Annotated in this window: 47 protein-coding genes (1 of these 47 cut by a window edge); 23 read left to right on the forward strand and 24 right to left on the reverse strand. The window is 72.8% G+C overall.

The annotated features are described in order from the left end of the window. Positions 1-118: 118 nt before the first annotated feature. Together ACFCXS_RS27225 and ACFCXS_RS27230 are read left to right on the forward strand one after the other, a co-directional pair. Positions 119-742 (forward strand): hypothetical protein, encoded by a 624-nt coding sequence (locus ACFCXS_RS27225; protein ID WP_376645960.1) that lies wholly within the window; start codon positions 119-121, stop codon positions 740-742. A gap of 426 nt (positions 743-1,168) precedes the next feature. Continuing rightward, positions 1,169-1,651: an ATP-binding protein gene (locus tag ACFCXS_RS27230; protein WP_376645961.1), complete on the forward strand. Its 483-nt coding sequence runs from the start codon at positions 1,169-1,171 to the stop codon at positions 1,649-1,651. Between the two features lie 57 nt (positions 1,652-1,708). Here the strand turns inward: ACFCXS_RS27230 and ACFCXS_RS27235 are convergent, their stop codons facing one another. Together ACFCXS_RS27235 and ACFCXS_RS27240 are read right to left on the reverse strand one after the other, a co-directional pair. After that, positions 1,709-2,749, reverse strand: a complete 1,041-nt coding sequence (locus ACFCXS_RS27235) for a DUF2637 domain-containing protein (protein ID WP_376645962.1) — start codon at positions 2,747-2,749, stop codon at positions 1,709-1,711. A gap of 309 nt (positions 2,750-3,058) precedes the next feature. Further along, complete coding sequence (locus ACFCXS_RS27240) at positions 3,059-3,910, reverse strand: (2Fe-2S)-binding protein (protein ID WP_376645963.1); 852 nt, start codon at positions 3,908-3,910, stop codon at positions 3,059-3,061. 175 nt (positions 3,911-4,085) lie between these two features. Here ACFCXS_RS27240 and ACFCXS_RS27245 point away from each other — a divergent pair, with 175 nt between their 5' ends. Beyond that, positions 4,086-4,901, forward strand: coding sequence for a GntR family transcriptional regulator (locus ACFCXS_RS27245; protein ID WP_376645964.1), 816 nt, complete (start codon positions 4,086-4,088; stop codon positions 4,899-4,901). A 397-nt stretch (positions 4,902-5,298) separates the two neighbouring features. Here the strand turns inward: ACFCXS_RS27245 and ACFCXS_RS27250 are convergent, their stop codons facing one another. Together ACFCXS_RS27250 and ACFCXS_RS27255 are read right to left on the reverse strand one after the other, a co-directional pair. Beyond that, complete coding sequence (locus ACFCXS_RS27250; RefSeq protein WP_376645965.1) at positions 5,299-6,066, reverse strand: hypothetical protein; 768 nt, start codon at positions 6,064-6,066, stop codon at positions 5,299-5,301. 165 nt (positions 6,067-6,231) lie between these two features. Further along, positions 6,232-7,905, reverse strand: coding sequence for a PucR family transcriptional regulator (locus ACFCXS_RS27255; RefSeq protein ID WP_376645966.1), 1,674 nt, complete (start codon positions 7,903-7,905; stop codon positions 6,232-6,234). Positions 7,906-8,282: 377 nt separating this feature from the next. Between ACFCXS_RS27255 and ACFCXS_RS27260 the strand changes: the two genes are divergently transcribed. The 5 genes from ACFCXS_RS27260 to ACFCXS_RS27280 all read left to right on the forward strand — a co-directional run bounded on the left by ACFCXS_RS27260 (position 8,283) and on the right by ACFCXS_RS27280 (position 14,917). Next, complete coding sequence (locus ACFCXS_RS27260; protein ID WP_376645967.1) at positions 8,283-9,173, forward strand: FAD binding domain-containing protein; 891 nt, start codon at positions 8,283-8,285, stop codon at positions 9,171-9,173. After that, positions 9,173-9,754: a (2Fe-2S)-binding protein gene (locus tag ACFCXS_RS27265; RefSeq protein WP_376645968.1), complete on the forward strand. Its 582-nt coding sequence runs from the start codon at positions 9,173-9,175 to the stop codon at positions 9,752-9,754. The genes ACFCXS_RS27260 and ACFCXS_RS27265 overlap by 1 nt, the downstream gene beginning before the upstream one ends. 2 nt (positions 9,755-9,756) lie before the next feature. Beyond that, a complete protein-coding gene (locus ACFCXS_RS27270; protein WP_376645969.1) occupies positions 9,757-12,156 on the forward strand; it encodes a xanthine dehydrogenase family protein molybdopterin-binding subunit in 2,400 nt (799 codons plus the stop codon). A gap of 110 nt (positions 12,157-12,266) precedes the next feature. Continuing rightward, positions 12,267-13,724: an NCS2 family permease gene (locus tag ACFCXS_RS27275; protein ID WP_376645970.1), complete on the forward strand. Its 1,458-nt coding sequence runs from the start codon at positions 12,267-12,269 to the stop codon at positions 13,722-13,724. 41 nt (positions 13,725-13,765) lie between these two features. Continuing rightward, positions 13,766-14,917: an XdhC family protein gene (locus ACFCXS_RS27280; protein ID WP_376645971.1), complete on the forward strand. Its 1,152-nt coding sequence runs from the start codon at positions 13,766-13,768 to the stop codon at positions 14,915-14,917. An 88-nt stretch (positions 14,918-15,005) separates the two neighbouring features. On the opposite strand, the gene ACFCXS_RS27285 is transcribed toward ACFCXS_RS27280, so the two are convergent. Further along, positions 15,006-15,446: an SRPBCC family protein gene (locus ACFCXS_RS27285; RefSeq protein ID WP_376645972.1), complete on the reverse strand. Its 441-nt coding sequence runs from the start codon at positions 15,444-15,446 to the stop codon at positions 15,006-15,008. 236 nt (positions 15,447-15,682) lie between these two features. On the opposite strand from ACFCXS_RS27285, the gene ACFCXS_RS27290 reads away from it, so the two are divergent. The 3 genes from ACFCXS_RS27290 to ACFCXS_RS27300 all read left to right on the forward strand — a co-directional run bounded on the left by ACFCXS_RS27290 (position 15,683) and on the right by ACFCXS_RS27300 (position 18,988). Further along, positions 15,683-16,684, forward strand: coding sequence for a glycosyltransferase (locus ACFCXS_RS27290; RefSeq protein ID WP_376645973.1), 1,002 nt, complete (start codon positions 15,683-15,685; stop codon positions 16,682-16,684). Then, on the forward strand, positions 16,681-17,262 hold the full coding sequence (locus ACFCXS_RS27295; protein WP_376645974.1) for a D-glycero-alpha-D-manno-heptose-1,7-bisphosphate 7-phosphatase: 582 nt from the start codon (positions 16,681-16,683) through the stop codon (positions 17,260-17,262). The genes ACFCXS_RS27290 and ACFCXS_RS27295 overlap by 4 nt, the downstream gene beginning before the upstream one ends. A gap of 748 nt (positions 17,263-18,010) precedes the next feature. Continuing rightward, positions 18,011-18,988, forward strand: coding sequence for a glycosyltransferase family 9 protein (locus tag ACFCXS_RS27300; RefSeq protein ID WP_376645975.1), 978 nt, complete (start codon positions 18,011-18,013; stop codon positions 18,986-18,988). 15 nt (positions 18,989-19,003) lie between these two features. Here the strand turns inward: ACFCXS_RS27300 and ACFCXS_RS27305 are convergent, their stop codons facing one another. The 3 genes from ACFCXS_RS27305 to ACFCXS_RS27315 all read right to left on the reverse strand — a co-directional run bounded on the left by ACFCXS_RS27305 (position 19,004) and on the right by ACFCXS_RS27315 (position 22,013). After that, a complete protein-coding gene (locus ACFCXS_RS27305; RefSeq protein ID WP_376645976.1) occupies positions 19,004-19,324 on the reverse strand; it encodes a DUF3040 domain-containing protein in 321 nt (106 codons plus the stop codon). Between the two features lie 103 nt (positions 19,325-19,427). After that, a complete protein-coding gene (locus ACFCXS_RS27310; protein ID WP_376645977.1) occupies positions 19,428-20,354 on the reverse strand; it encodes a polysaccharide pyruvyl transferase family protein in 927 nt (308 codons plus the stop codon). Positions 20,355-20,483: 129 nt separating this feature from the next. Beyond that, complete coding sequence (locus tag ACFCXS_RS27315; protein WP_376646087.1) at positions 20,484-22,013, reverse strand: MFS transporter; 1,530 nt, start codon at positions 22,011-22,013, stop codon at positions 20,484-20,486. A gap of 299 nt (positions 22,014-22,312) precedes the next feature. Here ACFCXS_RS27315 and ACFCXS_RS27320 point away from each other — a divergent pair, with 299 nt between their 5' ends. Further along, the gene (locus tag ACFCXS_RS27320) at positions 22,313-23,869 is read left to right on the forward strand and encodes a Re/Si-specific NAD(P)(+) transhydrogenase subunit alpha (protein ID WP_376645978.1); all 1,557 of its coding nucleotides are present in this window, start codon (positions 22,313-22,315) and stop codon (positions 23,867-23,869) included. Positions 23,870-23,875: 6 nt separating this feature from the next. Then, complete coding sequence (gene pntB / locus ACFCXS_RS27325) at positions 23,876-25,309, forward strand: Re/Si-specific NAD(P)(+) transhydrogenase subunit beta (RefSeq protein WP_376645979.1); 1,434 nt, start codon at positions 23,876-23,878, stop codon at positions 25,307-25,309. Positions 25,310-25,559: 250 nt separating this feature from the next. On the opposite strand, the gene argG is transcribed toward pntB, so the two are convergent. The 4 genes from argG to ACFCXS_RS27345 all read right to left on the reverse strand — a co-directional run bounded on the left by argG (position 25,560) and on the right by ACFCXS_RS27345 (position 32,107). Next, positions 25,560-27,014: an argininosuccinate synthase gene (gene argG / locus ACFCXS_RS27330; protein ID WP_376645980.1), complete on the reverse strand. Its 1,455-nt coding sequence runs from the start codon at positions 27,012-27,014 to the stop codon at positions 25,560-25,562. A gap of 112 nt (positions 27,015-27,126) precedes the next feature. Further along, entirely contained in the window at positions 27,127-28,125 is a 999-nt protein-coding gene (meaB, locus tag ACFCXS_RS27335; protein WP_376645981.1) for a methylmalonyl Co-A mutase-associated GTPase MeaB, read from the reverse strand. Then, positions 28,122-30,296, reverse strand: a complete 2,175-nt coding sequence (gene scpA / locus ACFCXS_RS27340; protein WP_376645982.1) for a methylmalonyl-CoA mutase — start codon at positions 30,294-30,296, stop codon at positions 28,122-28,124. The genes meaB and scpA overlap by 4 nt, the downstream gene beginning before the upstream one ends. Beyond that, a complete protein-coding gene (locus ACFCXS_RS27345; protein WP_376645983.1) occupies positions 30,296-32,107 on the reverse strand; it encodes a methylmalonyl-CoA mutase family protein in 1,812 nt (603 codons plus the stop codon). Before ACFCXS_RS27345 ends, scpA begins: the two co-directional genes overlap by 1 nt. Before the next feature lie 360 nt (positions 32,108-32,467). Between ACFCXS_RS27345 and ACFCXS_RS27350 the strand changes: the two genes are divergently transcribed. Beyond that, entirely contained in the window at positions 32,468-32,962 is a 495-nt protein-coding gene (locus tag ACFCXS_RS27350) for an ATP-binding protein (RefSeq protein WP_376645984.1), read from the forward strand. A 31-nt stretch (positions 32,963-32,993) separates the two neighbouring features. Here the strand turns inward: ACFCXS_RS27350 and ACFCXS_RS27355 are convergent, their stop codons facing one another. Beyond that, positions 32,994-34,349, reverse strand: coding sequence for a hypothetical protein (locus ACFCXS_RS27355; RefSeq protein WP_376645985.1), 1,356 nt, complete (start codon positions 34,347-34,349; stop codon positions 32,994-32,996). 113 nt (positions 34,350-34,462) lie between these two features. On the opposite strand from ACFCXS_RS27355, the gene ACFCXS_RS27360 reads away from it, so the two are divergent. Next, a complete protein-coding gene (locus tag ACFCXS_RS27360; protein ID WP_376645986.1) occupies positions 34,463-35,704 on the forward strand; it encodes a molybdopterin-dependent oxidoreductase in 1,242 nt (413 codons plus the stop codon). Positions 35,705-36,032: 328 nt separating this feature from the next. Here ACFCXS_RS27360 and ACFCXS_RS27365 read toward each other — a convergent pair whose 3' ends face one another. Genes ACFCXS_RS27365 through ACFCXS_RS27375 form a run of 3 tightly spaced genes read right to left on the reverse strand, consistent with a single transcriptional unit; the run spans position 36,033 to position 38,292 of the window. Continuing rightward, positions 36,033-36,791: a class I SAM-dependent methyltransferase gene (locus tag ACFCXS_RS27365; protein ID WP_376645987.1), complete on the reverse strand. Its 759-nt coding sequence runs from the start codon at positions 36,789-36,791 to the stop codon at positions 36,033-36,035. Further along, positions 36,788-37,510, reverse strand: coding sequence for a DUF2064 domain-containing protein (locus tag ACFCXS_RS27370; protein WP_376645988.1), 723 nt, complete (start codon positions 37,508-37,510; stop codon positions 36,788-36,790). The genes ACFCXS_RS27365 and ACFCXS_RS27370 overlap by 4 nt, the downstream gene beginning before the upstream one ends. Continuing rightward, positions 37,507-38,292: a glycosyltransferase family 2 protein gene (locus ACFCXS_RS27375; RefSeq protein WP_376645989.1), complete on the reverse strand. Its 786-nt coding sequence runs from the start codon at positions 38,290-38,292 to the stop codon at positions 37,507-37,509. The genes ACFCXS_RS27370 and ACFCXS_RS27375 overlap by 4 nt, the downstream gene beginning before the upstream one ends. Positions 38,293-38,414: 122 nt before the next feature. On the opposite strand from ACFCXS_RS27375, the gene ACFCXS_RS27380 reads away from it, so the two are divergent. Beyond that, positions 38,415-39,221 (forward strand): response regulator transcription factor, encoded by an 807-nt coding sequence (locus ACFCXS_RS27380; protein WP_376645990.1) that lies wholly within the window; start codon positions 38,415-38,417, stop codon positions 39,219-39,221. Then, the gene (locus ACFCXS_RS27385) at positions 39,218-40,330 is read left to right on the forward strand and encodes a sensor histidine kinase (protein WP_376645991.1); all 1,113 of its coding nucleotides are present in this window, start codon (positions 39,218-39,220) and stop codon (positions 40,328-40,330) included. Before ACFCXS_RS27380 ends, ACFCXS_RS27385 begins: the two co-directional genes overlap by 4 nt. A 130-nt stretch (positions 40,331-40,460) precedes the next feature. Here ACFCXS_RS27385 and ACFCXS_RS27390 read toward each other — a convergent pair whose 3' ends face one another. After that, positions 40,461-41,465 carry an NAD-dependent epimerase/dehydratase family protein gene (locus ACFCXS_RS27390; protein ID WP_376645992.1) on the reverse strand — a complete coding sequence of 335 codons (1,005 nt, stop codon included), beginning with the start codon at positions 41,463-41,465 and terminating at the stop codon, positions 40,461-40,463. Between the two features lie 124 nt (positions 41,466-41,589). Here ACFCXS_RS27390 and ACFCXS_RS27395 point away from each other — a divergent pair, with 124 nt between their 5' ends. Beyond that, entirely contained in the window at positions 41,590-42,321 is a 732-nt protein-coding gene (locus ACFCXS_RS27395) for a flavodoxin family protein (RefSeq protein WP_376645993.1), read from the forward strand. A 123-nt stretch (positions 42,322-42,444) separates the two neighbouring features. After that, positions 42,445-43,524, forward strand: coding sequence for a DUF1996 domain-containing protein (locus tag ACFCXS_RS27400; protein WP_376645994.1), 1,080 nt, complete (start codon positions 42,445-42,447; stop codon positions 43,522-43,524). Positions 43,525-43,554: 30 nt separating this feature from the next. Here ACFCXS_RS27400 and ACFCXS_RS27405 read toward each other — a convergent pair whose 3' ends face one another. Continuing rightward, the gene (locus ACFCXS_RS27405; protein WP_376645995.1) at positions 43,555-44,124 is read right to left on the reverse strand and encodes an isochorismatase family cysteine hydrolase; all 570 of its coding nucleotides are present in this window, start codon (positions 44,122-44,124) and stop codon (positions 43,555-43,557) included. A gap of 396 nt (positions 44,125-44,520) precedes the next feature. Between ACFCXS_RS27405 and ACFCXS_RS27410 the strand changes: the two genes are divergently transcribed. After that, complete coding sequence (locus ACFCXS_RS27410; RefSeq protein ID WP_376645996.1) at positions 44,521-45,636, forward strand: winged helix DNA-binding domain-containing protein; 1,116 nt, start codon at positions 44,521-44,523, stop codon at positions 45,634-45,636. Positions 45,637-45,660: 24 nt separating this feature from the next. Here ACFCXS_RS27410 and ACFCXS_RS27415 read toward each other — a convergent pair whose 3' ends face one another. The 4 genes from ACFCXS_RS27415 to ACFCXS_RS27430 form a co-directional block, all read right to left on the reverse strand. Beyond that, positions 45,661-46,308 carry a LysE family translocator gene (locus ACFCXS_RS27415; RefSeq protein WP_376646088.1) on the reverse strand — a complete coding sequence of 216 codons (648 nt, stop codon included), beginning with the start codon at positions 46,306-46,308 and terminating at the stop codon, positions 45,661-45,663. A 139-nt stretch (positions 46,309-46,447) separates the two neighbouring features. Then, entirely contained in the window at positions 46,448-47,239 is a 792-nt protein-coding gene (locus ACFCXS_RS27420) for a trypsin-like serine protease (RefSeq protein ID WP_376645997.1), read from the reverse strand. Positions 47,240-47,441: 202 nt separating this feature from the next. Next, on the reverse strand, positions 47,442-50,291 hold the full coding sequence (locus ACFCXS_RS27425; protein WP_376645998.1) for an AAA family ATPase: 2,850 nt from the start codon (positions 50,289-50,291) through the stop codon (positions 47,442-47,444). Between the two features lie 203 nt (positions 50,292-50,494). Further along, entirely contained in the window at positions 50,495-51,304 is an 810-nt protein-coding gene (locus tag ACFCXS_RS27430) for a response regulator transcription factor (protein WP_376645999.1), read from the reverse strand. 126 nt (positions 51,305-51,430) lie between these two features. On the opposite strand from ACFCXS_RS27430, the gene ACFCXS_RS27435 reads away from it, so the two are divergent. Together ACFCXS_RS27435 and ACFCXS_RS27440 are read left to right on the forward strand one after the other, a co-directional pair. After that, entirely contained in the window at positions 51,431-53,110 is a 1,680-nt protein-coding gene (locus ACFCXS_RS27435; protein ID WP_376646000.1) for an AMP-binding protein, read from the forward strand. Next, positions 53,107-54,693, forward strand: a complete 1,587-nt coding sequence (locus tag ACFCXS_RS27440) for an AMP-binding protein (protein WP_376646001.1) — start codon at positions 53,107-53,109, stop codon at positions 54,691-54,693. The genes ACFCXS_RS27435 and ACFCXS_RS27440 overlap by 4 nt, the downstream gene beginning before the upstream one ends. Positions 54,694-54,731: 38 nt before the next feature. Here ACFCXS_RS27440 and ACFCXS_RS27445 read toward each other — a convergent pair whose 3' ends face one another. Together ACFCXS_RS27445 and ACFCXS_RS27450 are read right to left on the reverse strand one after the other, a co-directional pair. After that, positions 54,732-55,247, reverse strand: coding sequence for a GNAT family N-acetyltransferase (locus ACFCXS_RS27445; protein WP_376646002.1), 516 nt, complete (start codon positions 55,245-55,247; stop codon positions 54,732-54,734). Between the two features lie 45 nt (positions 55,248-55,292). Beyond that, positions 55,293-56,342, reverse strand: coding sequence for a hypothetical protein (locus ACFCXS_RS27450; RefSeq protein WP_376646003.1), 1,050 nt, complete (start codon positions 56,340-56,342; stop codon positions 55,293-55,295). 209 nt (positions 56,343-56,551) lie between these two features. Between ACFCXS_RS27450 and gcl the strand changes: the two genes are divergently transcribed. Next, positions 56,552-57,252, forward strand: partial view of a glyoxylate carboligase gene (gcl, locus tag ACFCXS_RS27455; protein ID WP_376646004.1) — the start only. Its footprint extends 1,084 nt past the window's final position; 701 of the gene's 1,785 nt are visible here — the first part of the coding sequence; the start codon lies at positions 56,552-56,554; the stop codon falls past the right edge of the window.

Here is a 57,252-nt window from a genome sequence, read left to right on the forward strand (position 1 = left end):
GTTGCATCCGCCCGGTGGGACCGCTGATGCTCTTGGTGCCGCACCGGCCAGGACCGGGCCGACCAGCCGGCCTCGGGGCGGCATCCGGCATCCACGCATTCACTCACGGGGGACACCCATGCCCGAGCACATCCGAGCGAGCGCGCTCACCGCACTCACCGTCGCCGCCCTCGCGGCGGGCACGGTCCTCACGGCACCGGCCGCCGGGGCCGCGCCGAAGGCCGCCGCACCCAAGTTCCTCTCGGCGTCCCAGCTGCCGCCGCACCCGACCTCGGCCTGGACGGCCGGCCCCGTCACCGAAGGGTTCCCTGAGGGGCTCGGCTCCTGCGTGAGCACGGAGGGCGTGCCCTCCTACGACTACCGGCACCGGGAGTTCCGGACCGACCTGGAGACCAACGCCGTGCAGTTGACCGTCGTGGCGGACACGGCCGCCCTGGCCAAGGCGCTGGCGAAGCACTACGACGACCTGATCCGCACCTGCGCCGACCGCATCGAGAAGAACGACCCCGACGTCCAGGCCGAGGGCCGGGACTACGGCACCCTGCCGGTCGAGGAGGGCGCCCGCGTCCGCGGCCTGCACACCGAGACGTCGTGGGGCGCCACGGACATCTCGCTGCTGTCCGTCGGGCGCGACGGCAGGACCGTCACCGTCGTGCGGTGGGGTCAGATGGGCGACTTCGACGACGCCCCCGTCGCCGCCTTCAAGAAGACGACGACCACGGCGGTCAACAAGCTGTACTGACCGCGCCCGGCGGAAGACCGGGGCCGTCCTCCCGCCACGGGGGTGGGGAGGACGGCCCCCGTACCGTTTCCGCCGGCCGTCAAGACCGTCGTACTTCGGCCAACTTCACCGGAGTGCGCCGGACGGGGGCACGTCGCCCCCGCCCTTCACCGCGTACGCAGGGATCGGCAGCCGGCCGTCGGCCCATCGTCCGATCTCCGGCGGTCAGGATCCGTCCGGGGACGCTGACCGGGTACCCTCTTGTCCCCCTTCCCTCCCTCGCCGTACCGCTCGGCGCCCCGCCGCCCGGGCCACCCGCCGCGTTCCGGTGGCCGAACACCCGGTCGTTGACCATCCGACATGACTGCCGCGTTTCCGATGGGGCATGGATCCCCGTGAACGTGTTCGAGCAGGAGGGGAACCGACATCGGCGCGCGGGCGGGGGTCATGGAGAGGCAGGCACGACGAGGCGGTCCCATAGCGATCGGGGGCTTCTCGGCGAAGACGGTGGAGGACAGGACCGACGATGTCACGGAACACGATCCGGCGCCGCAGTTGAGGCGCCGACTCGGACGGGCGGACCTGCGGGCCGTCCCGGAAGCGCGCAGGGCCCTGCGGGAGCTGCTCGGGCAGTGGGGGAAGCAAGGACAGTCCGACGTGGCCGAACTGCTCACCAGCGAGCTCGTCACCAACGCGATCGTCCACACCGACCACGACGCGGTCCTCACGGCCACCGTCGGACCCCGCGGACTGCGGGTGGAGGTCCGGGACTTCGTCGCCCGCAGACCCCGAGTGCGCCTGCCGGTCGCCGACGAAGGCACGAACGGCAGGGGCCTGTTCCTGGTGGAGTCCCTCGCTGACGCCTGGGGCGTCCGGCCGCACGGCGTGGGCAAGGCCGTCTGGTTCGAGCTGGGAGCCGGGGCGGCGTGACGGCCGAGGGGGCGCGGCCCGCAGGCCACGCCCCCTCGCAGCTCCGCTACGCCCCGGCTAACCGAACTGCTGCTCAAGGTCCTTGAGCTTGCGCTCCAGGGAGTCCAGACGCGGCAGCGCCATGGTGTCGTCCTCCGCGGTGAGGTCGACGGTCACCGGGTCAGCTCCTTTGCGCACCGGCTGAAGGGAGGGACGCGAGCGCACGGGCAGGGGCTCCGGCGCGGATATGGCAGGCTCCGCGGAGGCCTGCGAGGAGCCGCGCTCCACCTGCACCTCCAGCTCCCGGCCGCCACCCCGGCCGAAGTGGCCGCGGTGGCCGCGGCTGAGCGCCTTCAACTGGGCCCGCTCCACGCGCTGCTGGTCGCGCCGCCGCTGCCGGGTCTCTTCCTTCTTGCGCCTGTCGTCGCGCACCTCGTCGACCGCCTCGTCCAGGCTGCGCACACCTTCGAGGAGCATCAGCGACCAGGCGCGGTAGGTCTCGCGGGGGGCCCGCAGCCAGCGCACCATGCGGATCTGCGGCAGCGGACGGGGCACCAGGCCCTGCTCCCGCAGTGCGGCGCGGCGGGTCTGCTTCAGCGCGCGGTCGAAGAGGACCGCCGCCGACAGGGACATGCCCGCGAAGAAGTGGGGGGCACCCGCGTGACCGATGCCGCGGGGCGCGTGCACCCAGTTGAACCAGGCCGCGGCGAAGGCGAACGTCCAGACGAGTATCCGGGAGCCGAGCGCCGCGTCACCGTGGCTGGCCTCGCGCACCGCGAGGACGGAGCAGAACATCGCCGCGCCGTCCAGGCCGAACGGGACGAGGTACTGCCAGCCGCCGGACAGTCCGAGGTTCTGCTCGCCGAAGCCGACCAGGCCGTGGAAGGAGAGCAGGGCGGCGACGGCCGCACAGCAGAAGAGGAGGAGGTAAGAGAGAGTGCCGTAGAGGGCTTCCTTGCGTCTGCGGCGTTCCTCGCTGCGCTCCCAGGAGTCGTCCGCGCTCGTGTCCTTGACCGAGGAGCGCTTGCCGCGCGCGAGCACCGCCACCGCCGCCAGCATGCCCAGGAGAAGCACGGCGCCCGGAAGCAGCCAGTTCAGCGATATGTCGGTCAGTCTCATCTGGGTGGTCCCTTGCATTGGGATAGGGCGTAACGCCCGCCATAGTGGCCCAATCCCATCGACCCTCAGGGGGTTTCGGGGCAAGAGGCCGCCAAGGAAGTGCAAGGGAATGCCAAAGGCAGCGTTCTGCTCGAACTGCCGCTTGAGGCTCGGGAGTTGAGTTCGAGCAAGACTACCCGTACGAGTGGTTCTCCGGAAAGTTCCCGTGACACGTGAGGATGATGTGAATCGCCTGAGGGTATGCGGGTGCCCGGTTTCGCGATGATCTTACGGGACGGCGAGGGGGCTGCGCGGGGCATCGCCCGTGCCTCAACCGGCCGTCGCCGGCAGCTTGGTGACGCGGTCCGTGTCGCAGGTGCGCGGGCAGGTGGCGCAGGTGTCCTCCGGGCGCAGCGTGTAGAACATGCAGCAGCTCGCGCGGTCCCGGGTGAGCAGCGGCTCGCCGCCCGGTCCGGCCAGCTCCCGGAACGCCGCCGTGCCGACGTACGGCTTGGTCGCCCCCGGCAGGAGCAGCTCCAGCTCGCGCATCGCCCGCCGCTCCTCGAGCTCGCCGAGCAGCTGGGCGATGTACCACAGCCCCTCGACGATCTCGTCGGTCGCCATACCCCACAGGGCGCGCCCGCGGCGTCGCATCCGGGGGCCGAAACCGGTCAGCACCGGTTCCAGGTGCTCGGCGACCGCGGCCCGGACCTCCGCCCGCAGCGCCTCCTCGTCGGGGACGACCCGTGCGCCCGGCAGCGCGGCCGCCTCGTCGCCGGGGAGGCAGGCGAAACCGGCCGGGCGGACGGCCAGGTGCCCGAGGGCGTGGCCCGGGGCGGTGCGGTCGTAGGAGACATGGGTCACCGGGTAGCGGGGGACTCGGCGGTGCAGGAACCACGGCACGGTGATCAGGAGGCAGGCGGGCCAGGCGTAGCGGTGCAGGCCGAAGCTCGCGACGACGTCGGGGCGGGCCTGTGTGCCGTAGTCCCGCCGGATCTGGTCCACGTCCCACGCCAGGAAGCGGTCGAGGGAGGGGCCGGCGGCCGCGAGGCCGGCGGCGGGGGTCCAGCCGCTGCCGTCCGGGGTCTCGTCGGCTGCGCTCAGTTCGGTCACGGCGAGCCCCGGGAGAACCTCGGCCAGGCGGGCGTAGGCGCCGGAGACGGCCGAAAGGGGCGCAGGCATGTGATCACCGATCTGTCGGATGAAGCAGGGTCCTGTAGGTAAGCCTAACCTTACTGAAGATCTTGAAAAATTGAACGAGTATGTGAACTCGGGGCCGGGGCGCTTATGGTGCTTGACGGACGAGTAACAACCCACCGCAATGACGCCAAGTACCGATACGTCCGGAGGAGGACCCGTGAGGCAGGGGGCGCAGGGCTCCGCGGAAACGGGGACTCCGTGGTCGGCGGCGGGAGCGGCCGCGCCGGGCGGTCCGGTTGCGTCGGACGCTCCGGCCGTGCCGCGGCAGGCCGGGGCGGTGCGGGGCGAGCACACGCACAGTGAGCCGCCCGCGCCGGTCGCTCCGCGGGTGCGGCCGGTGGTCCAGCGGGCCTCGGTGCGCGGGCAGATCCTGGACGCGCTGCGCGCCGCGCTGGTGGCGGGGGATCTGCGGCCCGGAGCGGTGTACTCGGCGCCGGTGCTGGGCGAGCGGTTCGGGGTGTCGGCGACGCCGGTCCGGGAGGCCATGCAGCAACTGGCCCTCGAAGGGGCCGTCGAGGTCGTGCCGAACCGTGGGTTCCGGGTGGTCGAGCGGGGTGTGCGGGAACTGGCCGAACTGGCCGAGGTCCGGGCGCTGATCGAAGTCCCGGTGATGCTGCGGCTGGCCCGTGACGTGCCCGCCGAACGCTGGGCCGAGCTGCGACCTCTCGCCGAGGCGACGGTCCGCGCGGCGTCCTCGGGCTGCCGCGCGACCTACGCGGAGTCCGACCGGGGGTTCCACCGGGCCGTGCTGTCCCTGTCGGGCAACGTGCAGCTGGTCCAGATCGCGGAGGATCTGCACCGCAGGGCGCAGTGGCCGCTGGTCGGGGGTGGACGGGGCGCCCGGGGGCGCGCCGAGCTGCTGGCGGACGCGCATGAGCACTCGGCGTTGCTGGACGCGCTGGTCGCGCGGGATCTGGATGTGGTGCGGGCGCTGGTGGGCGAGCACTTCGCGGGGGCCGCTGCCGCGGGTTGAGCGGTGGCCGGCGCCCGGTGGGGGTGCGCGTCTTCGCCTTGCGCCGGGTGGGGGTGCGCGGTTTTCGCCTTGCGCCGAGTGGGGGTGCGGGTCTTCGCCTTGCGCCGGGTGGGGCTGCGCGGTTTTCGCCTTGCGCCGGGTGGGGGTGCGCGGTTTTCGCCTTGTGCCGGGTGTTCTCGCCTTGCGCCGGGTGGGGGTGCGCGGCTTTCGCCTTGCGCGGGGTGGTGGGTCGGGGCCGCGCCGGGGGGTGTCCGTCCTCGGAACGGCGCGATGGGGTCTCACGCCGACTGACTGTTCGTTGACGCGCCAACCGCTGCGGGCGGACACCCCCCGACACGGCCCCTTCTCGCCGTCCGCGGGTGCGGGAGCGTTCTGCGTGCCGCCCCGGCGCCGAGTGTCAAGCCGTCGCAGCCGGTGGAACCGGCGGAGCCAACTGGCGGGCCAGCCAGGTCGGTACGCCGCCCAGCAGGCGGAACAGCCGGCGGGCCTCCTCCCGCAGCCGGGAGGCCTCCGGCTCCGTCTCGGTGTCGGCCAGGGACACCAACGCCGGTGCGGTACCGACGAGGTAGCCCAGCTCCTCCCGGATCCGCAGCGACTCCGCGAAACCGTGCCGAGCCTCCGCCAACTCCCCTTCCCGCAGGGCGAGTCCGGCGAGGTGACGCCAGGTGAAGGACAGCAGCAGCGGGTTGGAGTGCGCCGTCGCGCCCGCGTGGGCACGGCGGTACGCGGCGCGGGCGGCCTGGGGCGCGCTCGTCAGGTTCTCGGCCAGGAGCCCGCGCCGGAAGTCGAGCAGGGCCCGCGCCGGAGCCCCCGGAGGGACGAGCGCCGCCGCACGGCCGAGCGCGGCCCGTGCCTCGTCGGCCCGGTCCCGAACCGCGAGCAGGGTCGACGCGTAGGCCAAGTACCCGCGTTCACAAGCGGCCGCGCCCCGTTCGTCGTCGCTGTGGGCCATCGCCTCGGCCGTGCGCAGCGCGTCCTCGGCCTCCTCCCAGCCCTGCTCGGTGTACAGACACCGTTCCACCAGGAGCGACGCGCGTTGGAGCGCCGCCGCCGGTGTGGACGGCAGGAGCAGGGCTGCCGCGTCGGCCCAGCATCCGCGGGAGCGCAGCCGCCATACCGCGGTCTGGAGGGGATCGTCACCGGCGGTCGTTCCGTTACCAGACATGGCGGTATGCGCCACGTTGCCCTCCCCGAGCACGCCATCGAGCTGTTGAGTGGTGGCGGCATCTCAGCATGAATCGGCGTGCCGGGCCAAGGGGGTGGGTGAAGGATTTCACAAAGTCGTGGGACACGGGAGTGCCCCGGGTTTGCCGCCCGGACACCCCGCGTATCAGCTCATGCGCAGTGCCAGGAAGAAGTCCAGCTTGTCCTCGAGGCGTGACAGGTCACGGCTCGTCAACTGCTCGATTCGTCCGACCCGATAGCGCAGCGTGTTGACGTGCAGGTGCAGACGGGTGGCGCAGCGCGTCCAGGAGCCGTCGCAGTCGAGGAACGCCTCCAGCGTCGGGATCAGCTCGGCGCGGTGGCGGCGGTCGTAGTCGCGCAGGGGGTCCAGGAGGCGGGCCGTGAAGGCCCGGCGGACGTCGTCCGGGACGAAGGGCAGCAGCAGGACGTGCGAGGCCAGTTCCTGGTGACCCGCCGCACAGACCCGGCCCGGCCGGGCCGCGGCGACGCGCCGGGCGTGGCGGGCCTCCTCCAGCGCGCCGCGCAGACCCTCCGCCGAGTGGACGGCCGCGCTGACGCCCAGGGTGAGCCGGCCGTCGTCGTTCAGGCCGGCTGTGAGGGGGTCCCGTACCGATGCCAGGAGGGTGTCCGCGAGGACGCCCGCCTCCGAGCCGTCGTGCTCCGTCGAGACGGCCGGGAGGGGGACCAGGGCGATGGCCTCGTCGCCCGTGTGGGCCACCGCGATGCGGTCGGAGTGCTCCGGTCCCGCGACCGCCGGATCGACGAGGACCTCCTCCAGCAGGGCCTGGGCCACCGGGCCGCCCTCGATCTCCCCGCCCTCCCAGTCGACGCGCGCCACGACCACCTGCCAGTGCGGCGCGGCGCCCAGACCGGGCAGCAGCACCGGCGCTGCCACGCGCAGGCGGGCGGCGATCTCGGCGGGCGCGGCACCCGTCTGGACCAGTTCCAGGACCTCCTGGGCCAGGCGGCGGCGGACCGAGCGGGCCGCGTCGCGGCGGTCGCGTTCGACCGCGATCAGCTGGGTGACGCCGTACAGCAGGTCCAGGCGTTCCTCGGGCCAGTCCCCGGCGTCCGCCTCCACTGCCAGCAGCCAGTCCGACAGGACGGTCTCGCGGACGTCCCGGGCCGGCTGCGGGGAGCGGCCCGTGGAGCGGACCGGGAAGAGGGAGTACGTCGTGGCGCCCAGGGCGACGCGGTGGGGGCCGCGGCGGCCCGTGCGGGTGGCGGCCAGGTGCTCCCCGGCGAGCCGGGCGCACGTCTCGGCCGGCAGGGCGGGGCCCGCCGCCTTCGAGCCCGCGATCGGGCGGCCGGTGGGGGAGAGGACCCAGGCCCTCAGGTCCAGGTCCGTGCCCAGCAGGTCCAGGACCACGTCGGGGCCGCCGCCCGCCGGGCCCGCGGTCATCATGCGGCGGTGGCGGTCGACCACCGCCGCGAGGTCTCCGGCGCGCTCGCCGGAGACCTGCCGGACGACGTGCTCGGTGATCGTCGCGAACGCCACCGACTCGTGCACCGCGAAGAGCGGCAGACGATGGCGGGCGCAGGCCACGACCAGGTCCTCCGGCACGTCACCGAGCTCGGCCTCGCCCGCGGCGAGCGCCGTCACACCCGCCTGCACCAGGATCCGGACGAACGATTCCGAGTCGCCTGCGTCCCGGCGCCAGGCCAGGCCCGTGAGCACGAGTTCGCCGCCGCCCAGGTAGCGGCTGGGGTCGCGCAGGTCGGTGGTCATCACACCCCGCACGGTGCGGTCCAGCTCGTCCTCGCCGCCGAGCAGCTTGAGGCCCAGCGCGTCGGTGTCCAGCAGTGCGCGCAGCCGCATTCTCGTCGCCGCCGTTCTTTGTCTCGAAATCTATGGTGGATCTTGGAGGGGTAGGCGGGGAACGCCTGTTCGGCGGGCTGGTGGGCGGTGCCCGTCGGCCCCGGACCGCGTCCCGGCTGTGTCCCAGGTCACGCGGCCGTGTCGCGCGTTTCCACAGGAGAACGAGGAGGTTTCCAAGGGCCTCCGTTCATACGAATCTACAAGATGCCTGTCCTGGCCAGCCAACTCCTTCATGGTTTCCGTGACTGACTCGCTCGGCGCAGCGCGCTGTGTACTGAGGCCACTACGCGTAAACACCACATGAACGAGCCGGGACCGCCGCACACGGATTGGCTCAATCTGAACGCCCCACGAGAAGACGAAGAAGAGAGCCGGTCATGGACTTCCTTCGCCCCGCCAGCTGGGAGGAGGCGCTCGCCGCGAAAGCCGAGCACCCCACCGCTGTGCCGATTGCGGGTGGCACCGACGTGATGGTCGAGATCAACTTCGACCACCGCCGGCCCGAGTACCTCTTGGACCTGAACCGCATCGGCGACCTCTCCGAGTGGGAGGTCGGAGAGGAGAGCGTGCGGCTGGGTGCCTCCGTGCCGTACACGAAGATCATGGAGAACCTGCGCGCCGAGCTGCCGGGTCTCGCCCTCGCCTCGCACACGGTCGCCTCCCCGCAGATCCGCAACCGCGGCGGGGTCGGCGGCAACCTCGGCACCGCCTCTCCGGCCGGTGACGCCCACCCCGCCCTGCTCGCCGCGGGCGCCGAGGTGGAGGTCGAGTCGGTGCGCGGGAGCCGTCTCATCCCGATCGACGCGTTCTACACCGGTGTGAAGCGCAACGCGCTCGCGGCCGACGAGCTGATCCGCGCCGTGCACGTGAAGAAGGCCGACGGGCCGCAGCAGTTCTCCAAGGTGGGCACCAGGAACGCGATGGTCATCGCCGTGTGCGCCTTCGGGCTCGCGCTGCACCCCGAGACGCGGACCGTGCGCACCGGCATCGGCTCGGCCGCCCCGACACCCGTCCGGGCCAAGGCCGCCGAGGAGTTCCTGAACGCCGCGCTGGAGGAGGGCGGCTTCTGGGACAACGGGCAGATCGTCACCCCGTCGGTCGCCAAGCAGTTCGCGGACCTGTGCTCCGCCGCCTGCAACCCGATCGACGACGTCCGGGGCACCGCGAGCTACCGCCGCCACGCGGTCGGCGTCATGGCCCGCCGCACACTGACCTGGACCTGGGAGTCCTACCGCGGCACCCGCCGCTTCACCGAGGGAGCTGCGTGATGCGTGTCAACTTCACGGTCAACGGCCGTCCGCAGGAAGCCGACGACGTGTGGGAGGGCGAGTCCCTGCTGTACGTGCTGAGGGAGCGCATGGGCCTCCCCGGGTCGAAGAACGCCTGCGAGCAGGGCGAGTGCGGCTCGTGCACGGTCCGCCTGGACGGTGTGCCGGTGTGCTCGTGCCTGGTCGCCGCCGGACAGGTGGAGGGCCGCGAGGTCGTCACCGTCGAGGGGCTCGCCGACTTCGCCAAGCAGCGCGCCGAGGGCGGTTGCGCGTCGGGCGCCTGCGGTACGTCGTTGCAGAACGCCCAGGCATGGGAGGCCAAGGGCACCGACTCGCAGACCGGTGAGGGCACCGAGCTGTCCACGATCCAGCAGGCGTTCATCGACGCCGGCGCCGTCCAGTGCGGCTTCTGCACGCCCGGACTGCTGGTCGCGGCCGACGAGATGCTGGAGCGCAACCCGACGCCGAGCGACGCGGACATCCGTGAGGCCCTGTCGGGCAACCTGTGCCGCTGCACCGGCTACGAGAAGATCATGGACGCGGTCCGCCTCGCGGCCGCCCGGCAGTCAGAGGCGGTCTGAGCATGGCTTCCCCCAGCGGAACCCCCACGAAGATCACCCAGGGCTCCCGGACCAAGGGCGGCATCGGCGAGTCCACGCTCCGCCCCGACGGCACCCTCAAGGTCACCGGCGAGTTCGCGTACTCGTCCGACATGTGGCACGAGGACATGCTGTGGGGGCAGATCCTGCGCTCGACCGTCGCACACGCCGAGATCGTGTCCATCGACACCGGCGAGGCCCTGGCCATGCCGGGCGTGTACGCCGTCATGACGTACGACGACCTGCCCACCGACGTGAAGAACTACGGGCTGGAGATCCAGGACACCCCGGTCCTCGCCCACGGCAAGGTCCGCCACCACGGCGAGCCGGTCGCCATCGTCGCCGCCGACCACCCGGAGACCGCGCGCCGGGCCGCCGCCAAGATCAAGGTCGACTACCGCGAACTGCCCGTCATCACCGACGAGGCCTCCGCCACCGCCCCGGACGCGCTCCTCGTCCACGAGAACCGCGACGACCACCACGCGGGCCACGTCCCGCACCCGAACATCGTCCACCGCCAGCCGATCGTCCGCGGCGACGTCACGGCCGCCCGGCAGCGGGCCGACGTCATCGTCGAGGGCGAGTACACCTTCGGCATGCAGGACCAGGCCTTCCTCGGCCCCGAGTCCGGCCTCGCCGTGCCGGAGGAGGACGGCGGCGTCCACCTCTACATCGCCACCCAGTGGCTGCACAGCGACCTGCGCCAGATGGCACCCGTGCTCGGCCTGCCCGAGGACAAGGTGCGCATGACGCTGTCCGGCGTCGGCGGCGCGTTCGGCGGCCGCGAGGACCTGTCGATGCAGATCCACGCCTGCCTGCTCGCCCTGCGCACCGGCAAGCCCGTCAAGATCGTCTACAACCGGTTCGAGTCGTTCTTCGGGCACGTCCACCGCCACCCCGCGAAGCTGCACTACGAGCACGGGGCCACCAAGGACGGCAAGCTCACCCACATGAAGTGCCGGATCGTCCTGGACGGCGGCGCCTACGCCTCCGCCTCCCCGGCGGTCGTCGGCAACGCCTCCTCCCTGTCCGTCGGCCCGTACGTGGTCGAGGACGTGGACATCGAGGCCATCGCCCTTTACACCAACAACCCGCCCTGCGGCGCGATGCGCGGCTTCGGCGCGGTCCAGGCGTGCTTCGCCTACGAGGCGCAGATGGACAAGCTCGCCGCGAAGCTCGGCATGGACCCGGTGGAGTTGCGCCGGCTCAACGCCATGGAACAGGGCACGCTCCTGCCGACCGGGCAGCCCGTCGACTCCCCGGCCCCCGTCGCCGAACTGCTGCGCCGCGTCAAGGCGATGCCGATGCCGCCGGAGCGCCAGTGGGAGTCCAGCGAGGGCGCCGACGTACGGCAGCTGCCGGGCGGCCTGTCCAACACCACGCACGGCGAGGGCGTCGTACGCGGCGTCGGCTACGCCGTCGGCATCAAGAACGTCGGCTTCTCCGAGGGGTTCGACGACTACTCCACCGCCAAGGTCCGCATGGAGGTCGTCGCCGGCGAGCCCGTCGCCACCGTGCACACCGCCATGGCGGAGGTCGGCCAGGGCGGCGTCACCGTCCACGCGCAGATCGCCCGCACCGAGCTGGGCGTCACGCAGGTGACCATCCACCCGGCCGACACCCGGGTGGGCAGCGCCGGTTCGACGTCGGCCTCCCGGCAGACGTACGTCACCGGCGGCGCGGTGAAGAACTCCTGCGAGCTGGTGCGCGAGAAGGTCCTGGAGATCGGGCGCCGCAAGTTCGGCTCCTACCACCCGGCCTGGGCGACGGCCGAACTGCTCCTGGAGGGCGGCAAGGTCGTCACCGACGGCGGCGAGGTCCTCTCCGGCCTGGTCGACGTCCTCGAGGACGAGGTCGTCGAGGTCGAGGCGGAGTGGCGGCACCGGCCGACCGAGCCCTTCGACCTGCGCACCGGCCAGGGCAACGGGCACGTCCAGTACTCCTTCGCCGCGCACCGGGCCGTCGTCGAGGTCGACACCGAGCTCGGCCTGGTCAAGGTCATCGAACTGGCCTGTGCCCAGGACGTCGGCAAGGCGCTCAACCCGCTGTCGGTGCTCGGCCAGATCCAGGGCGGCACCACCCAGGGACTGGGCGTGGCGGTCATGGAGGAGATCGTCGTCGACCCGAAGACGGCGAAGGTCAAGAACCCCTCCTTCACGGACTACCTGATCCCCACCATCCTCGACACGCCGACCATCCCGGTCGACGTCCTCGAACTCGCCGACGACCACGCCCCGTACGGGCTGCGCGGCATCGGTGAGGCCCCCACCCTGTCGTCGACTCCGGCGGTCCTCGCGGCGATCCGCGCGGCGACCGGTCTGGAGCTGAACAGGACGCCGGTCCGCCCCGAGCACCTGACCGGCACACAGCTCTCCGAGGGCTGAGCAGCCACTCCCCCTGGGGGGCTTCGTCCCCCAGGTCTCCTTGTTCGTCTCGGGCCGTCCCCCGGGTCGTGAACATCCCAACCCCCTTTGAAACTTGGGAGACGGCACCCATGACCCAGCAATCACTGGAGCCGAGGGCCACAGCCGAAGACGCGGGTGAAGGTACCCGCGTCCCGGCCGGTCGGTCCTGGCTCGACCGGTACTTCCACATATCCCACAGAGGGTCCAGCGTCGCCCGTGAAGTGCGCGGCGGCGTCACGACCTTCATGGCGATGGCGTACATCCTCCTGCTCAACCCCCTGATCCTGTCCGGCAAGGACGTCGCCGGGGACACGCTCGCCCAGCCGGCCCTGATCACCGCGACGGCGTTCGCGGCGGCCTTCACCACCCTGCTGATGGGCTTCGTCGGCAAGGTGCCGCTCGCGCTCGCCGCCGGCCTCTCCGTCTCCGGAGTGCTCGCCTCCCAGGTCGCACCCCAGATGACCTGGCCGCAGGCGATGGGCATGTGCGTGATGTACGGCGCGGTCATCATGCTGCTGGTCGTCACCGGCCTGCGCGAGATGATCATGAACGCGATCCCGCTCGCGCTCAAGCACGGCATCACCATGGGAATCGGCCTGTTCATCGCCCTCATCGGCTTCTACAAGTCGGGCTTCGTGCACCAGGGCAAGGCCACACCCCTCGCCCTCGGCCCGGCGGGCGAACTGGCCGGCTGGCCCGTGCTGCTCTTCGCCGGGACCCTGCTGCTGATCTTCATGCTCCAGGCCCGGAACGTCCCGGGCGCCATCCTCATCGGCATCGTCGGCGGCACGGTCGTCGCGGCGATCCTGAACGCCGCCGGCGTCATCGCCCCCCGGCAGTGGGCGGGCGGCGCACCCGAACTGCACGGCAGCGCCGTCTCCATGCCCGACTTCTCGCTCTTCGGGGACGTGCGGTTCGGAGGCTGGGGCGAGGTCGGCGCGATGACGGTCGGCATGATCGTCTTCACGCTGGTGCTCGCCGGGTTCTTCGACGCGATGGCCACCATCATCGGCGTCGGCACCGAGGCCGAGCTCGCCGACGACAAGGGCCGCATGCCGGGCCTTTCCAAGGCGCTGTTCATCGACGGGGCCGGCGGCGCGATCGGAGGCGTGTCCGGCGGTTCCGGCCAGACGGTGTTCATCGAGTCGGCCACGGGGGTCGGCGAGGGCGCCCGCACCGGCCTGGCCTCCGTGGTCACCGGCCTGTTCTTCGCGGCCTGCCTGTTCTTCACCCCGCTCACGGCCATCGTCCCGCAGGAGGTCGCGTCCGCCGCCCTCGTCGTCATCGGCGCCATGATGCTGATGAACGCCCGGCACGTGGACTGGGCCGACCGCGCCACCGCCGTCCCGGTGTTCCTCACGGTCGTGCTGATGCCGTTCACGTACACCATCACCACCGGTGTCGCGGCGGGCGTCATCTCCTACGTCGCCATCAAGACCGCCCAGGGCAAGTGGCGCGAGATCGGCGCCTTCATGTGGATCCTCACGGCGGTGTTCCTCGTGTACTTCGCACTCAACCCGATCGAGAGCTGGCTGGGCGTCCACTGACGGCCCGCCCCGTTCCACGACCTCAAGGAGATTCGAGACAGATGCTGGACATCGCCGAGGAGTTGAACCGGTGGGTCGAGCAGGGCCGTGACTTCGCCGTCGCCACCGTGGTGGCCGTCGGCGGCAGCGCGCCCCGGCAGCCCGGCGCCGCGCTCGCGGTGGACACCGAGGGCACGGCGATCGGCTCGGTCTCCGGGGGCTGCGTGGAGGGAGCGGTCTACGAACTGTGCGAGCAGGCGCTGCGGGACGGCGAAACCGTCCTGGAGCGCTTCGGTTACAGCGATGACGACGCTTTCGCCGTGGGCCTGACCTGCGGTGGCGTCATCGACATCCTGGTCACCCCGGTACGGGCCGCCGATCCGGTCCGCCCGGTGGTCAGGGCCGCGCTCACCGCCGCCGCCCGAGGGGAGGCGGCGGCGGTGGCGCGGATCGTGTCGGGCCCGCGCGAACTGACGGGCCGGGCCCTGGTGGTCCGCTCCGACGGTTCCCGCGAGGGCGGCTTCGGTGCCCATCCGGAACTGGACCGCACGGTCGCGGCCGAGGCCGGCGCCTTCCTGGACGCCGGCCGCACCGGCACCCTGGAGATCGGCGAGCAGGGCTCACGCTGCGGAGCACCGCTCACGGTCCTGATCGAGTCCTCGGTCCCGGCCCCCCGCATGATCGTCTTCGGTGCGATCGACTTCGCCTCCGCCCTGGTCCGCATGGGCAAGTTCCTCGGCTACCACGTCACGGTGTGCGACGCGCGCCCGGTCTTCGCGACCCGGACGCGCTTCCCCGAGGCCGACGAGATCGTGGTCGACTGGCCCCACCGCTACCTGGAAGGCACGGAGACCGACGCCCGGACGGTCCTGTGCGTGCTGACCCACGATGCCAAGTTCGACGTGCCCCTGCTGAAGCTGGCACTGCGCCTGCCGGTGGCCTACGTCGGTGCCATGGGCTCCCGGCGCACCCACCTGGACCGCAACGCCCGGCTGCGTGAAGTCGGCGTCAGCGAGATGGAGTTGAGCCGGTTGCACTCGCCGATCGGCCTGGACCTCGGGGCCCGTACGCCCGAGGAGACGGCTCTGTCGATCGCGTCGGAGATCGTCGCCGGACGGCGTGGCGGCAGCGGGGTCTCCCTGACCGGGGCACACACACCGATCCACCACGAGCCGGACCCGGGCACCGTCGGGCGGATCGGGTCGGTGGCCTGAGGCCCGTCGGGCGGACCGGGCCGGGACCTGAGGCCACCGACCCGGTCCGCCCGCATGCGGCCGGGCCGACGGGCCTGCGGCCGGTGCGTCAGGGCTGCCGGAGCAGGTGGTTCAGGGCCCGCCCGAAGACGTACCGGGAGGAGCGCCCCACCGCGCCGTCGAAGAAGGACGGCAGGAACCGGACCCGGATCTCCTCCCGCCAGATCACCCGCGTACGGCCCCCCGGCCCGGGCCTCACCTCGAGTTCGGCCCACCCCAGCACCACCCGGCCCCGCTTCTCCAGCCGGCACATCCCCGCCGCCCCGCCCTCGGGCGGCTGCCACACGGTGACCTCCATCGGGTCGTCGAAGGCCAGCGGCCCCAGGCCCGAGCGGGCCACGACGAGGGTGCCCTCGCGTGTCGGCTCGTGCAGTACGGGCCCGACCACCGTCAGCGGCACCGTGTCACCGTGCCGCTGCCACCGGGTGATCCGCCGCCACGCCTCGTCGAGGGGGAGCGGGGCCGTGCGTTCGAGCTGGAAGTTCGCCACGGCACGATCGTAGGGAACGCGCGGGGCGTCACCGGTGCACCTCGCCCCGCTCCACCTCTTCAGGTGCGGTCACGCGATGTGTCCGGAAGTCACGCGGGCTGTGCATCGCGTGTATACGCACGGTCACAGGCGCCGAGGTTCCCTCCGACGGCCTGGGCCCGTGTTTGAGGGGAGCCGTACCGCGGCACTCGCCAGCACGGCAGTCCGCGCACGCCGTCGGAGGGAGGAGTGCCCGTATGACCTCGTACGCCGTCGTGATCCCCACCCTCGTGCCGGGCACCCTCGCCGACTGTCTCGCCGCGCTCGCCGCCGCGACCGGGCCGCGCCCCGAGGAGATCGTCCTGGTCGACGACCGGACCGACCCCGAACCCGGGCCGCTGCGGCACCCGTTGAGTGTCCTCGGCGACCTGCGGGAGCGGACCACCGTGCTGGGCGGCGGCGGTCGTGGGCCCGCCGCCGCTCGCAACACCGGGCTGCGCGCCGTGAGTTCGCCGTGGACCGTGTTCCTCGACGACGACGTCCAGGTGGGGGCCCGCTGGTGCGGCCAGCTGGCCGAGGACCTCGCCGAGGCGTCCCCCGACACCGCGGGCGTCCAGGGCGTTCTCGCCGTGCCGCTGCCCGGCGAACGCCGCCCCACCGACTGGGAACGCGGCACCGCGGGACTCGTGCGGGCCCACTGGGTCACCGCGGACATGGCCTACCGCACCGAGGTCCTCAAGCAGGTCGGCGGCTTCGACGAGCGCTTCCGGCGCGCCTTCCGCGAGGACGCCGACCTCGCGCTGCGGGTCCTCGACTCGGGCTGGCGCATCCGCCAGGGCCGCCGCACCGCCCGCCACCCCGTGCACTCCGCCTCCCGCTGGGTGTCCGTGCGCCAGCAGCGCGGCAACGCCGACGACGCCCTCATGCGGCATCTGCACGGCCCCGACTGGTGGGACAAGGCCGTCGCGCCGCGCGGCCGGATCCGCACCCACGCGGCCATCACGACCGCGGGCGTGGCCGCCTGCGCCCTCGCCGCCACCGGGCACGGCCGGGCCGCCACGGCCTGCGCGCTCGGCTGGGCGGCCGGCACGGCGGAGTTCGCCCGCGCCCGCATCGTCCCCGGCCCGCGCACCCGCCACGAGGTCACGACGATGCTGGCCACCAGCGTGCTCATCCCGCCCACCGCGACCTGGCACCGGCTGGCGGGTGCCTGGCGCCACCGTCACACCCCCGCCTGGCAGGAGGAGGTCACCCCGTGAGCCCGGTGAAGGCCGTGCTGTTCGACCGCGACGGCACACTAGTCGAGGACGTCCCGGACAATGCCGACCCCGACCGCGTACGCCCCGTCGAGGGCGCACGCGAGGCGCTGGCGCTGCTGCGGGAGCGCGGCATCCGCACCGGTGTCGTCACCGACCAGCCGGGTGTCGCGCGCGGGCTGCTCACCGACGCCGACGTGCGCCGGGTCCAGCGCCGCGTCGACGAACTCCTCGGCCCCTTCGACGTGTTCGCCGTGTGCCCGCACGGCCCCGACGACGGCTGTCACTGCCGCAGGCCGCAGCCCGGCATGCTGCTGTGGGCGGGCGGCCGGATCTGCACCGGGCCCGCCGAACTCGTCGTCATCGGCTCCACCGCCGCGCGCGCCGAAGCCGCGCACCGGGCGGGCGCCCACGGCATCCTCGTCCCGAACGGGCACACCCGCCCCGAGGAGACCGCCCGGGCCGACCACGTCGCCCCGGACCTGTGCACCGCCGTCCGGGCGGTACTGGACGAACCGCCGAGGGGCCGCGTCCTCGCCGACGAACGCCCCATCCAGCAGGCGTTCACGACGGGCCCGTGACCGGGCGGGCGCCGATGACGGCTACCTCGTCGGGAAGCCGCGGCCGGCACCCGACGGTCACCCGCGACAGCCGGCCTGCCCCCGGCGGTCGGGTGTGGTGTCGGGTGCTGTGGCAGGTCGGGTGCCGGTGACGGGCCGGCCTGCCCCCGGGGGGCGGGTGTGGTGTCGGGTGCTGTGGCAGGTCGGGTGCCGGTGAGGGGCTGGCCTGCCCCCGGGGGGCGGGTGTGGTGTCGGGTGCTGTGGCAGGTCGGGTGCCGGTGAGGGGTCGGCCTGCCCCCGGGGGGCGGGTGTGGTGTCGGGTGCTGTGGCAGGTCGGGTGCCGGTGAGGGGCCGGCCTGCCCCCGGAGGGTGAGCGCGGTGTCGGATGTCGTGCCAGGTCGGGTGCCGGTGACGGTCGCCTACCCCCGGCGGTCGGTGCTGGTGACGGGTCGCCCACCCCGGCGGTCGGGTGTGGTGTCGGAGGTCGTGCCAGGTCGGGTGCCGGTGACGGGCCGCCTACCCCCGGCGGTCGGGTGCCGTGGCGGTCGGGCGCTGGTGACGGGTCGGCCTACTCCCGGCGGGCGTTCGCGGCGGCAGATGCCGTGCCGCGTCGGGCAGGGGTGACGGTCGGCCCACCCGGCGGGCCGGTGTGAGGGCGGTCCGGGGCGTAGGGGCGCCGCTCCCGGCGGGTCGGCAACGGAGTGCCGCGCGGCACCCGATGGGCGTGCCTGCGGCGGCGGACGCGGTGCGTGCGGGGCAGGCTGCTGGCATGACCTGCGACCGGACAGCGCAGCCCGAACGCCCCCGTCTCCTCGTCCTGCGCGCCCTCGGGCTCGGGGACCTCCTCGCCGGTGTCCCCGCGCTGCGCGCGCTGCGGCGGGCCCACCCGGAGCACGACATCGTGCTGGCGGCGCCCGCCGAGCTCGCGCCGGTCGCGGGCGTCACGGGGGCCGTGGACCGGCTGCTGCCCGCGAGTGCCCCCGGCCGGGCCGTCCCGCGCACGCTCCACTGGACCGGCCCGCCCCCGGACATCGCCGTCGACCTGCACGGCAACGGCCCGCCCAGTCACCGGCTGCTGCTGAGCCTGCGCCCGCCGACGCTCCTCGCCTTCGCCCACCCGGACCTGCCCGAGGTCGAGGGCCCGCCCTGGTACCCGGACGAGCACGAACGGGACCGCTGGTGCCGGCTGCTGCGGGCCCACGGCATCGACGCCGACCCGGGCGATCTGCTGCTGCCCCGTCCGCAGGGCGCGTCCCCGGCGCCCGGGGCGGTCGTACTGCATCCCGGCGCCGGATCGCCCGCGCGCTGCTGGCCCGTCGAGCGGTACGCGGCCGTCGCGGCCGGACTGCGCGTTTGGGGCCTGCGGGTCGTGGTGACCGGCGGGGCGGCCGAGGGCGACCTGGTGGCCCGGCTCGCCAAGGAGGCCGGCCTGCCGGACACCGACGTGTTCGGCGGCGGCCTCCCGTTCGAACGACTGTCCGCACTGGTCGCCGGTGCCCACACCGTGATCAGCGGCGACACCGGCATCGCCCACCTCGCGGTCGCCCACGGGGTGCGCTCCGTCACCCTGTTCGGCCCGGTCGCGCCGAGCCGCTGGGGCCCGCCGCCCGACCCGCGCCACCGTGCCCTGTGGTACGGCCCGGAGGGTGATCCGCACGGCCGCCGCCCCGACCCGGCGCTCCTGCGCATCACCGCCGACGACGTCCTGCGCGCCTTCGGTGAACTGCCCGGCGCGCAGAGGACGTAGCGGACGGCCCCGCGCTCAGCTCCCGCACCACCGGTACATCAGCCGGAACCCGGCGAACATCGTCAGGGGCCACAGCGCGGCGAACGCCCATATCACCCCGGGCTCGGACGTGACGATCCCGGCGACCATCAGCCCCGTCGACATCGCGAACAGGACCGCCACCGTCCAGACGCGAGGGCGGTAGGCGGCCAGACGGGCCAGGACACGGGCGGGGTCGGGACGGCGGCTCACTCGGTGGGTACGCAGCTTGCGGTCGAGGCGACGGTCGCGGCGCAGGGCCCGTTCCATCTCGTCGAGGATGCGCTGCTCATTCTCGGGAAGTCGGCCGATGGACACGCTTTCTCCTTCCGGGCGGCCGGACCGTCTCTCCTCCGGGGGGACGTGCGGCGGGGAAGTACAGCGGGGGACGTACAAGCGGTTGCCCCGTGAGGCAGCCGACCTAACCGGGCACCGGCCGCGCCAGTGCCTCGACGAGCCGGTCCGCGCTGTCCGGCACGGTGCCTTCGCGGAAACCGTCACGGATCTGCCGCGCGGTCACCCGGCCGCCGGTCAGGCACCAGTCCCACCAGCGGTCCAACTGCCGCACGTCCAGCCGCTCGGCGGGCACCAGCGCGGGCCAGCCGCAGGCGCGGGCCTGTGCGGTCAGCTTGGCACCGCCCGCGACCGGGTCGACGGCCAGCACCGGCGTGCCCACCCGCAGCGCGATCACCAGCCCGTGCAGCCGGTCGGTGACGACCAGGTCCAGCCGGGCCAGCACGGACTGCAGTTGCGCGGGTGTCGCGCTCAGATGCCAGTCGTGCGCGTCCAGCCGGGTCTCCAGCTCCAGCCTGCCGCAGTCCTTCGTGGCCAGCCAGCGCGTGACCTCCTCGGCGACCTGTCCGTGCCGCCGCAACTGCCCGTACTCGTGCTGCCCGTGCGCGAGGATCACCCCGACCACGGGCCGCGCCGGCACGTCCGGGGCGCGGGCGGCGAGGTCCTCCACCGGCTCGCTGTCCGGTCCGTCCCGGGGCAGCACCCGGTGGAAGCCGGTCACCGCCGAGCTGCCGGGGTCGATCACCGAGGTGCCCACGGCGATCCGCACGCAGTGCGCGAACCGCCGGTGCAGCTCCTCCACCTGCGGCCCGTGCAGGGGGCCGCACACGAACACGAGATGGGTGTAGTCCTCGGGCCACAACCGGTCCAGATGCAACGCCTCCGGACGGAAGCGGGGGCTCCAGGCGACGTCGTAGGGGATGCCCGTCCCCCGCAGTACGTCCTCCACCCGGCGCAGGGCCAGCACGTCCCCGGCGGTCGCCTCCCGGTCCTGGAAGCTGAACCATCCGGTGAGCAGCACCCTGCGCGGTCGCTTGCCCTGTTGTGTGTGCACATGCCCTGAGTGCCCGCGCACGAGCAAGACATTCAGGGCATTACTCGCATAAACCGTGCTGTTACGGGCATGGAGCCCCCTGTCGCCGAGGGGACCACCGGACGAGCTGTGCACTTCCCGGCGGACGCGTCAATGAGCCCGCGCCGCCGGTTCCTCCACCTTCGCGTCCGCGGTGACCGTGCCGCCCGGGTGCCGCAGGGCGCACAGGAAGGCGATGCCCAGCGCGACGGCCATGCCGTAGAACACCCACTGGTTGGCCTCCGCGAAGTCCATGCGGATCGCCGACATCGCGTCCCGGGTCGCCTCGGCGGCGGGGCCGGTGCCGGTGGGCGGCCTGGCGTCGCCGCTGCCCGTGATCGATTCGGTGATGTCGCGGGCCGTGCTCTGCGCCCTCCCGGCGGACACGCCGCGGGACTCCAGGGTGCCCGTGACATTGTCGGTCGTGACATGTGTCAGGATCGTGCCGTAGATCGCCATGCCCACGCTGGCCGCGAAGTTGCGCACGGTCTGGGTGATGCCGGTGACCTCGCCGTAGGAGGTGCCGATGGCCCGGTTCACGGCGTCCGTCGACGCCGGCGCCAGGATGAAACCGATACCGGCCCCGGCGAGCGCCGCGTAGAGCCACTGGTCGTGCATGGTCAGGTTGGTCAGTTCGCCCGCCCAGAGCGCGAATCCGACGGCGCCCACCACCCCGCCCAGTTTCAGGGCGGGCCTGGCGCCCTTCTTGTCGAGGATCCGGCCGCCCCACTGGGAGGCGATCGCGAAGCCCACGAAGACGTACAGCAGGAACAGCGCCGCCTGGTTCGGCGAGGCGCTCAGCGACACCTGGGCGTAGACGGAGGCGAAGAAGAACAGCGGGACGAACGCGAGCATCGCGAAGAACAGCACCAGCGCGTCCACGCTGAACGCCTTGTCGCGGAAGACCCGCAGATCGATCAGCGGATGCTCCACCCCGCGCTCGAAGCGGACGAACCCGGCCAGCACCGCCAGGCCGCCCACGATGCACACCCAGGTCGCCCAGCTGCCCCAGCCCCAGGAGAACGCCTGCTGGAAGCCGAGGACGCTCAGGCCCATGCCGATCGCGATGAGGACGGCACCCGGCACGTCCAGCGTGCCGGACCGCCGCCGGTCGGGAATGTGCGCCAGAGCCGTCAGCACCAGCGCCACGATCGCCACCGGGACGTTGACCCAGAACACCGCCCGCCAGGTCCAGTCGGTCAGCCAGCCGCCCAGCAGCGGACCGACGGCGGTCAGCGCGCCGGTGATCCCGAAGAACAGCGCCAGCGCACGCCCGCGCCGCTCGACCGGGAACACCGCCACCACCACGGCCAGAGCCGCGGGGAACAGCAGGGCAGCCCCCAGCCCCTGGGTGGCGCGGAAGACGATCAGCCAGGCCTGCGCGACGTCCCCCTCGGGGACACAGCCGCACAGCACCGACGAGACGACGAACACCACTGTGCCGATCACGACGATCCGGCGTGGCCCGTAGAGGTCCGCGAGACGGCCGCCGAGGGCGAAGAACGCCGCGAGGGCCAGCAGATAGGCGTTGACCACCCACTGCATGCCGGAGGACGACAGCCCCAGTTCGCGGACGATGTCCGGGGCGGCGATCGACACGATGGTCTGGTCGATGAACGTCATGGCGACGGCGAACATCATCGCCGCCAGGGCGAGGGTCTGCTGCGGTGCGGAGGGGGAGGGGGCCGCGGCCTCGCCACGCCCCGGGCGCGTGCTGCTCACGAACTCAGTCTGCGCCCGGCCGTGGCGTGTCGCATCACAGGGCCCACCGGCACCGGGTGTCACGCTGATACCGCGAAATGAGCTCTCCGGCAACCCCTCGGTGGTGTGAGGACGACCTCCTCGGCCATGTGACCGTGGTCCGCCACGGATGCCGCGTCGAACGTGCAGGATGCGGGCACCAAGGAGGACAGACAGTCGAACGACGGGAGAGGCAGACGATGGTCCCAGCGGAACCGCAACCCCAGGGGATCGGCATACCGGCCGAATCCACTGCGGGCGAGACCAGGGTGGCGGCCACGCCGGCCACCGTGGGGAGACTCGTCGCGCTCGGGTACGACGTCACGGTCGAACCGGGGGCGGGGGCCTCGTCCCGCTTCTCCGACGCGGCCTACGAGGAGGCGGGCGCCCGGCTCGGCGACCCGTGGCAGGCGGAGATCGTACTGAAGGTCAACGCCCCCTCGACCGAGGAGATCGGCCGGCTGCGCGACGGAGCGACGCTGATCGCGCTGATCAGCCCGGCCCTCGACCCGGACCTCGTCGAGGAGCTGGCACGGCGTCCGATCACCGTGCTGGCCATGGACGCCGTACCGCGCATCTCGCGCGCCCAGTCGCTGGACGTCCTCAGCTCGATGGCGAACATCGCCGGGTACCGGGCCGTGGTCGAGGCGGCGCACGCGTTCGGCCGCTTCTTCACCGGCCAGGTCACCGCCGCCGGCAAGGTGCCGCCGGCCAAGGTGCTGGTGGCCGGAGCCGGAGTGGCCGGGCTCGCCGCGGTCGGCGCGGCCCGCAGCCTCGGTGCCGTGGTCCGCGCCACCGACCCGCGTCCCGAGGTCGCCGAGCAGGTGCGCTCCCTGGGCGGGGAGTTCCTCACCGTGGGCGCCCAGCAGGAGGTGAGCACCGACGGCTACGCCAAGGCCACCTCGGACGACTACAACCGGCTCGCCGCGGAGCTCTACGCCGAGCAGGCCGCCGACGTCGACATCATCATCACCACCGCGCTCATCCCGGGCCGCCCGGCGCCGAGGCTGATCACCGCCGAGGACGTCGCGCGTATGAAGCCCGGCAGCGTGATCGTCGACATGGCGGCCTCCCAGGGCGGCAACGTCGAGGGCACGGTCGCCGGCAAGGCGGTCGTCACCGACAACGACGTGACGATCATCGGCTACACCGACCTGCCCGGCCGGCTCCCCGCCCAGGCCTCGCAGTTGTACGGCACGAACATCGTCAACCTGATGAAGCTGCTCACCCCGGGCAAGGACGGCCGGCTCGTCCTCGACTTCGACGACGTGGTGCAGCGGTCGATCACCGTGGTCCGCGAGGGCGAGAAGACCTGGCCGCCGCCCCCGGTGCAGGTGTCGGCCGCGCCCGCCCCGGGCGGGGCCAAGGAGCCGGAACCGGTCCCCGCCGAGACACCGGCCAAGCCCGCCCGCCCGGCCTGGTCCTCGTACGCCCTGGTGGGTGCCGGAGCGCTCGCGCTGTTCCTGGTGACGGCCTTCTCCCCGAGCGAACTCCTCGGCCACTTCACGGTGTTCGTCCTGGCGATCGTCATCGGCTTCTACGTCATCGGCAATGTGCACCACGCACTGCACACCCCGCTGATGTCGGTCACCAACGCCATCTCCGGCATCGTCGTGGTCGGCGCGCTGCTGCAGATAGGGCAGGGCGACACCGCCGTCACCGTGCTGTCGTTCGCCGCGATCCTGCTGGCGAGCATCAACATCTTCGGCGGATTCGCCGTGACCCGCCGCATGCTCGGCATGTTCTCGAAGGGCTGATCAGGGATGACCACAGACACGGCCGCCCAGGCCGCCTACGTCGTCGCCGCGCTGCTGTTCATCCTCAGCCTCGCCGGCCTCTCCCAGCACCGGACGTCCCGCTCCGGAGTCGTCTGGGGCATCGCGGGCATGGTCGTGGCCCTGGCCGCCACGGTCGGGCTCGCCTCCCGCAGCATCACCGCGACCGGGCTCGTCCTGATCGCCGTCGCCACGGCCCTCGGCGCGGGCGTCGGCCTGTGGCGGGCCCGGGTGGTCGAGATGACCGGCATGCCGGAGCTGATCGCCATCATGCACAGCCTCGTCGGCCTCGCCGCCACGTTCGTCGGCTGGAACGGCTACCTCGACGTCGACGCCGAGCTCTCCGGTTCGCTGCTGGGCATCCATCACGCCGAGGTGTTCATCGGGGTGTTCATCGGCGCCGTCACCTTCACGGGCTCCGTCGTCGCGTACCTGAAGCTCTCGGCGCGCATCAACTCCCGCCCGCTCACGCTCCCCGGCAAGCACGTCCTCAACATCGGCGCGCTGGTCGCGTTCGTCGCGCTGACGGTCGCGTTCGTCATCCGCCCGAACATGGGGCTGCTCATCGCGGTCACCGTGATCGCGCTCGCTCTCGGCGCGCACCTGGTCGCCTCCATCGGCGGCGGTGACATGCCGGTGGTCGTCTCGATGCTCAACAGCTACTCCGGCTGGGCCGCCGCCGCTTCGGGCTTCCTGCTCGCCAACAACCTGCTCATCGTCACCGGCGCACTGGTCGGCTCCTCCGGTGCCTACCTGTCGTACATCATGTGCAAGGCGATGAACCGCTCCTTCATCTCGGTGATCGCGGGCGGTTTCGGCACCCCGGCGGCGTCCGCCGACGAGGGCGAGCAGGGTGAGCACCGGGAGATCAACGCCGAGGAGACCGCGGAACTCCTCGGCAACGCCACTTCGGTCATCATCACGCCGGGCTACGGCATGGCCGTCGCCCAGGCCCAGTACCCGGTCGCCCAACTGGCACGCAAGCTGCGCGACCGGGGCGTGGACGTGCGGTTCGGCATCCACCCCGTGGCCGGCCGGCTGCCCGGGCACATGAACGTGCTGCTCGCCGAGGCCAACGTGCCGTACGACATCGTCCTGGAGATGGACGAGATCAACGACGACTTCGCCGCCACCTCGGTCGTCCTGGTCATCGGTGCCAACGACACGGTCAACCCGGCCGCCACCGACAACCCGTCCAGCCCCATCGCCGGCATGCCGGTGCTGCACGTGTGGGAGGCGTCCGACGTGATCGTCTTCAAGCGCTCCATGGCCGCCGGTTACGCGGGCGTGCAGAACCCGCTGTTCTTCCGCGAGAACACCCAGATGCTCTTCGGCGACGCCAGGCAGCGCGTCGAGGACATCCTGCGCAGCCTGGACGCTCAGGACGCGCCGGTCCGGGAGATGGCCGGCACGACTCGCTGAGCCCGTGCCCCGCCCGTGCCCCGCCGGCGTCACCGGCGGGGCACCGGCCGTCCGGGGGCGCGGCCGGCAGGGTATCGGCGTCGGCGACACGGAACCCCGGGCGTGGACGGTGAGTTGCGGCGGTCTGCCCGGCCGCCACGGAACTCGAGGGTGCCGCGCAGGACACAACGGTGCCGTTCGCCTTGCGGACGGCACGCGTCGAGGCCGGCCCGACGCGATGTCGGGCCGGCCTCGACGCCGTGCTGCGGGGTCAGTCCGTGCCGGACTCCATCGCGGCCCGGTCCAGCCACGCGTCCTCCTCCGAGACCTCGCCGCGGGAGGCGATGACCTCGGCGCCGCCCTGCGGCAGCTCCGGCATGGTGCCGATGAGGCCGGTCGCGGCGGCCTGGGAGGCGCCGACGGTGGGGCTGCCCGTGCCGATCAGGCCGATGCCGGCGTACTGCTCCAGCTTGGCGCGGGAGTCGGCGATGTCGAGGTTGCGCATCGTGAGCTGGCCGATCCGGTCCACCGGGCCGAACGCGGAGTCCTCGGTGCGCTCCATGGACAGCTTGTCCGGGTGGTAGCTGAACGCCGGGCCCGTGGTGTCGAGGATCGAGTAGTCCTCACCGCGCCGCAGCCGCAGCGTCACCTCGCCGGTGACGGCGGCGCCGACCCAGCGCTGCAGCGACTCGCGGATCATCAGCGCCTGCGGGTCCAGCCAGCGGCCCTCGTACATCAGCCGGCCCAGGCGGCGGCCCTCGGCGTGGTACTGGGCGAGGGTGTCCTCGTTGTGGATCGCGTTGACGAGGCGCTCGTAGGCGGCGTGCAGCAGGGCCATGCCCGGCGCCTCGTAGATGCCGCGGCTCTTGGCCTCGATGATCCGGTTCTCGATCTGGTCCGACATGCCCAGGCCGTGCCGGCCGCCGACGGCGTTGGCCTCCATGACCAGGTCGACGGGGGTGGCGAACTCCTTGCCGTTGATCGACACCGGGCGGCCCTCGGCGAAGCCGATCGTCACGTCCTCGGCGGCGATCTCGACCGACGGGTCCCAGAACCGGACGCCCATGATCGGCTCGACGGTCTCGACGCCGGTGTCCAGGTGCTCCAGCGTCTTGGCCTCGTGGGTGGCGCCCCAGATGTTGGCGTCCGTGGAGTACGCCTTCTCCGTGCTGTCCCGGTAGGGCAGGCCGTGGGCCAGCAGCCACTCGGACATTTCCTTGCGGCCGCCGAGCTCGGTCACGAAGGCCGCGTCGAGCCAGGGCTTGTAGATCCGCAGGTGCGGGTTGGCGAGCAGACCGTAGCGGTAGAACCGCTCGATGTCGTTGCCCTTGAAGGTCGAGCCGTCGCCCCAGATCTGGACGTCGTCCTCGAGCATCGCCCGGACCAGGAGCGTGCCGGTGACGGCGCGGCCGAGGGGGGTGGTGTTGAAGTACGCCCGACCGCCGGAGCGGATGTGGAACGCGCCGCAGGTCAGTGCGGCCAGGCCCTCCTCGACCAGCGCGGCACGGCAGTCGACCAGGCGCGCGATCTCGGCACCGTAGGTCTTGGCACGGCCGGGCACCGAGGCGATGTCGGGCTCGTCGTACTGGCCGATGTCGGCGGTGTAGGTGCACGGGACGGCGCCCTTGTCGCGCATCCACGCGACCGCGACGGAGGTGTCGAGACCGCCCGAGAAGGCGATGCCGACGCGTTCGCCGGCGGGCAGGGAGGTGAGGACCTTGGACATAGAAAGAGTATGTATCACTTTGCATAGTCATGCAAGCCGGGTATGCGAATTCCCGGTTCCGGTTGCCTTCGGTGGCTCCGGTCGCCTCCGGTGACGCCGGCGCGTCCCGGCTTCAGGAACCCGCTGTCCCGGGGCCGTCGCCGCCCAGCGCGCCGAGGATCCGCTCGGCGGCCAGCGTCGGGGTGAGCTCGCCCTCGCGTACCCGCTGCTCCAGCTCCGGTGCCAGCGCCCGTACCGCGGGGTCGGCCCGGAGGCGGCCGAGGAGCTCGTCGCGGACCATGGTCCAGGTCCAGTCGACCTGCTGGTCGCGGCGCTTGGCGGTGAGGCGGCCGGTGGAGTCCAGCAGGGTGCGGTGCTGCTCCAGGCGCTCCCACAGCGTGTCCAGGCCGGTCGACTCGCGGGCGCTGCAGTGCAGCACCGGCGGGGTCCAGAACGCGTCCTTGCCGTGCATCAGGCGCAGCGCGCCCGCCAGTTCCCGCGCGGCGGCACGGGCGTCGCGCTCGTGCGGCCCGTCCGCCTTGTTGACGGCGATCACGTCCGCCAGCTCCAGCACGCCCTTCTTGATGCCCTGGAGCTGGTCGCCCGTGCGGGCGAGGGTGAGCAGCAGGAACGTGTCGACCATGTTCGCCACGGCCGTCTCGGACTGGCCGACGCCGACCGTCTCCACCAGGATCACGTCGTAGCCGGCCGCCTCCATCACCACGATCGACTCGCGGGTGGCCTTGGCGACCCCGCCCAGCGTGCCGGCCGTGGGGGAGGGGCGCACGAACGCCGCCGGGTCCACGGCCAGGCGCTCCATCCGGGTCTTGTCGCCCAGGATGGAGCCGCCCGTACGGCTGGACGACGGGTCGACGGCCAGCACCGCCACCCGGTGCCCGAGCGAGGTCAGCAGCGTGCCGAAGGCGTCGATGAACGTCGACTTGCCCACGCCCGGCACCCCGCTGACGCCGATCCGCCGGGCCCGGCCGCTGTGCGGCAGCAGCGCGGTCAGCAGCTCCTGGGCCAGCGCCCGGTGCTGCGGCCGGGTCGACTCGACGAGGGTGATCGCGCGGGCGACGATCGCCCGCTTTCCGTCGAGCACGCCCTTCACGTACGCGTCGACATCGATCACAGCTCGTGCCCGAGGCCGTCCGACAGCCGCCGCACCAGGTCGTACGCCGCGTCCGGGATCACCGTCCCGGGCGGGAAGACGGCCGCCGCGCCCATCTCCAGCAGCGTCGGCACGTCCTGCGGCGGGATCACCCCGCCGACCACGACCATGATGTCCTCGCGGCCCTCCTCGGCCAGCGCCTCGCGCAGCGCCGGGACGAGGGTGAGGTGACCGGCCGCCAGCGAGGAGACGCCGACGATGTGCACGTCCGCCTCGACGGCCTGCCGGGCCACCTCGGCGGGCGTCTGGAACAGCGGGCCGACGTCCACGTCGAAACCGAGGTCGGCGAAGGCGGTGGCGATCACCTTCTGGCCGCGGTCGTGACCGTCCTGGCCCATCTTCGCGACCAGGATGCGCGGGCGGCGGCCCTCGGCCTCCTCGAAGGCGGACACCAGGGTGCGGGTGCGGTCCACGCTCGGGGACTCTCCGGTTTCGTTGCGGTACACGCCGGAGATCGTACGGATCTGCCCGGCGTGCCGGCCGTACACCTTCTCCAGGGCGTCGGAGATCTCCCCGACGGTCGCCTTCGCGCGGGCCGCGTGCACGGCCAGCTCCAGCAGGTTGCCCTCGCCGCCGGCGGCCCGGGTCAGCGCCTCCAGCGCGTCCTGGCAGGCCCGCTCGTCCCGCTCCGCGCGCAGCCGCCGCAGCTTCTCGATCTGCTGCGCCCGCACCGAGGAGTTGTCGACCTTCAGGACGTCGATCTGCTCGTCGGACTCCACCCGGTACTTGTTGACGCCGACGACCGGCTGGCGGCCCGAGTCGATCCGGGCCTGGGTGCGGGCCGCGGCCTCCTCGATGCGCAGCTTCGGGATGCCCGCGTCGATGGCCTTGGCCATACCGCCCGCGGCCTCGACCTCCTCGATGTGCTGCCAGGCCCGCCGGGCCAGGTCGTACGTCAGCTTCTCCACGTACGCGCTGCCGCCCCACGGGTCGATCACGCGCGTGGTGCCGGACTCCTGCTGGAGCAGCAGCTGCGTGTTGCGGGCGATGCGCGCCGAGAAGTCGGTCGGCAGCGCGAGCGCCTCGTCGAGGGCGTTGGTGTGCAGCGACTGCGTGTGCCCCTGCGTCGCCGCCATGGCCTCGACGCAGGTGCGCGTCACGTTGTTGAACACGTCCTGCGCGGTCAGCGACCAGCCCGAGGTCTGCGAATGGGTGCGCAGCGACAGCGACTTGGCGTTCTGCGGGTCGAACTGCTTCACCAGCTTCGCCCACAGCAGCCGCGCCGCCCGCAGCTTGGCGACCTCCATGAAGAAGTTCATGCCGATCGCCCAGAAGAACGACAGCCGCGGCGCGAACGCGTCCACGTCCAGGCCCGCTTCACGCCCCGCGCGGATGTACTCCACGCCGTCCGCGAGGGTGTACGCCAGCTCCAGATCGGCCGTCGCACCGGCCTCCTGGATGTGGTAGCCGGAGATGGAGATGGAGTTGTAGCGCGGCATCCGCTGCGAGGTGTAGGCGAAGATGTCGGAGATGATCCGCATCGACGGGCTGGGCGGATAGATGTAGGTGTTGCGGACCATGAACTCCTTCAGAATGTCGTTCTGAATGGTTCCGGCCAGCTTCTCGGGCGGTACGCCCTGCTCCTCCGCCGCCACGATGTACAGCGCCAGCACCGGCAGCACGGCACCGTTCATCGTCATCGACACGGTCATCCTGTCCAGCGGGATCCCGTCGAACAGCTGCCGCATGTCGTAGATCGAGTCGATGGCCACGCCCGCCATGCCGACGTCGCCGGTGACGCGCGGGTGGTCGCTGTCGTAGCCCCGGTGCGTGGGCAGGTCGAAGGCGATCGACAGGCCCTTCTGGCCGGCCGCGAGGTTGCGCCGGTAGAAGGCGTTGGACTCCTCCGCCGTCGAGAAACCGGCGTACTGGCGGATCGTCCAGGGCTGGTTGACGTACATCGTCGGGTACGGGCCGCGCAGATACGGCGCCGCTCCCGGCCGCGTGTCGAGGAAGTCCAGGCCCTCCAGGTCACGGCCGGTGTACAGCGGCTTGACGGCGATGCCCTCCGGGGTCTCCCAGAGCAGGTCGTCCCCGCCGGAGGCGTTCTTGACCGCCGTGCGCCACTCGTCGGCGCCGCCGTCGGGGGCCGGGGTGCCCAGCTCGATCCCGGAGAAGTCGGGGATGGTCATCAGGACACAACTCCCATGCGGTCGAGGGTGGCGGACAGCACGGCGACGGCGTCACAGCCCGCGAACACGTACGCGTCGACCCCGGGATAATCCCCGGGACGGCCCGCGAGGAACACATGCCGGGCACCGGCGGCCTTCAGGTCCTGGACGGCGGACTCGGCCTGCTCCGCGTACAGCGCGTCGCTGGAGCACAGCACGGCCTCCGTCGCGCCGCTCTCCTCGAAGGTGCCCTCCGTGACCGGCTCGATGCCGCCGGCCTGGAAGAGGTTCGAGGCGAACGTGAGGCGCGCGGTGTGGGCGGCGGCCGGGCCCAGCGCGGCGAGGAAGATCCGCGGCCGGGACCCGGTCGCGGCGAGGTGGGCGTCGGAGCGGGCGCGCAGCGCCTCGTACGCCTCGTCACGGCGCACGCGCGGCAGCCCGCCGGAGCGCGGCTCGGGAGCGTCCGCGCGGACGACCGGCTTCTCGGCGAGGAACGGGAACTCGCTGACGCCGGTGATGGGTTCGCGCCGCTTGGCCAGCAGGCCCGCGCGCGCCTGCCAGGTCTCGGCGAGATCCCGCTCCAGGTCGCCCGAGCGCAGGGCGGCCGGCATGCCGCCGAGGCGCTCGATCCGCTGGAAGACCTCCCAGCCCGCGTGGGCGAGTTCGTCGGTGAGCCGCTCCACGTACCAGGAGCCGCCCGCCGGGTCGATCACCCGGGCCAGGTGCGACTCCTCGATGAGGATCGTGGAGGTGTTGCGGGCGATGCGGCGCGCGAACGCGTCCGGCAGGCCGAGGGCGTGGTCGAAGGGCAGCACGGTGACCGCGTCGGCCCCGCCCGCCCCGGCGGCCAGCGTGGCGATCGTGGCGCGCAGCATGTTCACCCACGGGTCACGGCGCGTCATCATCACCGGCGAGGTGACCACGTGCTGGAGCTGCGCCCCCGCGCGCGGCGCCCCGCAGGCCTCGGCCACCCGGGCCCACAGCCGGCGCGCGGCGCGCAGCTTGGCGATCGTCAGGAACTGGTCCGCGGTCGCCGCGTACCGGAACTCCAGTTGCGCACAGGCCTGTTCGACGTCCAGCCCGGCCGCGGTCAGCTCCCGCAGGTACGCCACTCCGGTGGCCAGTGAGCAGCCCAGCTCCTGGGCGGCCGAGCCGCCGGCCTCGTGGTACGGCAGTGCGTCCACGGTCAGGGCCCGCAGCCCCGGGTACTCCCCGGCGCACAGCCGCGCGAGCTCCGCCACCGGCGCGCTGTCGCACCGCTGCCCGGTACGGGCCTCGTGCCCGAGCGGATCCGCACCCAGGTTGCCGCGCGCGGCGTCCCGGGCGACCCCCCGCTCCTCGTACACCCGCAGCAACTCCCGCGCGGCGGACTCGGTGTCACGCCCCGCGTCCAGGACGACGGGCGCCAGATCGAGATAGACGCCGTCGAGGACCCGGCCGAGGTCGGGCACCGCGATGCCGCCTTCTGCGACCGTCAGCCACAGGGACGTGACGCCGTTCTCCAGGTCCCCGAGCACCGCGTCACGGTCTGCCGTGGAGTGCCGTTGCCGTACGCCCCAGCCGCCGACCGTGTTCCCCTCGGCGCGGCCGCCGCGCACAAAGGGGGCGAAACCGGGAAAGCCCGGCTCGGGCGCGGAGTCGTGGGCGGTGTAGAGGGGGCGGGTGCGCAACCCGTCCTCCAACGCGGTGGACAGGGCGTGCTCGGCCTCGGCCCCCTCGACGTCCTTGCCCGATTTGCGCAGTACACCCGCCACAAGGCGCTGCCACTGCTCATGGGGCACGTCAGGAAACTCGCCGGCCAGCTCAAGCCCGTCGTCAGGCAGGACCGTCATGCTCGGATGTTAGGCCACGTTAACGAACGAGCAGCAGAGGGAACGGCTGTGACCTTGCCCTCGCCCGGCCTGTGACCTCGCTCTCCCCACCCGCACGACGCGCCCGCGGCAGCGGAACCACCCTGCTCGCGCCACGGGGAACCGCCGTCCATGCTAGCGAGCGAGGAAGCCGGCATCGCCCTCGACGAGCTCGTGGCGAAGAGACGACGGCCGTCGTGTTCCGGCCGCACGACCCGGCCGGGCCGTGCGTCGCAGAGCACACGCGACGGTGGGCCGTCGGCAGTGTGTGCGCTGAGCTCCGGGGTAGATGAACGACCGAAAGGTCACTTGGCAACACGAACAACAACGAAAGAGCCCCGTATGGTCATCCCGCTTATGAAGCAGGCGGAAGATGAGCCGGGCGCGGACGAGCAGACCACCCTGCGCTACGGCGTGGTCTGGGCCGAAGGCGCAGCGTGTGCCGTCGAGGCACGCCGGGCGCTGCATGCGTTCCTGTCGCACGTTCCGTGTACCGGCCGCACACCCGTGCCGGCCCCCCTTGCGATCGACGCAGAACTGGTCGTCAGTGAACTGGTCACCAATGCGATCCGGCACGCGCCAGGCCCGTGCGGGATGACGCTCAGGCTGTCCGGCGACGGACTGGCCATCACCGTGTGGGACACCTCCGTCGAGCAGCCGGTGGTCATGAGGCGCGACGGGCAGCGCTTCGGCGGCCACGGGATGCACGTGGTGCACACGGTCAGCAGTGAGGTGTCCGTCGTCTTCCTGGGTGACGGCAAGGAGATCACCGCCTGCCTGCGCCCCGTGCCGGACGACGGCACCGGCGAGATCCTCGAAGCGGGCCCTGCCGCTTGACGCCGCCGACGCGTCCTCTCCCCGCAGGCGGTCACCAACCGGTGAACAGCAGATGGTTCAGGAGCAGCGCGAGCAGGGCCTGGGCGGCGAGCCAGAGGCGCGGGCTGGTGAGGAACGCGCAGGCCGGGAGCAGCCACAAGGCGAAGGGAAGCCAGATGCGTTCCGTCTCCGCCTTGCTCATGCCGGACAGGTCGGCGACCAGGAGCGCGGCCAGCGCCGCGCACACGACGAACGCGAGGCGGAGGTCGGCCCGGGGCCCGGTGCGATGCCGGACCGGTACGGCCGCCGTCCGCCGCAGCCCCGCCACCGTCGCCAGGCCCGTGACCAGCACCGCGCAGGCCAGATCGGCCCACACCCAGTAGCCGTAGGGACGGATGCCGCCCGCCCCCTGGCCGTAGCGCGTGACCAGCAGACGGTAGGCCTCCCACCAGTCGAAACCCGCGAGTGTGAACACCGTGGGAACCACGGCGAGCCCGGCGAGCAGCGCCGCCGGCAGCACGGGGCGTTCCCGTACCCCGCGGCGGCCGAGCACCAGGACCGCCGCCACGATCAGCGCGAAGAGGGTCAGGCCGTACGACAGGTAGCAGGTCAGGCCGAGCAGCAGCCCGGACGCGGCCGCCCACCCCGGGGATCTCCGGGTGACCGCCAGCGCCGCGAACGCCACGGCCCACGCCGCCACCGCCGCGAAGTACGCGTCGGCCGAGGTGCCCATCCACACGGCCGCCGGGGCCAGGACCAGGAAGGGGGCAGCGCGGCGGGCGAGTGCCTCGGCGGCCAGGGCGCGGATCGCGACCAGCACGGCCACGCAGGCGGTCGCCCCGACGACGATGCACCACATCCCGGCCCAGCCCCCGCCCCGCAGTCCGATCCGGTCGAGCAGCACGAAGGTGAGGGTGGCGGCGGGCGGGTGCCCGGCGACGTGGGCGGGCCAGTTGTCGGGTGAGTCGAGCAGGATGTGCCCGGTGAAACCCCGCAACGCTGCCGGGATGTCGTCGAACCGGTCGATGACCCGCAGGTATTCGTGGCGGGTGGTGAGCCGGCCGGCGATACCCCGGTGCCATCCGTCGACCAGGGCGAGGGAGAGGATCCACACCGTGGCCGTGCCCCAGACGGCCGGGAGCAGGGCGCGCCAGGGGAGACGGGCCGCCAGGGCGGGCCCGTACGCCACGGTCGCGACCGCCACCAGGACGGCGGCCGGGGTGCCGGGGCCCAGATGCGGTTCCCAGGACGCCAGCAGCGGGGGCCAGTCGACGAACAGCGTCCGGCTGGTGTCCTCGATGCGGCGGCCGGCCAGGGCGGACGCCACCACGAGCAGCGCGGCGGCCCCGGCGGCGCGGACATCGCGGCGCAGGCCTCGGGACGGCAAGGTGGGAGGGGTGGGGATCACACCGGCACGCTAGGCCGCGCGGCCGGTCGCGGACCGCCGACCGGGCCAGACGTCAGCGTTTCGTCATGGGTCGCGCACCCTTTCGCGGGGTGTGCGCGGCCTACCGTCGGCTCATGCGAGACGATCCACGCGATCCGCGGCTCCCCACGTCCCCCGGCTTCTGGCGCAGCCCCCTGCGAGGCCCCTGGTTCACCTCGGTGCTGGGCCTGGTCCTCCTGGCCGGCATCACGGTGCTGTTCGTGACGGGACTCCTCTCCTACGCCGCCTACAACCCGGACCTGTCGCCGGTCAACGACAAGACCCCGGACAAGGGGATCCTCGGCTTGTACCTGTTCGCCTGGCCGACGGACCCGCACTGGCTGTACCGGCTCAACCAGGGCGTCCACGTCACCCTCGGCATCACCCTGATCCCCGTCCTGCTCGCCAAGCTGTGGTCCGTCGTGCCGAGGCTGTTCGCCCTGCCGCCGGCCCGCTCGCTCGCGCACGCCCTGGAGCGGATCTCGCTGCTGCTGCTGGTCGGCGGCGGGCTCTTCGAGTTCGTGACCGGCGTCCTCAACGTCCAGCTCGACTACGTCTTCCCGGGCTCGTTCTACCCCCTGCACTTCTACGGCGCCTGGGTGTTCTTCGCCGCCTTCGTGGCCCACGCCCTGCTGAAGACGCCCACCGCGCTGCGCAGTGTGCGGCGGCTGCGGGAGGAGAGGAACGACCTGGTCTCCCCGCGCCCCGCCGAGCCGACCGTTTCCCGGCGGGGCGCCCTGTGGTTCGTCGGGGGCGGTTCGCTGCTGCTGTTCGTCACGACCGTGGGGCAGAACTTCGGCGGCCCGCTGCGGCGCACCGCCCTCCTCGCCCCGCACGGCGGTGGTGAACCAGGCACCGGCCCGAACGGCTTCCAGATCAACAAGACCGCCGCGTACGCCGGGATCGACCCGGCCGAAGCGGCCGAGGACGCCTGGCGGCTCGTCGTGACGGGACGTACCGGAACGGTCCGCCTCAGCCGGACCCAGCTCGCGGAACTCCCCTTGTACAGCTCGGCGTTGCCCATCGCCTGCGTGGAGGGCTGGTCCACGCCTGACCAGTGGTGGCGCGGGGTGCGGCTGCGTGATCTCGCGGCCCTCGTCGGATACGAGGACGATCCGCCGGACGTGTTCGTCGAGTCCCTCCAGCGGCACGGTGCCTTCCGCAGGGCCGCGCTGCGCGCCAACCAGGTGGCCGACCCGCGTTCCCTGCTCGCCCTGTACGTCAACGGTGAGGAACTGTCCCCCGACCACGGCCACCCGGCGCGGGTCATCGTGCCCGCGGCGCCCGGTGTGCTGAACACCAAGTGGGTGGCCCGGATGACGTTCGGAGCCCAGTGATGGGGAGCCTCGCGACGCGGGGGCGTCTGGTCATCGGCAGTCCCCTGCAACTCCTTCTGCTGTCCTGCTCGTTCGCTCTCGCGGCTTACGCGGGTGTGCGCCTGCTGGCCGGCGACTGGTTCGGCGTGGCCCTGTGGGTCGTGGGCGCCGCTCTGCTGCACGACCTCGTCCTGCTGCCGCTGTACGCGGCGGCGGACCGGGCGGTGGTACGAGGGCTCGAGGGGGCCCGCCGCCGGGAGTGGGCGATGTACGTACGCGTACCGGCCGCCCTCTCCGGGCTGCTGCTCCTCGTGTGGTTCCCGCTGATCAGCTCCATGGTGGAGGCGCGCTACCGGTCCGCCACCGGCCTGCCGCCGGAGGTGTTCCTCACGCGCTGGCTGCTGATCACCGCCGTCCTCTTCGGTGGCTCGGCGCTGCTGCTGGTGGTGCGGCTGCTGCGACTGCGCAGGGCGGCGAAACGCCGTCCGCCGGCTGTCCACTGACCGGCCCGCTCCCAGTCCCGCGCGTGCCGCAGCAGCGCGCGGGTGCCGAGCCGGGCCCAGGGGAACGGGGCGCCGTAGGCGGCGTGGGCATCGGTGATGTGGACGTCCAGGCGTTCGTCGACGTCCGCCGGGGCGGTCTCGACGATCAGCAGGCCGCCGGGCCGCAGGAGCTCCGCGACCCGCCGCAGCAGGGCACACGGGTCGCCGCCGATGCCGATGTTCCCGTCCATGAGCAGCACGGTGTCCCAGCGGCCCGCACCGGGCAGGGGCGCGAAGACGGAGCGCCGCAGCGCCCGGCCTCCGAGCCGGACGCTGTGCTCCACCGCGGCCCCGCTGACGTCGATCCCGAGGGCGGTCCGGCCCCGGGCGGCCAGTTCCGCCACGAGCCGTCCGGGCCCGCACCCCACGTCCAGCACGGCCCCCTCGCACCGGTCCAGCACATCCCGGTCGACCGCGTCGGCCCGGGCGCACCAGCGTTCCACGTCCAGCGGCAGCAGCCGGCCGTCCGGGCGCCGCAGGAACAGGGGGCCGCGGCCGGCCCGCAGAGCGGCGTCGTACGGACCGGCGTCGGACCAGGCGGGGGCGGTGGCGGGCGGGGCGCTCATCGAGGACCGGCCGTCGACGAGGGCGGCGCGGTGGCGCCCGGCGCGGCGGACGGCCGGGTCAGGGGCGGCGCGGTGTCGGGCGGCCCGGCCGGCGGCGCCGTGTCGGGCGGTCCGGCCGGCGTGCACCGGGCGAGCCGCGCTGCGAAGCGCCCCGTTGGGGCCAGCGCGGCCACCGCGTGGGCGTCGGGGGCGGTGTCGACATCGCGCAGGGGCGGCAGGTCGCGCACCCGCAGGCCGGCCGCGACGAGCCGTCCTCGCTGTACGGCACCCGTCACCGGTGTCGACATGGGCACGCCCCGCAGCAGAGCGGGGTCCGGACACGCCAGGCCGAGGGCCCAGAAGCCGCCGTCCTCGGCCGGGCCGAACCAGGCGTCGCAGCCGGTGAAGTCCACGGTGAGCAGTTCCGGGGTCACCTGCGGGGTGTCCATGCCGACGAGCAGGGCCGGTCCGGTGCAGCGTGCGAAGGCCTGCGCGAGCCGCTCGTCCAGACGGCCCGCACCCTGCGCCACGACGTCGAAGCCGGGCGGCAGCCAGGGGCCGGGGGCCCCGTCGAGCACGAGGACACGCCGGGTGGCGGGCGCGGCGGCCACGGCGTGCAGGGTGTCCGCGAGGGCCGCTTCGGCCAGTGCGGCCGCCTGCTGAGGTGTGAACGGTGGCGTGAGCCGGGTCTTCACCCGGCCCGGCCGCGGCTCCTTGGCGATGACGAGGAGCGTGGTCAACGGACGGTTCCCCTTTCCTGCTCGGAGGCTTCGTGGGCCGAGGTTTCGCGCGCCGGGGTGCCGTGCGACGGGGTTTCGCCGGCCGGGGTGCCGTGCCGCGGGGTGCCGTGGGCCGGGGGTTCGGCCAGCACGCGGCTCATGTCCCTCACGGCCTGCCACGTACCGCGCCACGTGCCGGTCACCTTCGAGGCGCCCGCGCGCGGCAGATACGGCACGTCGTGCTCCTCGATCCGCCATCCCGCGTCGGCCGCGCGGACCACCATCTGGAGCGGGTAGCCGCTGCGCCGGTCGGTGAGGCCGAGCGCGAGCAGCGGCTCACGGCGGGCGGCACGCAGGGGGCCGAGGTCGCGCAGGCGCAGCCCGGTGCGCCGGCGCAGCATCCGCGCCAGCGCGACATTGCCGGCCCGGGCATGAGGCGGCCACGCTCCCCGCCCCTGCGGACGCCGCCGCCCGAGTACCAGGTCGGCCCGTCCGTCGAGCACTTCGCGCACGAAGGGGACCAGGAGAGCGGGGGCGAGGGAGGCGTCGCAGTCGCAGAAGCACACCACCTCCGCGGTGGCGGCCGTCAGCCCGGCGTGGCAGGCCGCGCCGAAGCCCCGCCGGGGCTCGTGCAACACGGTCGCGCCCCCCGCTCGGGCGACCTCGGCCGAACCGTCAGTGGAACCGTTGTCGACGACGAGTGCGCGCCAGCCCGGCGGAATCCGTTCGAGCACCCAGGGAAGGGCCTCGGCCTCGTTCAGGCAGGGCAGCACCACGTCGACGTCCGAAGGTGTCGTCGTCACGGCTTCACCCTACGAACGCGAATCGGGCATACCGGACCACCTGTCCTTACGAAACGCGGACGTCGGCGGCCAGGGCGGTACCCGTACCCCCGCCGACGGCGGCGCGGTGCCAGGCTGGAGACATGCAACAGCAGCCGTACGAGCCCCTCAGGACCGAGGACGGGCCCCCCAGGATCCTGGTCGTGGACGACGATCCGACCGTCGCCGAGGTCGTGGCCGGGTACCTGGACCGCGCCGGTTACAGCGTCGACCGCGCCGACGACGGCCCGGCCGCCCTCACCCGCGCCGCGGCGCACCGCCCCGACCTGGTGGTCCTCGACCTGATGCTGCCCGGCATGGACGGTCTGGAGGTGTGCCGGCGGATCCGTGGGCAGGGGCCCGTGCCCGTCATCATGCTCACCGCCCGCGGCGACGAGGACGACCGCATCCTGGGCCTCGAGGTCGGCGCCGACGACTACGTCACCAAGCCCTTCAGTCCTCGCGAACTCGTCCTGCGCGTGGAGTCGGTGCTGCGCCGCAGCCGCCCCGCGGCCACGGGGGGCCGACTGGGAGCGGCCGGCCTGACCGTGGAGCCGGCCGCCCGCCGGGCCACCAAGAACGGCACCGAACTCGCCCTCACGCTCCGCGAGTTCGACCTGCTCTCCTTCTTCCTGCGGCACCCGGGGCGGGCGTTCGGCCGCGAGGACCTGATGCGCGAGGTCTGGGGGTGGGACTTCGGTGACCTGTCGACCGTCACGGTCCATGTCCGCCGCCTGCGCGGCAAGGTCGAGGACGATCCGGCCCGGCCCCGCCTGATCCAGACCGTCTGGGGCGTGGGCTACCGCTTCGAACCCGGTGAACCCGACGGACCCGTCGGACCCGGTGAATCCGGTGAACCCGGTGAACCCGGTGGGCCGGGTGCCCTCGGTGACAGGGGCGACCGACCGTGAACGACACCGTCCTGATCGCCCTGTACGCCTTCGCCGGTGCCGCCGCGACGGGGCTGGTGGGAGCGGGCGTGCTGCGCCTGATCCGCCGCCGTTCGCTGACCGTCTCCCTCGCCGTGGTGGCGGCGGTCGGTGTCGTCGCGATGCTCGCCGGCACGCTCGCCGTGGCCTGGGCGATGTTCCTGTCGGCGCACGATCTGACCGTCGTCACCACGGTCGTCGCCATGGCGGCCGTCGTCTCGCTGGCCACCGCCCTGCTGCTGGGCCGGTGGGTCGTCGCCCGCAGCCGTGAACTCGCCGTGGCCGCGCGTTCCTTCGGGGACGGCGGGGACTTCGCCGCACCCGACGGGCCCGCCACCGCCGAACTCGCCGCGGTGAGCCGAGAGCTCGCGGCCACCAGCGCCAGGCTGGCCGAGTCCAGGGAGCGGGAACGCGCCCTGGAGGCGTCCCGCCGTGAACTCGTCGCCTGGATCTCGCACGACCTGCGCACTCCGCTGGCCGGTCTGCGTGCCATGTCGGAGGCCCTTGAGGACGGCGTCGCCGCCGACCCCAACCGCTATCTCCGGCAGATGCGCACCGAGGTCGAACGCCTCAACGACATGGTCGGCGACCTCTTCGAGCTCTCCCGCATCCACGCCGGGGCCCTGGCGCTGACGCCCACCCGGATCTCCCTGTACGACCTCGTCGGTGACGCCCTCGCCGGCGTCGACCCCCTCGCCCGCGAGTACGGGGTGCGGCTGGTGGGCGGCCGTATCGAGCCGGTGCCGGTGGAGGTGGACGGCAAGGAGATGAGCCGGGTGCTGGGCAACCTGCTGGTCAACGCCATCCGCCGGACCCCGGCCGACGGCACGGTCGCCATCGCCGCCGAGCGTTCGCCCGAGGGCGTCGTCCTGTCCGTGACGGACGCCTGCGGCGGCATCCCCGAGGAGGACCTGCCGCGCGTCTTCGACACCGGCTGGCGCGGCACCCACGCCCGGACGCCCCCGGCGGGCGCGGGCCTGGGCCTCGCCATCGTCCGCGGCATCGTGGAGGCCCACCAGGGCCGGACCGGCGTACGCAACATCCCCGGCGGGTGCCGTTTCGAGGTGGTGCTGCCGGCCGCCGCGTCCTGAAGACGGCCGAGGTCGCCGAGGTCTGCCTCGCGCGTGCCCCTGCGGGCGAGGCAGACCTGGGGGGCGGCCGCACCCGTCGGCCCTGTCCTTCGCGCCCCCCCGGGGGAGCCGCGTGCTGAACCCCGCGGGTCTATCCCTCGCGCATCCCTGCCCGGGCGAACTCCCGCATGCCCTCCTCGAAGCCGGTCTCCGGCTTCCAGCCCAGCTCCGCACGCAGCCGGGACGAGTCGGCGGTGATGTGCCGGACGTCCCCGAGCCGGTACTCACCCGTGACGACCGGCTCGGGCCCGCCGTACGCGGCGGCCAGGGCCCGGGCCATCTCGCCCACGGTGTGCGGGTCTCCGCTGCCGGTGTTGTAGGCGGTGAGCGTGCCGGGGACCGCGGTGTCCGCCTCCAGCGCCACGGCGTTCGCCGCCGCCACGTCCCGCACGTGCACGAAGTCCCTGCGCTGCCGCCCGTCCTCGAAGACCCGGGGGGCCTCGCCCCTCGCGAGCGCGGAGCGGAAGAACGAAGCGACACCGGCGTAGGGGGTGTCCCGGGGCATGCCCGGCCCGTACACGTTGTGGTAGCGCAGCGACACCGCGGAACCGCCCGTGCAGCGGGCCCAGGCGGCGGCCAGATGCTCCTGGGCGAGCTTGGTCGTCGCGTACACGTTGCGCGGATCGGCCGCGGCGTCCTCGCGGACCAGCCCGGGGGAGAGGTCCTGCCCGCACTCCGGGCAGGCGGGCTCGTACCGGCCCGCCTCCAGGGCGGCGACGGCCCGCGGTCCGGGCCTGACCACCCCGTGCCGGGCGCACACGTACCGCCCCTCCCCGTACACGACCATCGACCCGGCGAGCACGAGGGTGCGTACTCCCGCCTCCGCCATGACCGCGAGCAGCACGGCCGTTCCCAGGTCGTTGTCCGAGACGTAGTCCGCCGCGTCGGCGACCCCGTCGCCGAGCCCGACCTTCGCGGCCTGGTGGCACACGGCGTCCACACCGGCCAGGGCGCGGCCCACCGCCGCGGGGTCCCGCACGTCGGCCGCGGGATCCTCCCGCACGTCGAACACGATCGCCTCGTGCCCCCGCTCCCGCAGGGCGGCGACCACATGGGACCCGATGAACCCGGCACCGCCGGTGACCAGTACGCGCATACGGGCACGCTAGGTGCTCACCGCCGCCGCCCCGCCCCAGCAGGGCCGTACGTCATGACTCCGTAAGACGTGCGCGGTGCGCCGAAGCCCGGCAAAAGGGACTTCTTGCGAGACCCTGGCCCCCATGACAGCACCCTCCGCATCCGATGCGGCCCACCGCTTCGACGACCTGACCGCCCTCTACATCAACTGCACCCTCAAGCCGTCCCCGCAGCGCAGCCACACCCAGGGTCTGATCGACAAGAGCCGGTCGATCATGGACGGCGCGGGGGTGACCACGGAACTGATCCGCGCCGTCGACCACGACATCGCAACGGGCGTCCACCCGGACATGACCGAGCACGGCTTCGCCTCGGACGTCTGGCCGGCGCTGTTCGAGAAGGTCATGGCGGCGGACATCCTGGTCCTGGCCGGGCCGATCTGGCTGGGTGACAACAGCTCCGTCACCAAGCAGGTCGTCGAGCGCCTCTACGCCTGCTCCTCACTGCTCAACTCCCAAGGGCAGTACGCCTACTACGGTCGTGTCGGGGGGTGCCTCATCACCGGCAACGAGGACGGCATCAAGCACTGCGCGATGAACGTCCTCTACAGCCTCCAGCACCTCGGCTACACGATCCCGCCCCAGGCGGACGCCGGCTGGATCGGCGCGGCCGGCCCCGGACCGTCGTACCTGGACCCGGACTCGGGCGGCCCGGAGAACGACTTCACCAACCGCAACACCAGTTTCATGACCTGGAACCTGATGCACGTCGGGGCCCTGCTGAAGCGCGCCGGAGGGGTTCCCGCCCACGGCAACCAGCGGTCGCAGTGGGACGCCGGCTGCCGCCCGGGCGCGGACAACCCCGAGCACCGCTGACCGGCGGGGCCGGCCCGGTCGCGCCAGTTCTTACGCGATGGTGACGCCACTCGGAACCGGTCGACCGCCCTCCGTCCCAGCCGTCACGGTGGTCACACCTGACACAGGAACGGAAAGGTCACCATGAACCAGGGACACCGGCGCAACCGCACACGCCGCAACGCGATCATCCTGGCCGCCGGGCTGGCAGCGGGCGGTGTCGGACTCGCGTTGGTCAATGTGCAGGCCAACGCGACCGACGCCCCGCGCGCCACCACCCGCTCCGCCGCACCCCTGTCCGGGCAAGGGGTGAAGCCGTCGCCGGCCGCCGGCAACGGGCCGGTGCGCGCGGACTTCGTGGACATCACCAAGGCCGCCCGCAACGTCCCCGCCCCGCCCCGCGGCAACCGCAACGCCTCCAAGGGCGCCTTCAAGACCCGCTGCGGTGTCAACGCGGAGGGGCGGCACAACTCCGACAACGTGATCGTCGCTCCCGGCGTGGGCAACGGCGCCCACCACACCCACGACTACGTCGGCGCCGTCGGTGTCGACGCCTTGACCACCGACGACAGCCTCGCCGCGGCCCGCACCACCTGCACCGACGGCGACCGGTCGACCTACTACTGGCCGGTGCTGCGCGACCGGCGCGGAGTCGAGAAGGCGGACGCGGGCTCACCCGGCGGTGGAGCCGAGGGCAACGTCGGCAAGATCCTCACCCCCACGTCCGCGAGCCTCACCTTCGTCGGCAGCCCCACCACCAAGGTGGTCGCCATGCCGCGCTTCCTGCGCATCATCACCGGTGACGCGAAGGCCAACGCCAACGGAGGAGCCAACGCCAACGCGGCCTGGTCCTGCACCGGCTTCGAGAACCGCGTCCAGCTCAAGGACAAGTACCCGATCTGCCCGGCGGGCAGCGAGCTGGTCCGCACCGAGCGTTTCCAGAGCTGCTGGGACGGCCGGAACACCGACAGCGCCGACCACCGCGGCCACGTCGCCTTCGCCGACGCCCGGGGGAGGTGCCCGGCCGGCTTCAAGGCGGTCCCGCAGCTCGTCCAGCGCCTGACCTACCGTGGTCTGGCGGGCAGCCGGGCCTTCGCCGTGGACAGCTTCCCCGAGTCACTGCACAAGCCCATCACCGACCACGGCGACTTCATCAACGCGATGCCCGAACGACTGATGAAACGGGCCGTCGGCTGCATCAACTCCGGCCGCCGCTGCGGCTGAGTCCGACGCGACCGCCACGTCACACGTGCCTCAGGCCTCACGGGGCGGGAACTCGGTCTCCTTCGCCGTGGTGATCCGGGCGCCCATGTTGCGCTCCATCATCTCCAGGGCCGCGGAGGCCAGGTGGGGATGGATGGAGGCGACCGCGTCCCTCGGGACCGTCACCTCCAGGTGACGGATGTGCGCGTCCAGCGCGGAGTACAGGACGCACTGCTCGGTGACCTGGCCGGTCAGTACCACGTGTCCGACGTCCAGGCTCCACAGCAGGTAGGACAGGGGCGTCTCGAAGAAGACCGAGTGGCGGGCCTTCATCACGAACAACGACCGGTCGTCGGGCCGGACGGGCTCGATCAGGTGGGCGTTGGGCTGGGAGAGGGCCGCGTCCAGCAGCTCACCGTGGTGCGAACGCCACAGGCCGAAGTTGTCGTTCACGTAGATCACGGGAACGTCCGCCTCGCGGGCCCGGCCCAGCAGCTCCGTCAGGACGGGCACGACCGGCTCCACGGACGGCACGAGGAGCTCGGCGTCCTCGTGGTCGTAGGTGTTGATCATGTCGATCACGATCAGAGCCGGCCGTGCCGGGTCCGTGCCACGTTCCATGCCCTCCACCGTCCGTGCGGTGCTGTCACTCATGGGATCCGGCGGGTTCTGGTCGGGGTGGAAGTCGAAGCATCGGATCTCCCGGGTGGAGCGTGTGGTGCGGGTTCAGGGAACGCACTGCTGAGTACCCGGTGACGCGGCGGGCGTAACGACCCGCCCGGGCGTCGTCGGTCCGTGATGACGGTGTCGCGGTGGATCCAGCCGGGGTCGTGGGCAGCCTCGTGCAGGAAGTCGGCGACGTCCGCGCGGCGCCGGATCGCCCTTCATCGGCAGCCGCCCGCCGACGAGGTGGCGGCCCCGCGACCCACGCGGACGGGCCCACGCGGACGGGCCTGTCCGGACGGACCCGTCGGTCGCGGCCAGAAGCTGTCCGCAAGTCCCGCTACCGTGCCTCACATGGCGAACACCAAGCGGAGCGTCACCGGCACGGCACCCCTGCTCGACACGCGTGCCCTCAACCGCGCGACCCTCGACCGGCAGTTGCTCCTGCGCCCCGCCCGGCTCTCCGTCGCGGCCGCCGTCGAGCACCTGCTCGGGCTCCAGGCGCAGAACGTCAAACCGCCGTACTACGCGCTCGCCGCCCGCCTCGACGGATTCGCCCCCGAGGCGTTGTCCCGGCTGATGGCCGACCGCGAGGCCGTCCGGATCGTCACGATGCGCTCCACGATCCACACCCACACCGCGGACGACTGCCTCACCCTGCGCCCGCTGGTGCAACCCGCCCGCGACCGGGAGCTCGTCACCTTCCGCAAAGGACTGGCCGGGGTCGACCTGGACCGGCTGGCCGGAATCGCCCGCGACCTCGTCGAATCCGGCCCCCGCACCATGGGGCAGCTGCGCGAGGCCCTGCTCGAGGAGTGGCCCGACGCCGATCCGCAGGCCCTGGCCGTCGCCGCCCGCTGCCGCCTCCCGCTGGTGCAGGTGACCCCACGCGGTCTGTGGGGGCGCAGCGGCCAGGTCAGTCTCACCACCGCCGAACACTGGCTCGGCCGGCCCGCACAGCCGGCCCCGACGCCCGACGCGGTCGTCCTGCGCTATCTCGCCGCCTTCGGCCCCGCCTCCGTGAAGGACATGCAGGCCTGGGCCGGCATGACACGCCTGCGCGACGCCTTCGAACGCCTCCGCCCGCGGCTGGTGACCTTCCGGGACGACAGCGGCGTCGAACTCTTCGACCTCCCAAAAGCGCCCCGCCCCGATCCGGACACCCCGGCACCGCCGCGCTTCCTCCCGGAGTTCGACAACCTGCTGCTCTCGCACGCCGACCGCAGCCGTGTGATCCCACCCGAGCACCGGGGCCGCTCGTGGAAGGGCAACATGGCCTACTGCACGCTCCTCGTCGACGGCTTCCTCGCGGGGCTGTGGCGGCTGGAGGAGGACGTGCTGACGATCGAGCCCTTCGAACGCCTCACCCGGGGGCAACGGGACGAGGTCACCGCCGAGGCCGAGCGCATGCTGCGCGTCATGCACCCGCAGTCGTCGTACGACATCCGGTTCGGCGCGGTGCGGAAGTGACCCGGCGGCGCTTCAGTGGGCCGTTCAGTCCGCCCGGCCCGTCACCGCCACCGTGAGACCGAGGCCGATCATCGCGCACCCGCCCGCCCCGCCGATCAGCGACAGGCGGCGGTCGGAGCGCGCGAACCAGGTGCGGGCGGCCGACGCGGTGAGGCCCCATACCGTGTCCGTGACCAGGCCGATCGAGATCGGCACCAGGCCCAGCAGCAGCATCTGCACCGGGACGTGGCCTGCCGTGTTATCCACGAACTGGGGGAGGACGGCGGCGAAGAAGACGATGCCCTTGGGGTTGGTGACACCGACGAGGACGCCGTCCAGGAGCGTCCGCAGATCGCCCCGGGCCGGTCCCGTCGGCCGGGCCGTGATCTGTGACGCCTTGAGCTCCTTGCGGTGGCGGTACGCCTGGACGCCCAGGAAGACGAGATAGGCGGCGCCCGCCAGCTTCACCGTCAGGTACACCGTCACCGACTGCTCGACCAGCGAACCCACACCGAACGCGACCGCGACCACGAGCAGGTAGGAACCGAGGACGTTGCCGAGGGCGGTCGCCACGGCGGTGCGGCGGCCGTGCGCGAGGGCCCGGCCGATGACGAACAGCACGCTGGGCCCTGGAATGACGATGACCAGCAGCGACATCACGGCGAAGGCCAGGACACGGTCGGCGGAGACCACGGGCATCACTCCCATCGTCGCCCATTCAAGCACCTGAGTCCGTCCCGGGACATGGATAGGGGGCGTTGCGGGCCGCTCGTGGAGGCCCGCAACGCCCCCCGGTCAATCACCTGAGGGATACTCAGGAGCTAGTCGCCGGTCACGAGTTGACCTGCGTCGTGACCAGGTTGGAGAAGGTGGTCAGCCGGGTGTAGACACCCGGGTAACCGGCCTGGGCACAGCCTTCGCCCCAGGAAGTGATGCCTGCCAGGACGCCCCCGATGAGCAGGGGGCCGCCGCTGTCGCCCTGGCAGGTGTCCACGCCGCCGGAGGTGTATCCGGCGCACACCATGTCGCTCTTCACGTAGTCGGAGCCGTAGGAGCTCCCACAGCTGGAGTCGGACACGGTCGGTACGGTCGCGGTGCGCAGCTGGTTGGAGGAGCTGCCGTTCGAGGCGGTGGTGCCCCAGCCGAGGATGCGGGCGGTGGTGCCGGCCGCGTACACCGAGGTCTGGGAGGCGGAGACGTATTTCGCCGTGGTGTACGGCATCGACGTCGACAGCGTCAGCACGGCGACGTCGTCACCGTTGGTGGCGTCGGTGTAGCTCGGGTGGATCCATATCTTGCTGACTCTGCTGACCGTGCCGTTGGTGCCGTTGAGATAGGTGCGGCCACCGACGACGCGCACGCTGCTCGTGGTCTCACCGACCATGCAGTGCGCGGCGGTGACGACCTTCGTGGGCGAGACCAGCGTGCCGCCGCAGAACTGGTTCTGCGAAGCGTCCGTGATCTGCATGACGAACGGGTACGCGGACGTCGTGGTCGTGGTGCCCCCGACGATCGGCTGGGGCGCGGCGACGGCCGTGGGGGCGGCGAGCAGCGCGGTCGTGGCGGCGGCGGCGGTCGCCGCGACGACGGCGGCGGCCTTCCTGGCAGCATTGAGCCCGAACATGGGTCTCCTTGGGGAGTTGCCGGTGGGGGGTCGCGCGGGTGGTGAGGACGGGGACCCTGACACCTTTGTTCGGATCTCCGTGTGCCCGGCGAGCGGCACGCCCCAAAGCTAGAGCCAGGACGAGGGAGCTCCCAATGAGGGAACCCCCTAAGGGAGTTGGGCAGGGATAACCCTCGGTGCGGCGCCGTAAACCCAGGTGGGGTCAGGTCGTCCGGCGGCCTGCCGCCAGCCGGACGATGTCCACCCGGGAGCGGATGCCGAGCTTGCGGTAGACCCGGGTGAGGGTCGCCTCGACCGTCTTGACGCTGATGAACAGGCGGGCCGCGATCTCCCGGTTGGTCGCGCCCTCCATCACCAGGGAGGCGACCTGACGCTCCATCGCGGCGAGCCCCTCCAGCGCGTCCAGGGCCACGGGCGGGGCGGCGGCCGGTTCCACCGCCGTGGGGCCGGCCGTGGCGGCGGCGTCGACCTGCCGCAGCCAGGGCAGCGCGCGGCAGCGCCGGAACAGCCGCGCCGCCTCGTCGTACGACACCAGCCCCGGCAGAGGCCTGGCGCCGGCGCGGGGGGAGGCGGCGGCCTGGGCGCGCAGGCGAGCCAGGGCGAAGGCGGCCCGGGCCTCCTCCAGCCCGTACCCGAGCCGGCCGAGCCGGTCCTGCACGGACGTCAACCGGACGACGGCGGCCTCGTGTTCGCCGCGTGCCGCCCGCACCAGGGCCTCGGCCCGGTCCAGGACCGCCAGCACGCTCTGCCGGCCCAGCCGCAGCGCGTGCGCCCGGGTGGTGTCGATGACGTCCTGGGCCTCGCCCGGCTCCCCGATGCGCACCAGGGCCTCGGCGAGGTCACCGTGCCAGCGCCCGCGCCCGGGGTCGTTGATGCCGAGCCCCTGCTCCAGCTCCCGCACCCGGCGCAGCGAACGGACGGTGGCGGCCGGGTCGCCGGCCACCAACTGCGCGTAGCCCAGCGCCGCCAGCGCCCGCGACAGGTACATCTGGTCGCCGTCGACCTCGGCGTGGTCGGCCGCCTCGCGGGCCAGGGCCAGGGCCCGGTCGACGTCCCCGGCCGAGGCCTCCGCGAGGGAGGCCAGCATGGCCGAGGCACCCTCGCCGATCCCGGAGTCCCGGGCCAGCCGCAGGCTCTCGCGGGCCAGGTCCAGAGCCCGGCCGCAGTGCCCGGAGCGCAGTTCCGTGTCGGCGAGGAAGCGCAGGAAGTGCACCTCGCTCTCGACCATGCCGCGCCGGCGCACCTCGCGCAGCAGCGCGGTGATGGTCGCCCGCGCCTCGGGCAGCTGGTCGCTCATGATCAGCCAGCGGAAGCGGGCCGACCCGGCGCCGTTGTGGTGGCAGGCCACGTACGGGTCCTGGGGTTCCTTCAGGGCCCGTTTGACGGTCATGGGGGCGTCCGGGTGGCCCATCAGGGTCTCGGTGGAGGCCTGGAAGGACAGCGACATCAGCTCGGTGCGCCGGTCCCCGCCCCGGGCGGCCAGCTCCGCCGCGTGCGCGGCCTCCTGGCGGGCCTCGGCGAAGTCGCCCTCGACGACCAGGCCGCGCCAGGCCAGCTGGTAGTGGACCTGGGCGAGCAGGCACGGGTCGTCGCCCGCGTCGGCCAGGACCTGCGGGAAGACGGCGTCGACGTCGCCGAGGGCCTGCCCGGCGGCCTCGATGACCACCATCCAGGCCCGGACCCGCTCGGCGGGCACGGTGGCGCGCGTCAGGACGTCGCGGGCGATGTCCCGGGCGAGATCGGCCTCGCCGGCGGTGATCGCGTCCTCGGCGGCCAGCAGACGCCGCTCGTCGGGGCCGGGGGCGCTGTCCGCCGGGGTGTGGCGGGCGGACAGCAGCCCGAGCGAGGCGGCCACCGAGGGAGCCCCGCGGTCCCGGGCCAGCGCACCGGCCTCGGCGAGCCGGGCCGCGACGTCCGGGTCGGTGCCGGTGGTCGCCAGGGCCAGGTGCCGGGCCCGCTCGATGGGGTCGGAGGCAGCCGTGGACAGCGCGGCGTGCACGGCGCGCCGCTCCTGCGCCGGGGCCTCCGCGTAGAGGGCGGCCGAGATCAGGGGGTGCGCGAACCGCAGGGCCGGCGCCTCGGGGTCCGTGGCCAGCAGGCCCAGGGCCGCGGCCTGGGCCGTCTCGGCCTCGGCGTGCTCCCGCCCGGCCGCGTGCAGCAGCGCCAGCGTGGGACGGGCACCGGCGCTGGCGACGAGCAGGGTGCGGCGCGCCTCGTCGGACAGCATCTCCAGCCGGCTCAGCACCAGGGCCCGCAGCGAGGTGGGCACGGGCAGCGGCTCGCCCGGCCGGGGCCGGGCCGGGCTCTCGGCCAGCGCCCGGCCCAGCTCCAGCGCGAAGAGCGGATTTCCGCCGCTGGTGCGGTGGATGTCGCGGATCGTGGAGCGGGACAGGGGCGTGTAGCCGCGGTGGTCGAGCAGCGCCGAGACCTGCGCGCGGGTCAGCGGCCCCAGCCGGACGGCGAGCGTGTCGGGCGGGGACGCGGGCAGGTGCCGGTCGTACTCCTGGCCCTCGGTCCGCACCGCGCACAGCATCTGCACGGGCGTGTCACCCAGCCGGCGGGCCGCGAAACCGAGCAGTTCCGCACTGGCGGCGTCCAGCCACTGGAGGTCGTCGGCGACCACCAGCACCGGGCCCTTCGCCGCGAGGACGCGCAGCGCCGACAGCACCGCCAGGCGCAGCGCGAGTCCGTCCCGCTGGAGCGTGGACTCGCCGCGGCCGGTGAGCGCCGACTCCAGGGCGGTGCGCTGGGCGCCGGGCAGCGCACCGGACACGTCGTCCAGGACCAGTCCGAACAGGTCGGCCAGGGCCAGGAAGGGCAGGTGGGATTCCGACTCGGTCGCCGAGCACCGCAACACCGTCCGGTCCGCACCGCCGTAATCCGCGGCCAGCGCCCGCAGCACCGTCGACTTTCCAATTCCGGCGGGGCCGTGGAGCAGCACACTGCCCCCTCGGCCGAGCTGCTCACGTGCCGCGGTGAACAGATCCTCCCGGCCGATGACCAGGTCGGGGCGGCTCCTGGGAGGCTCCTGGAAGTCCCGTCGTACGGTCACCGCTCCCCTCCCTGTGTCGTGTCCTGGCCAATATTAGGCAACGGTTCTTTGAATTTCGGAGGGACGACCTCGTGAGGGAAATAACAACACGTGACGGCGGGAGAATTCTCCGGACTCCCGAATGCCCCGGAAGGCGGGGCCCGCGCCCTCGCGGGGCCCCTCGGCGAAGCGCTCGTGCGGGCATCGGATGAAGTACCACAAACCTATGGCAACCACCCCGCCCGGCGTGCGGCGACCACGGCCTCGCCGCGGGTGCGGGCCCGCAGCTTCCGCATGGCCGACCGCAGATACCCCTTGACGGTCTCCGGCGTCACGCCCAGCCGCTCCGCGGCGACCGCGTTCGTCGCCCCCGCCGCCACACACGCCAGCACGTCCACCTCGCGCGGTGCGAGCCCCACCCGCGCCGGCCCGGCGGAATCGGCCGTCAGCAGCGCACACACCTCGTGCACCTCCGCACGCAGCTGAGGGTCCGCGATCCGTGGCGCCAGCGCCCGCAGAGCCGTGTGCGCCTCCCGCACCCGCTCCCACCCCGGGCCCGCTCCGGCCCCGGCGGCGAGCGTGCGGACCTCGTCCCGGACGGCCAGGGCCCGCTCCAGGTCCCGCGCCGCCCACAGGGCCGCGTCCAGCATCCGCCCGCCCAGCGGCAGGGACGTGCGCAGCGCCCCGTACAGCACCCCGCGCACCCGGTGCCGCACCACCACCGGTACCGCCAGCACCGAGCGCAGCCCCTCCGCTGCCACCGGGGCGTCGTACTCGTGGCTGATCTGCCGCGACGCCGAGTAGTCCGTCACCACGCACGGCCGGGCCAGCGCCACCGTCTTGCCGCCGAGACCGGTGCCGGACGTCACCACCAGCGAGCGCAGGGCGTACGTCGCCGTGCCGCTCAGTTCGCTGATGCGCATCTGCTGCCCGGCCTCCAGCAGGCCGCCGAAGGCGACGGGAAGGCCGGTGCCCCGCCGCAGACGCAGCAGCGCGTTGCGTATCTCGACCGCGTCGGACGCGTCCGTCGTCACCTGATCCGCCCCTTCGTCACGGCTCCTGTGCGGGCGCACCCCCCGTTCGGGGGTAGTGAGACCTGCATCACGGATTACACGATGGCTCAGAGCCGCCCGGCAATGGTCCGGCACCCAGGAGGACAGATGACATCGGCGACGGAGCTGTTCCGCGACGCGCGGGATTTCCTGCTCGAACACCGCGAGGACTACCCGACCGCCTACGAGGGCTTCCGCTGGCCACGCCCCCAGTACTTCAACTGGGCGCTCGACTGGTTCGACGTGATCGCCGACGGCAACGACCGCACCGCCCTGCACCTCGTCGAGGAGGACGGCGGCGAGACCCGGCTGTCCTTCGCGGAGATGGCGGTACGGTCGGACCGGTTCGCCACCTGGCTGCGCGAGCGGGGCGTGCGCGCCGAGGACCGGATCCTCGTCATGCTCGGCAACCAGGCCGAACTGTGGATCACCGCCCTCGCCGCGATGAAACTGCGCGCGGTGGTCATTCCGGCCACCCCGCTGCTCGGCCCCGCCGACCTGCGCGACCGAGTCGAACGCGGCCGGGTCCGGCACGTCATCGCACGCCCCGAGGACACCGGGAAGTTCTCCGAGGTCCCCGGCGACTACACCCGCATCGCCGCGGGCGCCGCCGGCGCGGTGCCGCAGGGCTGGCTGCCGCTGGACGACGCCCACGGCGCCTCCGCCGGCTTCACCCCCGACGGCCCGACCCGGGCCGACGACCCGCTGATGCTCTACTTCACCTCGGGCACCACGGCCCGGCCCAAACTCGTCGAGCACACCCACACGTCGTACCCGATCGGCCATCTGTCGACCATGTACTGGATCGGCCTGAAACCCGGCGACGTGCACCTGAACATCTCCTCACCCGGCTGGGCCAAGCACGCCTGGTCCAATCTCTTCGCCCCGTGGAACGCCGAGGCGACGGTCTTCCTGCACAACTACACGCGTTTCGACGCCGTCCGTCTCATGACCGAGATGGACCGGGCCGGCGTCACCACCTTCTGCGCCCCGCCGACCGTGTGGCGCATGCTCATCCAGGCCGACCTGACGCAGCTGCGCACCCCGCCCCGCGAGGTCGTCGCGGCGGGCGAGCCGCTCAACCCGGAGGTCATCGAGCAGGTCCGCCGCGCCTGGAACATCACCATCCGGGACGGTTTCGGCCAGACCGAGACGGCCGTCCAGGTCGCCAACAGCCCCGGCCAGCCGCTCAAGACCGGCTCGATGGGCCGGCCGAGCCCCGGTTACCGCGTCGAACTCCTCGACCCCGTGTCCGGCGCTCCGGGCGCGGCGGAGGGCGAGATCGCGCTCGACCTGTCCCACCGCCCCGTAGGCCTGATGACCGGCTACCACGGCGACGCGGACCGGACGGCCGAGGCGATGGCCGGCGGCTACTACCGCACGGGAGACGTCGCCTCCAGGGACGACGAGGGATATCTGACCTACATCGGCCGGAGCGACGACGTTTTCAAGGCCTCCGACTACAAGATCAGCCCGTTCGAGCTGGAGAGCGCGCTGCTGGAACACGAGGCGGTGGCCGAGGCGGCGGTCGTCCCCGCCCCGGACGAGCTGCGACTGGCCGTCCCCAAGGCGTACGTCGTGCTGGCAGAGGGCTGGCAGCCCGGTCCCGACACCGCCAAGGTGCTGTTCGAGCACTCCCGCGAGGTGCTGGCCCCCTACAAGCGCATCCGCCGCCTGGAGTTCGCCGACCTGCCCAAGACCGTCTCCGGCAAGATCCGCCGGATCGAGCTGCGTGAGGCCACGGCGGCAGGCTCGGACGCCGAGTACCGCGAGGAGGACTTCCGGTGAGTTCCTACAGCCACGGCACCAGTGGGACGGCGCTGCTCGGCGACACCATCGGGGCCGACCTGGACCGCGCCGTCGCCCTGTGGCCGGACCGCGAGGCACTGGTCGACGTGCCGTCGGGGCGGCGCTGGACGTACGCCGAGTTCGGCGCGGCGGTCGGCGAACTGGCCTCGGCCCTGCACGCCTCCGGCGTCGCCAAGGGCGACCGGGTGGGCATCTGGGCGGTCAACTGCCCCGAGTGGGTGCTCGTCCAGTACGCCACCGCCCGCATCGGCGCGATCATGGTGAACATCAACCCGGCGTACCGCACCCACGAGGTGGAGTACGTCCTGAGGCAGGCGGGCGTGTCCCTGCTGTTCGCCTCCCTGAGCCACAAGGCGAGCGACTACCGGTCGATGGTCGAGCAGGTCCGCGGCGCGCTGCCGGAGTTGCGCGAGGTGGTCCATTTCGGCGACCCGGGCTGGGACGCGCTGCTCGCCCGGGCGACGGCCGACGCGGTGTACGCGGAACTCTCCTGTGACGACCCGATCAACATCCAGTACACGTCGGGCACGACGGGCTTCCCCAAGGGCGCGACCCTCTCCCACCACAACATCCTCAACAACGGCTATTTCGTGGGGGAGTCGCTCGCGTACACCGAGCAGGACCGGATCTGCATCCCGGTGCCCTTCTACCACTGCTTCGGCATGGTCATGGGCAATCTCGCCGCCACCTCGCACGGCGCCTGCATGGTCATTCCCGCCCCGTCCTTCGACCCGAAGGCGACCCTGGACGCTGTCCAGCGGGAACGCTGCACGTCCCTCTACGGCGTCCCGACCATGTTCATCGCGGAGCTGAACCTCCCCGACTTCGCGTCCTACGACCTCTCCTCACTGCGCACCGGCATCATGGCGGGCTCGCCCTGCCCGGTGGAGGTGATGAAGCGGGTGGTCGCCGAGATGCACATGGCGGAGGTCTCCATCTGCTACGGCATGACCGAGACGTCTCCGGTGTCCCTGCAGACCCGCAGGGACGACGACCTGGAGCACCGCACCGGCACGGTCGGCCGGGTCCTGCCGCACATCGAGGTCAAGGTCGTCGACCCGGCGACGGGAGTCACCCGGCCCCGCGGCACGGCGGGCGAGTTGTGCACCCGCGGCTACAGCGTGATGCTCGGCTACTGGAACGAGCCGGAGAAGACCGCCGAGTCCGTCGACGCCGGCCGCTGGATGCACACCGGCGACCTCGCCGTGATGCGCGAGGACGGTTACGTCGAGATCGTCGGCCGCATCAAGGACATGATCATCCGGGGCGGGGAGAACATCTACCCCCGCGAGATCGAGGAGTTCCTCTACGGGCATGCCAAGATCCAGGACGTCCAGGTCGTCGGCGTCCCGCACGAGCGCTACGGCGAGGAGGTCCTGGCCTGCGTCATCGCGCGCGACCCGGACGACCCGCCGACACTGGAGGAGATCCGCGCCTTCTGCGAGGGGCGGTTGGCGCACTACAAGGTCCCGGCCCGGGTGCGGCTCCTCGACTCCTTCCCGATGACGGTGTCCGGGAAGGTCCGCAAGGTGGAGCTGCGGGAGAGGTTCGCGGACGGCTGAGGGGAGCGGACGGCTGAGGGGCGGCGCGGCCGCGCCGGTCACAGCGGTGCGCGCATGCACACCCGCGGCCAGAGATCGAGGCCGTGCGCCGCCTCCGCCGCGCGGATCGCGCGCAGGCCCGGCGTGAGGGCCGCCTCGGGCAGGAGCCGGAAACCGAGGTGGGCGTAGTACGGGGCGTTCCACGGGACGTCCGTGAAGGTGGTCAGCGTCAGGGCCGTCAGGCCCTCCTCGCGGGCGCGGTCGGCGGCGTGGGCCAGCAGGGCGCGGCCCACGCCCCGGCGTGCGGCGCGCGGGTGGACCGAGACCTGCTCGATGTGCAGGGCACCGTCCACGGGTTCGGCGAGGAGGTAGGCGGCCGGCAGGTCCGCCTCGTCCCCCTCGTCCACCGCGACCCAGCAGCGGCCTGTCCGGCGGTAGCGCTCCAGTTCGTCGAGCGCGGGCGGTTCGTCGTCCGCGATCTCCGGCATGCCGAGGGTGCGGAAGGGCTCTGCGGCGGCCCGTTCGATGTCCTGGAGGGCCGGCAGTTCAGCTCGGGTGGCGAGGCGGATACGCATGCGGTGAGTATGTGGGGGCCGTGGAGCCCGGGGCAGGGTCTTCCGCTATCCGGCGCCGGTGGCGGCCAGCGTCTCGGCCGGGCCGTTCACCGGCCTCGGGGTGCCGGTGAGGTCGAGGACGAACAGGGCGACGCCCAGGGCGTCGGCGCGGGCCCGGGCGTCGTCGGCGTATCCGGCGAGGGAGAAGTAGAGGCAGTCCGCGGACTCCGTCATGGCGGTCAGCCACAGGCATTCGACGTCCCTGAGAGTCGCGGGGCGTACGGCGGGGTCGACCTGTGCGACGACACCGCGGGCGGCGAGACCGATGCCGGAGGGCGGGCGCTGGTCCGCCCTGCGGACGCCCCGGTAGCCGAGCCAGCGCAGATACAGGGCGGTGGCCGTGACGGCGTCGCGCGCGGTGCGGATCGTGACGGAGAGGAAGGGGGGCCGGGCGGGACGCGCCTCGGCGGCGACGGCCGCGGCATCTCGCGGACCGGGGGCCGTCTCGTGCGTCCCGGGCGTGCCGTGCCGGTCGGCCGAGCCCTTCCGGCCGGGCCGGCCGGGCTGGTGGGCCGCGTCCTGCCGGTTGCCCCGGTCGGCTGCCGTGCCGTCGGCTGTGCCGTTCTGGTCGGTCTTCGGCTCCGTGCCGTCGGCTGTGCCGTCCTGGTCGGTCTTCGGCTCCGGGGCGGCTGCCGTGCCGTCCTGGTCGGTCTTCGGCTCCGTGCCGTCGGCTGTGCCGTCCTGGTCGGTCTTCGGCTCCGGGGCGGCAGCCGTGCCGTCCTGGTCGGTCTCCGGGTCCCGGTGCGCTGCCGCTCCGCTCCCGTCACCCGCTGCGGCCGGCGCCGTCGAACCCCGTTCCGCCACCACCGCCACCCTCAGCACCACCCCGCACGAACACCCCACCTCCGGGCGCGGCCACTCGCCGCGCCGCCCGCAGGAGCCGCACCGCACCGTCACCCAGTCCTCCTGCCAGACCCGGTGCGCGACGGGTGTCGCCGTACCGTCCCGGTCCAGCCGCGGGGCGACCGGCGCACCGCAGGCGCAGGGGTACGCCGGTGCCGTGTAGCGGTGCTCGCGGCGGCAGGCCGGGCAGCGCACCGCGACGGTCTCGGCCATGGCCACTCCAGAACCGTGTCGTATCGGGACAGCGTGCCCATCGTGCTCCCTCGGGCCCCGCCCTGTCCGGCGCTTTCCGTCTCTTGACGCCCTTCGGCCACCCCGCATACATTCATTCCAGATAGTAGAAAATAGTTTCCATAATACGGAAGAGCTCACCGCGGGGCGCGACGGGAGTGCGAATCCGACAGCCGAAGCAGGAGTACTCGATGGCTCGAATGACCGCTGCCCGCGCGGCAGTTGAGATCCTCAAGCGCGAGGGCGTCGCCGACGCGTTCGGTGTCCCCGGCGCGGCGATCAACCCGTTCTACGCGGCGCTCAAAGCCTCGGGCGGCATCGCCCACACCCTCGCCCGGCACGTCGAGGGCGCCTCGCACATGGCCGAGGGCTACACCCGCACCCACCCCGGCAACATCGGCGTCTGCATCGGGACTTCGGGCCCGGCCGGCACCGACATGATCACGGGGCTGTACTCCGCGACCGGCGACTCCATCCCGATCCTGTGCATCACGGGCCAGGCCCCGACCGCCGTGATCCACAAGGAGGACTTCCAGGCCGTCGACATCGCCTCCATCGCCAAGCCGGTCACCAAGATGGCCGTCACCGTCCTGGAGGCCGCCCAGGTCCCGGGCGTCTTCCAGCAGGCCTTCCACCTGATGCGCTCCGGCCGCCCCGGCCCGGTCCTCATCGACCTGCCGATCGACGTGCAGCTGACGGAGATCGAGTTCGACCCGGAGACCTACGAGCCGCTCCCGGTCTACAAGCCCGCCGCGTCCCGCGCCCAGATCGAGAAGGCGATCGGGATGCTGAACGCGTCCGAGCGGCCGCTGATCGTCGCGGGCGGCGGCGTCATCAACGCGGATGCCGCCGAACTCCTCGTCGAGTTCGCCGAACTGACGGGCACTCCGGT

Origin of the sequence: Streptomyces sp. NPDC056373 (genome assembly GCF_042262425.1) — a bacterium.
Lineage (GTDB): Bacteria > Actinomycetota > Actinomycetes > Streptomycetales > Streptomycetaceae > Streptomyces.

Excerpts from the sequence above, each read along its gene's own strand:
- ACFCXS_RS27290 (WP_376645973.1), top strand. The coding sequence starts at position 15,683 with ATGACCTCGTACGCCGTCGTGATCCCCACCCTCGTGCCGGGCACCCTC.
- ACFCXS_RS27390 (WP_376645992.1), bottom strand. The coding sequence starts at position 41,465 with ATGCGCGTACTGGTCACCGGCGGTGCCGGGTTCATCGGGTCCCATGTG.
- ACFCXS_RS27410 (WP_376645996.1), top strand. The coding sequence starts at position 44,521 with ATGGCGAACACCAAGCGGAGCGTCACCGGCACGGCACCCCTGCTCGAC.
- ACFCXS_RS27265 (WP_376645968.1), top strand. The coding sequence starts at position 9,173 with ATGCGTGTCAACTTCACGGTCAACGGCCGTCCGCAGGAAGCCGACGAC.
- ACFCXS_RS27345 (WP_376645983.1), bottom strand. The coding sequence starts at position 32,107 with ATGACGGTCCTGCCTGACGACGGGCTTGAGCTGGCCGGCGAGTTTCCT.
- ACFCXS_RS27315 (WP_376646087.1), bottom strand. The coding sequence starts at position 22,013 with ATGATGTTCGCCGTCGCCATGACGTTCATCGACCAGACCATCGTGTCG.
- ACFCXS_RS27300 (WP_376645975.1), top strand. The coding sequence starts at position 18,011 with ATGACCTGCGACCGGACAGCGCAGCCCGAACGCCCCCGTCTCCTCGTC.
- ACFCXS_RS27240 (WP_376645963.1), bottom strand. The coding sequence starts at position 3,910 with ATGCCTGCGCCCCTTTCGGCCGTCTCCGGCGCCTACGCCCGCCTGGCC.
- ACFCXS_RS27235 (WP_376645962.1), bottom strand. The coding sequence starts at position 2,749 with ATGAGACTGACCGACATATCGCTGAACTGGCTGCTTCCGGGCGCCGTG.
- ACFCXS_RS27260 (WP_376645967.1), top strand. The coding sequence starts at position 8,283 with ATGGACTTCCTTCGCCCCGCCAGCTGGGAGGAGGCGCTCGCCGCGAAA.
- ACFCXS_RS27250 (WP_376645965.1), bottom strand. The coding sequence starts at position 6,066 with ATGTCTGGTAACGGAACGACCGCCGGTGACGATCCCCTCCAGACCGCG.
- argG (WP_376645980.1), bottom strand. The coding sequence starts at position 27,014 with ATGTCCAAGGTCCTCACCTCCCTGCCCGCCGGCGAACGCGTCGGCATC.
- ACFCXS_RS27435 (WP_376646000.1), top strand. The coding sequence starts at position 51,431 with ATGACATCGGCGACGGAGCTGTTCCGCGACGCGCGGGATTTCCTGCTC.
- ACFCXS_RS27405 (WP_376645995.1), bottom strand. The coding sequence starts at position 44,124 with ATGGAACGTGGCACGGACCCGGCACGGCCGGCTCTGATCGTGATCGAC.
- scpA (WP_376645982.1), bottom strand. The coding sequence starts at position 30,296 with ATGACCATCCCCGACTTCTCCGGGATCGAGCTGGGCACCCCGGCCCCC.
- ACFCXS_RS27225 (WP_376645960.1), top strand. The coding sequence starts at position 119 with ATGCCCGAGCACATCCGAGCGAGCGCGCTCACCGCACTCACCGTCGCC.
- ACFCXS_RS27445 (WP_376646002.1), bottom strand. The coding sequence starts at position 55,247 with ATGCGTATCCGCCTCGCCACCCGAGCTGAACTGCCGGCCCTCCAGGAC.
- ACFCXS_RS27270 (WP_376645969.1), top strand. The coding sequence starts at position 9,757 with ATGGCTTCCCCCAGCGGAACCCCCACGAAGATCACCCAGGGCTCCCGG.
- ACFCXS_RS27350 (WP_376645984.1), top strand. The coding sequence starts at position 32,468 with ATGGTCATCCCGCTTATGAAGCAGGCGGAAGATGAGCCGGGCGCGGAC.
- ACFCXS_RS27275 (WP_376645970.1), top strand. The coding sequence starts at position 12,267 with ATGACCCAGCAATCACTGGAGCCGAGGGCCACAGCCGAAGACGCGGGT.
- ACFCXS_RS27365 (WP_376645987.1), bottom strand. The coding sequence starts at position 36,791 with ATGAGCGCCCCGCCCGCCACCGCCCCCGCCTGGTCCGACGCCGGTCCG.
- ACFCXS_RS27395 (WP_376645993.1), top strand. The coding sequence starts at position 41,590 with ATGACAGCACCCTCCGCATCCGATGCGGCCCACCGCTTCGACGACCTG.
- ACFCXS_RS27450 (WP_376646003.1), bottom strand. The coding sequence starts at position 56,342 with ATGGCCGAGACCGTCGCGGTGCGCTGCCCGGCCTGCCGCCGCGAGCAC.
- ACFCXS_RS27400 (WP_376645994.1), top strand. The coding sequence starts at position 42,445 with ATGAACCAGGGACACCGGCGCAACCGCACACGCCGCAACGCGATCATC.
- ACFCXS_RS27230 (WP_376645961.1), top strand. The coding sequence starts at position 1,169 with ATGGAGAGGCAGGCACGACGAGGCGGTCCCATAGCGATCGGGGGCTTC.
- ACFCXS_RS27255 (WP_376645966.1), bottom strand. The coding sequence starts at position 7,905 with ATGCGGCTGCGCGCACTGCTGGACACCGACGCGCTGGGCCTCAAGCTG.
- ACFCXS_RS27380 (WP_376645990.1), top strand. The coding sequence starts at position 38,415 with ATGCAACAGCAGCCGTACGAGCCCCTCAGGACCGAGGACGGGCCCCCC.
- ACFCXS_RS27320 (WP_376645978.1), top strand. The coding sequence starts at position 22,313 with ATGGTCCCAGCGGAACCGCAACCCCAGGGGATCGGCATACCGGCCGAA.
- ACFCXS_RS27420 (WP_376645997.1), bottom strand. The coding sequence starts at position 47,239 with ATGTTCGGGCTCAATGCTGCCAGGAAGGCCGCCGCCGTCGTCGCGGCG.
- ACFCXS_RS27360 (WP_376645986.1), top strand. The coding sequence starts at position 34,463 with ATGCGAGACGATCCACGCGATCCGCGGCTCCCCACGTCCCCCGGCTTC.
- pntB (WP_376645979.1), top strand. The coding sequence starts at position 23,876 with ATGACCACAGACACGGCCGCCCAGGCCGCCTACGTCGTCGCCGCGCTG.
- ACFCXS_RS27280 (WP_376645971.1), top strand. The coding sequence starts at position 13,766 with ATGCTGGACATCGCCGAGGAGTTGAACCGGTGGGTCGAGCAGGGCCGT.